Source organism: Paenarthrobacter sp. TAF1, assembly GCF_052113825.1.
GTDB classification, from domain to species: domain Bacteria; phylum Actinomycetota; class Actinomycetes; order Actinomycetales; family Micrococcaceae; genus Arthrobacter; species Arthrobacter nicotinovorans.
Genome location: NZ_JBFRDO010000028.1, coordinates 1 through 45,241, shown reverse-complemented (window position 1 = coordinate 45,241; position 45,241 = coordinate 1). Strand labels below are relative to the sequence as shown.

The following is a 45,241-nucleotide window of genomic DNA, read 5'->3' as shown; positions in this document are numbered from 1 at the left end:
GCGCCGTAGGTTCCCATGCCGGCGACGGCGGCTGCGGTGCCGACCAGTGCGACGGAGGCGAGGATTTTGCCGGAGGTGGTTTTGAGGCTGATGGCCATGGGGATCAGTGTCCTTTCGTGTGGCCACCGTGAGACCGGCCGGCCGTTTCTTCAGCCGGTGTGGCTGACAAGAAAATACTTTGCCGGGCCTGGATCAAGAACCAATCCTGCAAATCCACAACACTTCCTCAGGAAACCCTCAAGAAAACCGCACCCACTGCTTGCTCGTCCCGGCTCTCAATGCCAAGCGACCAACGAAGTTTCCGATCGAGCAGTTTTGGAGAAGCCCCACGGGCCGCCGGGTCATAGCGTTGATGGTGTCAAGCAAAAAGACCAGGGGAGAGAGATCGCCATGACGGACAACCAGCAAACGGCTACCAAAGAAAAGTCCTACGACGGCTTCACCGAGGACGAACGCGCGGCCATGAAAGAAAGGGCGCAGGAGCTGAAGAAGGCGCCGCGCAAGAAGGCCTCCAAAGCCGACGGTGAGGCCGATGTCCTGGCCAAGATCGCCGAGATGCCCGAAGCGGACAAGGCCATGGCCGAATGCCTGCACGCCCTGGTCAAGGAACACGCGCCGGAACTGACCCCAAAAACCTGGTACGGAATGCCCGCTTATGCCCGGGACGGAAAGAACATCGTGTTCTTCCAGAGCTCCCATAAGTTCAAGGCCCGCTATGCCACGCTCGGCTTTGAGGAGAATGCAAAGCTTGACGACGGCGACATGTGGCCCACGTCGTTCGCCCTCAAGGAGATCACGCCGGCTGTTGAAGCGAAGATCGTCGAACTGCTGAAGAAGGCACTCGCCTGACAGTCGGACTTCCAGCTTGGGCGGCCGCTACACCGGCTGGCTGTTGGCCGGCGGCAGGTCCGGGTTGACCGGCTCAAGGTCAGGGTCTTCCGCCGTCCACACCTGCACGATGGCCCAGGTGACCGCGGCGATGGGTACAGAGAGGACGGCGCCGATGATGCCGGCCAGGATGGTGCCCGCCGTCAGTGCCATCAGGATCACCAGGGCGTGCAACTGCAACGACTTGCCCATGACCACCGGCTGGAGAAGGTCGCCCTCAAGCTGGTTGACCGCGATCACTGCAATGACCACGATGAGTGCCACGATCGGACCGTTCGCCACGAGGGCCACCAACGCCGCCAGAATGCCGGCGACGGTAGCACCCACCAAGGGGATGAACGCGCCAATAAAGACGATGATCGCCAGGGGAATGGCCAGCGGCACTTGGAGGATCAGCAGCACGGCTCCGATGGCGACTGTATCCACCAAAGCCACAATCGCCGTCCCCCGCACGTAACCGCCCAGTACTTCCATGGTCCGCTTGCCCACGCGGCGAAGCTTGGCTTCGCGAGTGCCCTTGAAAGGCCGCAGGAAGAAGTCCCAGATCTTGGCGCCGTCCTTGAGGAAGAAGAAGAGTATGACCACCATGAGGCTCGCGCCGGCCAGGAACTCGGTCACCACGGACAAACCGGTCACGGCACCGGAGCGCACTTGGCTGCTCTGGGCGAAGTCCACTACAGCTTGCCGGGCTTGGTTGAGCTGTTCCTGATCCAGGGGGAAGGGCCCTGTGAGCAGGAAGTTTTCCAGCTCGTCCAGGCCTTCTGCCGCTTGGCTGATCAGTTCGTCCCACTGGCTGCGCACCGACAGGACGATGATGCTCACAACGCCGCCCAGGACAATCAACAGTCCCAGGAATGCGACGGCGGTGGCGAGACCGCCACGCCAGCCACGGCGCCGGAGCATGTTGACGAACGGGCCGATGGCGGCGGCCAGGATCAGTGAGACAAGGACCGGGATCACCAGCAGCCGGATCTGCAGCAGCGCGAACACCACCACTACTGCCACGACCAGAATCAGGAGAATCTGGGCGGCCCGGATAGCCGTCCGACCCAGTGAGTCCTTCCACAGGTCGGGCTTGGGGTTGTTGCGCGTGGAAAGGGGAGCCGTTTCCTCGGATCGCGTCATGTGAACTCCTGTTCGTTCGCATCGGTCAGCCGATGGGATCAAACGTAAGCCTACTGACTATTTGCGGGGGTGGCTCCTCCTGCGCGGGACAGGGGCCGGCGTGACTAGTAGGTGGGGTCCGGGTTGGGGGTGGGGGGAACCGGGCCGGGGTCGGGAACCGGTGATGGTCCCGGCGTCGGATTGGGGTCCGGTATGGGGCTCGGAGGAAACGGCGTCGTGGGGTCCGGTGGCGGAGGTACGGGGCCGGGGTCGGGCGGGAACGGCTCGGGCTCGTGGGCTGGGGGCAATGTCATGATCTCTCCTCTGCGTTCTGGTGATTGGTGCTCGGGGTAGATACCAGCAGCCTAGGCGCGGGCCCCTTGCTGCGCCACCACTCCGTGGGCTGTTTCAATTTTTAGGTCATATGACCTAAAATCAGATTCATGAAAGATCATCTCAAGCTCGATACCTCCGGTCCAGTGCTGATTGTCGGCGGTTACGGAACGGTCGGCGCAGCGCTCACGCAGCATGCACAGGGGGAGTGGCCGCTTCTCCTGACCGGCAGGAACCCGGACCGCGGGAGCCACCTGACCAATGACAGAGTGACTGTCCGGGCATGGGACCTCAACCAGTCCGAGCCCTTCGAAGCGCGGGTCCGGGCAGTAATCAGTACAGTCAATGACCCCGATGACAGGGTGCTTCGGGCAGCTGTAAGCGCCGGGATTCCGTACGTTGATGTCACCCGTTGGACCAGCCGGGTCACCCGGGCCGTCACCCTGTCCACCCTGTTGCAGCCCACGGCGCCTGTGCTGCTCAGGGTGGCGTCACCAATACCGTGGCCGCAGCCCTGGCCCGGGAAGTGGGCGGAGCAGCCGACGTGGACATTTCCATCAGGTATGACATCAATGACCAGGCCGGGGCCGACTCCGTTGACTTCATGGACCGGCTGGGACTGGAGTTCGAAGCCCGCAAAGGCGGCAAGGCCGCCGTCGTACGTCCCTTGACCGACACACGCTGGGTGGATATCGCCGGGCACCGCACCAAAGTCGCCAGGCTTGACACCCCCGAGCAGTTCACGCTGCCGCTCACCTTGGGTGCAGGTTCTGTGGCAACGAGGATCGGCTTCAGTTCCAATACATCGACGACGGCGTTGCTCGCCGCGCGCGCGGTGGGGCTGTTCCGGTGGGGCAGCGGCGAGAAATGGGCATCGCTGCGTCGTTCGCTGCTCTACTCCCCGGGATCGGGCGGGACGGCGCATATCCGGGTGGAAGTGACTGGTCCGGGCGGCACCGGGACTGTCACTATCACCGATCCCCTGGGGCAGGCCCACCTGACGGCAGCGGGTGGACTTCTTGGGCTCCACACGGTGCTCAGCGATGATGCGCGGCCCGGCGTTTCCTTTCCCGAATCGGCGCCCGAACCAGCTGCGCAGCTCGCCAAACTCGAGTCATACGGTGTGACAATATTGAGGTCATGACCGAAAGCAAGGGCGCGCTGCGCAGGGCGGCCCTTCTGGACGCGGCCGAAGAAGTGCTGGTTACCAAAGGCAACGCAAACGCTGCCATGCGGGACTTCGCAGCCGCCGCCGGGGTGCGGGTCGGGCACCTCCAGCACTACTTTCCCACCAGGGCTGACCTCATTCGCGCGGTCCTTGAGCGATCGCTGGAGCGCTCGCTTCATCGGCTCAATGACGTCACCGACGTGGACCTCGCGCCGGAGGCTGCCGGCGGGCTTGGCATGGATGAGTCACAGCGGCTCCTGACCGCGTTGCTCCGGGAACACTCGGGCATGGCCGACGTCAGGATGCACCTGGAGATCTGGGCGCTGGCCGCCTCGGATGAAGCAGCTGCCGGGGCCTTGCGGGGCTTCTATTCCCGGTACACCGCGCACGTGCAGGGTCTGGTCCGCAGGGGAAGGCCGGAGCTCCCGGACCAGGAAGCCAACGCAGTGGCCGCCGCAATTGTGAGCTTGTTCGAGGGTGCGGCCGTCACGCGTTCTGATATTGCGGGACTTCGAACAGTGCACGGTGACCAGGCGGTCATCCGTACGGCGCAGTGGTTGATCCACGGGCAGTAGGGGCCAGTCTGTCCCTGCCCCGGCTACCCCGCCCGGACGGGCGCTGAACGGCGCCGGAAAGGCTTCCAAAAAAAGTTTGTACTCCCGCGTAACCCTTTGCCGCGCTCCGACGATTACGTCTGTGAAAGGGCCGGGTTGGAATTTGTCCCCCATCATCTTCCAGCCCGGCTCTTCCATGTCCGGGAGTTCCTGCCGGTCAAGGGTTCGTCCTTTGGCAGGCCCGGCAGAGCAGTTACTCTTGGTGGGGTCGTCCGTTGCGGGAATCGGATGATCTGGCTCCCAGCCTGGACCAACCGCCGATCGAAAGTCCGAAATCTGTGACCGACGCATTGACCGACGAAGCGCTTCACGCACTCCAAGGCAATAACGCGGAACTGTTCAGCGCCGTTTACCAGGCCTATGCGGGCCAGGTTCTTGGGTACTTGACGGCCAAAGGCGTCCCGGACCCGGAAGCAACCACGCAGGATGTTTTCCTCGCTGTCCTTCCACGCCTGGACGAGATCAATGGAGGCGTCAACGGCCTCAGGACCTTTATCTTCTCGGTCGCCCACGCCCGAATGGTGGATGAGCACAGGAAGGAAAGCCGGACACCTGACCAGCACGAGTTTGAGCCCGAGCGGGATTCGCGCGAAGCGAGCTCGGCAGAGGCTGAGGCGATGCTGCGGTTGGCCCCCTACGAGGTGATGGCGTTGCTGGAACACCTCGGCGAAGAGCAGCGGGAGGTCTTGACGCTCCGCATCGTCGCAGGCCTCACCGTGGAGCAGGTGGCCGGAATCATGGGGAAAACCGCCGGTGCAGTGAAGCAGCTGCAACGGCGGGCACTGATCACCCTCCGTGAGCATTCGGCAGTAAAGGAATACGTGTCGCCATGACATACAAGGATTTGGACCGCGGGCAGATCGTGGACGAGCTGCTGCTCGACGCCGGTCTCAGCGACGCGTCCGATGTTCGGCAGGCGCTTCTGGCCATGGGTCAGCTTGCCGACGCGGCGGCTCCTGCACCCGGCGCGGAACTCGCTGCCATGCTGGCGGGACCGCATGATGAGGTTTCCAAACGACGTTGGCGGCATAAGCACCGGACCGCAGTAGTAAGTGTTGCCGTGGTTGCGGCGATGGGACTTGGCGCCAGCGGTGTTGCAGCCGCAAGTTCGGGCTTTACGCGGAGCCCGTCGTTCGAGGGTCTGCTGGGCACTGTCGCCCCGCATCGGGCCGCTGCAGCGCCCGCCTTGCCCGCTCCCGATGCTCCCAAGGTCAGCACCGCGCCGGCTCCCTCGGCGGATCCGGCCGCGATCCCGCAGCCCTCTCCGGTGCAGCCAACGCCGGCAACGATGATCCCGATTCCCGCGCAGCAACAGGCGCCGGCAGCATCCCAAGCAGTACCCCAGACGCCGGCGGGAACCGCGCCCGCTGCTGCCACCGCCGTCGTGCCCGCCGCGAATCCGCCAGCGCCGCAACCGGCCAAGGCTGTGCCGGGAGCGATGCCCGCTGCGCCCACCACGCCGGCGCCTTGGCTGCGGCCCGGCCCGGCTGGCCCAGGCGCCCTGCCCGGCAACGGCCTTTCCGTAGCTTCTGAAAAGGAGGCCTCGGCGCAGCTCAAAGCCGCTGAAGAAAAACTGAAGCAGTGGAAGAAGCAGCTGAAACGGCAGGATCCGGCACAGCCACGTCCGTGATTCCCCGCGTGAGGACGGCAGTAGGCTTGGACCATGATGCACGTCAACGATCCCGCCGTCGTCGAACGGTTGATGCGGACCAAAGGCACGTGGGCCATCGTCGGCCTCAGCAACAACGAGTGGCGTTCGGCCTATGACGTTTCGCTTTACGTCCGGGACAAGATGGGCATGGAGATCATCCCCGTCAACCTCAAGGGCGAGGACGTGCACGGCGAGAAGGGCTACAAAAGCCTGGGGGATATTCCCCTCGACAAGCACCCCATCGATGTTGTGGATTGCTTCGTCAATTCCGAACGTGTTGGTGCGGTCATCGACCAGGCAATCGAGGTCGGCGCCAAGGCGGTATGGCTCCAGCTGGGAGTCTTCGACGACGACGCCACGCAACGCGCAATGGACGCAGGCCTCGACGTCGTGGTGAATTCATGTCCGGCGCGTGAAGGCTGGCATTACGGCTTGTGATTCCTTCGCTGGTTCTTCTGCTAGATTGCTGCTGACTCATCTCTTCAGCCCCGGGGGACGGCCATGTCCGGCGACCATTTTGCAATGCCATTTTCCATTCCCAGCAGACGGGCCGCCTTGGGTATCTTCGGCGCGTCCATGGTGGCCGGTCTAACCGCCTGCACTGCCGCTGAAGGGGCGGAAAGTTCGACGCCGGCGCCTGCGCCGACTGACACGGCAACGCCAGCGGCCTCCCCTTCGGCGACGGCGACGCCCACCCCCACGCCGACCCCCGCAGCAACGAAGCGGATCCGCCGCTCCTTCATTCCGGACTTCCAACTGCCGCCGGTCGTGGGCGGCCTCGCTCCGGTCATCACCAAGATCCCCACCAAGCACCCGGTCGTTTTTCTGACCATCGACGACGGCAACATCAAAACCCCGGAATCGGTCAGGCTCATGGCCGAATACGACTATCCGGCGTCGCTGTTCCTCACCAAGGACACCATCGCTGACAATCCGGCGTTCTTCAACGCCTTCAAAGCTCAAGGCAGCCTGGTGGAAAACCACACGGTCACCCATAACATCAACATGGTGCGCCAATGGGGATATCAGCAGCAGCTCAATGACATGGTGGGAATGCAGGAGTACGCCCTCCAGCACTATGGCCGCCGGCCAACACTTTTCCGTCCGCCGGGAGGCGCATATTCCAACGTGATGCGCCAGGCCGTTGCCGATGCCGGCATGAAAGCCATCATTACTTGGGAAGCCAAAGCCAACGCGGGAAAAATGGACTACCAAGTGGGCAACGCTTTGCGACCGGGTGACATTGTGCTGATGCATTTCCGGGCAGAGTTCGCCGCTGACCTGGCTGCTTTCCGGGCTGCGCAGCTTGCAGCGGGGCTGGAAGTGGTGCTGCTTGAGGACTTCCTGGGCGTGGCGTAGCCGTACCTGCAGCGGTGGCGCTCCAGTAGGCTCGCTCCATGGATGTTTCCCAGCTCCGTGAGATATGCCTTGGCTTCCCGGGCGCCTTTGAGGACTTCCCGTTCGGGCCCGGGACATCGGTCTTCAAGGTCCGTGCCGCCGTCGCCGGTGGTGCCCGGCACGAGGCCAAGATGTTCGCGCTGTCCTCCATGGATCCGGACGACTGGTCCGTGAGCCTGAAGTGCGAGCCTGCGCTGGCCGAACAACTCAGGGCGGCCAATCCGGAAATCACCGGTGCCTGGCACATGAACAAGACCCACTGGAACGGTGTCCGACTGGATGGTGCCCTTCCGGACGGGATGGTCCGGGACATGGTGGAGGACTCCTACGACCTCGTGGTGGCCACGCTGAGCCGCAAGCAGCAGGAGCAACTCGGCTGGGCCCGGCTGGCGCGCCCGCAAGGGGGCTGATGCACCCCTCCCCATGGCGCTGACATCGGACTAGATTGATAGTGCATACCAGGCGACATCAGCCACCGGGCTGGTCAGGAGCGGTTTGATGGTGGATACGAAAGCACAGGCGCAGCTGTGGAACGTCCCACTGATCGCGCTGAGCCGGTGAAGCGATGCGCAAAGCCCACGGATATGCCACTGCTTCCCTGGATGAGCGAACCACGCGGCGGATGATTGCTTCGCGCACTCGCTCCGGAGTGTTTCCGGACGGTAAAAACCGCCTCACTGACCCTGCGACGGAGTCCGGGATGGTCGAAAATTGGGCGGAACCAAAGGGAACTGAACATCCCGACGGGGTGTATCGCCGGTCCTGGACGGAATGCGGAAAGGCTCTCGCGGAGGGACCGTGAAAAGATCACGCTTTGACAAATGTTGATCGAAACTGCGGAGAAATATTGATTTTCGATCATTCGTGGTGAAGTATGTCACACGAAGGTTGGTGCTGCCAGAGCGTCAGCCCAGACTGTCCGACTGGACGGCCCTAGCCGCCGGAGTCGGCCTTACGAGTCACTAGAGGGGTATTGAAATGACCATTCAGCACCAGTCCGTCGGTCGCCGTGGATTCCTGCGCGGGGCACTCGCAGCAGCCGTACTCGTGCCCATGGGGGGAACCATCGCATCCTGTGCTGCCGGGGGAGGCGGCACCACCACCGGCCCCACGGGCACCGTCTCCGACACCAACCCGTTCGGCATGGCTGACAAGGCCACCCTCGACGCCGTGATCTTCAAGGGCGGCTACGGTATCGACTACGTGGATTTCGCCGGCAAGATCTTTGAAAAGACGCACGAGGGTTCCACCGCAAAGATCGCTCCGTCCACGGACATCGCCCAGGAACTCCAACCCCGTTTCGTCGGTGGCAACCCGCCGGACCTGATCGACAACTCCGGCGCCAAGGCAATCGGCTTCAGCACCATCCTGGCCCAGCTCGAGGACCTCACCCCCGTGGTGGAGGCCAAGAACCTCGAAGGCAAGGTCATCAAGGACACCCTGTACACGGGCGTGCTGGCTCCGGGCACTTTCGACGGCAAGCTTGCCGCGCTGAACTACGTACTGACCGTCTACGCCGTCTGGTACTCGGATTCCCTGCTCAAGGAAAACGGCTGGACCGTTCCCAAGACCTGGGATGAAATGTATGCGCTCGGCGAGCAGGCAAAAGCCAAGGGCAAGTACTTGTTCGTGTGGGGCAAGGAAGCCGCCACGTACTACCAGGAACTCGCCATCGCGTCCGCCATCAAGGAAGGCGGGGACGAAGTCCGCCTCGCGCTGGAAAACCTCAAGGAAGGTTGCTGGTCGCACCCGGCCATCCAGTCCGTCTTCACCGCACTGGACAAGATCGTGAAGGCCGGCTTCTTCAAGCCCGGCGGCTCGGGCACGCAGTTCACGGCCGCCCAGGCACAGTGGAGCAACGCCCAGGAGGCCGTGTTCTACCCGTCGGGTTCGTGGATCGAGAACGAAATGAAGGACCAGACGAAGGCCGGCTTCAACATGATGGGCGCCCCGGCGCCCTCGGTCAGTGCCAGCCCCAAGATGCCTTACACCGCCCTCCACAGCGCAGCCGGCGAACCGTACATCGTCCCGTCGCAAGGCAAGAACGCGGCAGGCGGCAAGGAAATGCTCCGCATCATGCTGTCCAAGGAAGCTGCAACCAACTTCGCCAAGACCAAGTTGGCTCCAACGATCGTCAAGGACACCGTTCCGGCAGACGGCTTCGGATCCACCGCGCTGGTCTCGCAAACCAAGATGCTGGGCGATGCCGGCGACGACGTCTACTCCTGGAACTTCATCGACCTTTACGGAACCAACAAGGACCAGCTCGTTGTCTGGAACACCTTCCTGGACGGCAAGTCGGACGTTGCAACCCTGACCTCCGCACTGCAGAACATCACCGACAAGGTCCGTAACGACAGCTCGGTCAAGAAGATCGAAGTGAAGTGACCGTAGTGAAAACACAGCAGAGCCGGAACGACGACGGCCTGGCCGCCGTCGTTCCGGCCGCAGCTCCACAGCAATTGGTCAAGCGGCGGCGCAAGCCGCTGACCTGGGACAAAGTCAGCTTCTTCGCGGTATTCCTCGGACTTCCGCTGGCGATCTACCTGTTGTTCGTGATCTGGCCGTTCATCCAGGCATTCGGCTACTCGCTGACGGACTGGTCCGGCTTCTCGCCCACGCAGAACTTCATCGGCCTGGAGAACTACACCAAGATCTTCACGGACGATATCTTCATGAAAGCCATGGGGAACAACATCCTCCTGGTTATTTTCCTGCCGATCATCACCATCATCCTGAGCCTGGTGCTGGCTTCCCTGGTGACCGTTGGCGGAAGCAGCAAGGGGCAGATCAAGGGCCTCCGGAATTCCAGCTTCTACCGGGTTGTGTCATTCTTCCCGTACACGATTCCCGCGATTGCCATCGGCATCATGTGGGGGCAGATCTACGATCCTTCGGGCGGTCTGCTGAACGGCATCCTTACAGGGCTGGGTCTGGACCAGTTCAAGGACTTCGCCTGGCTGGGCAATAAGGACACTGCCATGATCGCCACGATGTTCGTGATCGTGTGGGGCTTCGTTGGCTTCTACATGGTCCTGTTCGTTGCAGGCATCAAGGGCATTCCCGCTGAACTCTTCGAAGCGGCAAGGATCGACGGCGCGGGCCGTTTCCGCACCGCTGTGTCCATCACCATTCCGCTGATCCGGGACAACATCCAGACCGCCTACATCTACATGGGCATCCTGGCATTGGACGCGTTTGTCTACATGGCCGCACTGAACTCCGGCGGTGGTCCGGACAACTCCACACTGGTCATGGCGCAGCAGTTGTTCTTCACAGCCTTCAGCAAGGGGCAGTTCGGTCTCGCCAGCGCCATGGGTGTCGTGCTGGCCATTGCAACGCTGATCTTCTCCGGATTGGTCTTCTTGGTCAACCGGCTCACCGGCGGCGATAAGGATGTGAGCCTGTAATGACGACAAAAGTTTCAACTCCGGAAATGAAGTCCCTGCACTTCCAGCCGCGGACCCCGGCAACATCCACGTCCGACAAAGTGGTGGGAGCGGTCTCGCACACTGCCCTGACCATTTGGACGCTCATTGTCATCCTGCCGTTGCTGTGGACGGTCATGTCGTCCTTCAAGACGTCCAGCGAGATCTTTGCTTCGCCGTTCGCCTTGCCGTCCCAGTGGAACCTGGATAACTACACCAAGGCGTGGAGTGAGGCAGGCATCGGAGCTGCGTTCCTGAACTCCGTGCTGGTGGTTGCTGTGGCCCTCGTGATCGTCATGGTCCTTGGCGCCATGTGTGCCTACGTGCTTGCCCGCTACACCTTCCCGGGCAGCAGGGCCATCTACTACCTGATGCTCGCCGGCCTGACGTTCCCGATCTTCCTGGCCATGGTTCCGTTGTTCTTCGTCCTGAAGAACATGGGACTGCTGAACACACTGCCCGGGTTGATTCTGGTCTACGTCGGCTTCGCGCTGCCGTTCACGGTGTTCTTCCTCTTCTCCTTCTTCAAGTCGTTGCCGCACGAAATCACAGAGGCAGCAGCCCTTGACGGCGCGGGGGAGTGGCGGACGTTCTTCCAGGTCATGTTGCCGATGGCCAAGCCGGGCCTCGCCTCGGTGGCAATCTTCAACTTCCTGGGCCTGTGGAACCAGTTCCTGATCCCGGTGTCCATCAACGCCGCCGGCCCACGCGTGCTGTCGCAGGAACTGGCGGCCTTCGCCGGCCAGATGGGCTACGCGGTGGACTTCGGGGCATTGTTCGCCGCCGTTACCGTGACCGTGGTTCCGGTGCTGATCGTGTACATCATCTTCCAGCGCCAGTTGCAGGGCTCCGTTTCACAGGGCACCTCAAAGTAGTACAACCGCGCTAAAAACAGCGTTCGACGGCGGTCCGCACCCCACGTGCGGGCCGCCGTCGGGCGTTAAGGGCAGCGGGGGAGGGGGCGCGGTCCGGCTCAGTCCCTGCCGGCCTCAATGAACTTAAGGGCGGTGTACCCGGGGTTTGTCAGGAGGACCTCGTGGCTGCCTTCCATACTGACCAGCCGGAAGACACCCAACCTGTTTGATAGCCGGGGGTGCCGTCCCCATTCCCCCTGGGTGATGTCGTTGTCGTCCAAAGGCGCGATGTAGCTGAACGCCTGGGGAACGCGCTCCCAACCTGTCATGTCTGCAGGGTCGGTGAATGCGCCGAAGGGCTGGGGGCGCAGTACATCGTAGATTTCCTGGGCATGTTCGGCGCTTCCATCGTTGAAGAATCCGTCCCTCCACACGAAGAACGGCAGGACCACCGAGCCGTCAGAGCGTTCGTCGGCGCTTGCCTGCAGGGCGGCCCGGAGGTGCGGCGGTACCTCGTCCACCAGCGCTTTGCCGTGCTCCGGCACGAACGCTGCAAAGTAGACGAGTCGTCGGATCCGTTCGGGCATTTCAATGGCGACCCTGGAGATCAGATAACCGCCCCAGCTGTGGCCCACCAGCACAAAGTCGCTGAGGTTGTGCTCCCTGATGTATTCGATGATCGGCTCGGCCGCACCGTTCAGGTTGACGTATTTGCTGTCGTTCGGCCCCAGCCCACCCGCAGTGGGGGTATGAACTTCGTGCCCTGCCGCCTCAAGGTGGGTGCGAACGGGGTCCCACATTCCGCCGTAGTGCCAAGCGCCGTGTACAAGGACAAACTTCATGGTTCTCTCCGAATCCGGGATCAATTGCCTGTCATCGAAGTATGTTCAACGGTGGACGGGGCCGCTATCGGAAAGACGACGGCGGTCCTATCGGATTCGCGCAGCCTTCAGGACAACGGAGGGCGTCGTGCCGTAGCGGGACTTGAACTGGGTGGAGAACTCACCCAAATGGAAGAAACCGCACTGCAACGCGACCTCGGTGACGCTGGTCCCGTCCGGATCTGATTCCCGCAGAATCCGGTGGGCGGTTTCGAGCCGCTTCATTTTCAGCCATTGGCCGGGCGTCGTGTCCAGCTCGCGGCGAAAGCTTGCCTGCAGGCTGCGGATGCTGATGCCGCAGCAACGTGCGACGCTGCTGAGGCTTACTGGTTCGCCAATACACTCCAGCATGTACTCGGTTGCCCGGCGGACACGCAAAGACGCAATCCCGCCCGGGCTCCGTGGCTGGAAGGGGGTGGCAACGTCTCCGCTGGGGATGAGGAGGGACTCGATGATGAGCTCTTCAAGGTGAAGGCTCACCCGATGCTGCCAGCTGGAGTCTTTCACCGTCGATATGCTCATGCTGCTTTCGATCAAGCTGCAAAGCAGGGCCGGCGGCAGCCCCAGGGACAAGGGGAGATCGACTCTTCGGCCTGGCCCAGTGGTCATTGCCTGGCCGGCCACGGTCTCGACGCGATGACGATCCAGCCTCAAAACCACTTGGTCGTAGTCGGCGTCGAGGTCGAATTGAAAGAGGTCATACGGGCCGACAACCACTGCGTTGTCAGGCGTTGCGACGGCGGTCTCCGAGCCGTAGCGAAAAAGTGCGCGGCCGCGGACGGGCATGCTCACGAGGAAGCTGTTCTCGTCGGGCTCCGCTGGCGACACCGTGACTGCAGCGCCGTAGTACAGCCGGTTGATCGAAAGCGAACCAATCTGCTGATGGTCGAGCCGCGCCGCAAGCCGGGATGTCCTGCCGTTAAGACGCAACGTGTGGGGGCGCAGTGTCCGCGTACATGCCTCCACCACCTGGTCCTTATCGTGCGCCGGGTCCAATATCCTCCGGGCTGTGGAGCTGAGGGTGGCAGCAATGCGTGAAAGCGTCATTGGGATCTCCACGGCGGAGGGAAGTACAGGAATTCTGACAGTATGGACAGTAAACATGGACGGTAAACCGCAACGCAACGAAAGGCAGCAACCGTGATCTTCATCGTGGTCAAGTTCAACGTCAAGCCGGACTGGTCCGATCGCTGGCTGGATCTCGTCGGTGACTTCACCGAGGCCACCCGCGCGGAACCCGGGAACCTGTGGTTCGATTGGTCCCGCAGCGTGGAGAACCCGAACGAGTTCGTCCTCGTGGAAGCCTTCCAGGACGATGCCGCCGATGCGCACGTGAACAGCGAACACTTCAAGAAGGCCATGTCGGACATGCCGCAGGCACTCGCCGAAACGCCGCACATCATCAGCGCCGGGCACCACCTGTTTAACTCCTCAGAACATCCACGGAATCTCCGCGTGGCCGAAGTCGGAGAAGGAACCGAACCGTCCGGCCTTGAACGCGAGCACCTCGCCGTCCCGGTCCCGGCACGTGGTGACCTGGCCGAAGAAGACCTGGTGATCACCGACGTCGTACTTCTGCACAACGGTGCAATCCGCCTGGGCGAGGGCGCCCTTGATCACGGGCAGGCCGCTTTCTGTGACGTCAAAGTCTCCGTCGCCGAAGCGGTCACCGCCGCGCACCGCGAACCGCCGCGCGATCGACTCCTGCTTGGACCCCAGGATGGACACCGCGAACTTGCCGCTCTCCATCAGGGCCTCACCGGTGCGGGTACCGAAGTTCAGCGAGATCATCAGGATGGGAGGCTCCAGGCTGATGGATGTCAGCGAACTGATGGTCATCCCGTATTGCTCATCCTCGTGTTGGGTGGTGACCACGGCAACGCCCGTCAGGAACCGGCCCATGGCCCGGCGCATCCCCATGGCATCGGGAACAGTGAAAAGCGGTGCGAGGCTCATGTCAGTTGCTCCGCTCAGCTGGTGCTGGATCCGTGTAGTAGCGGACTTCGAACATCTTGGCACCGTTCTCGGAAACCCACGGGCCGTGTTCCATGCCGGGCGGACGGGTAGCCCAGTCGCCGGCTTTGAAGGTCCTGCCCAGGCGCTGGTCAACGAACGAGCCTTCGAAAATGAACACTTCTTCCCAGAAATCGTGGGTGAGGACGCCGTTGGGGGAGGTGTCCGTTCCAGGTTCGAACTTCAGGATTCGGGTGACTGAGTCGTTGTCCGAGTCCCGGGCCAGGATGGCCTCGGACAAACCCTCAATGTGCGGGTTGCAGGGTGCAAAGTCCACCGAGTCCGTGGGCGTGAACTCGAATTCGGGCTTGGCCATGATCAGATCTCCTCCGACTCGGTGGTGCCGGCAATGCTGTAGGAACCAAGGAACGTGTCCAGCTCGGCGACCAGTGCGTCGTAGCCGTAGTTCCGGTAGGTGTACGCACCCCGGACTACGAACGGGGCGCCGGCGTAGAACATTTCGTACTGCTGGTGGCGGCCCGCGAACTCCGAACCGATGATGTCCCAGGCGAGCTTGAACAGCTTGACGCGTTCCTCGCTGGTGACGCCGGGGGACTGGACATAGCGTTCCATGTCCGGCCGCGTCACGCTGCTGGTCATGTCGGCGACGCTGGAGGGCAGCTGCAGCACGCCGCCGCCCACGAGGTCGCGAAGGATGGAGATCACTCGAGGGTACGTCTCGGACTGCAGGCCCATGGCCCCGTAGAGTGCGCTCTTCCCGGGAACCCGCATGCCGGCGTCGTCCGTTGTTGCGGTGTACTCGGCGGCGAGCACGGCCGATTCGACGGACTGGACGATTGCGGCGAGTTCTCCGAGCTTCTCCTGCACGCCGGGGATCTTGTCCGTGCCATTCACCTGGGTGACCTTGCGGGCGACGGAGGCGATGAACTTGAGCTTGGTGGAGAACCGGATCTGGGCCTGCCAGTTGCCCAGGGCGTGGGCGCCGGTCTCGAAGAACTGGCGGCGCAGCGTGTCGATGTTCCGGTTGATGAATACCCGGTCCCAAGGGATAAGGACGTCGTCGAAGACCACCAAGGCGTCCGGCTCGTCGTAGTGGCTGGTGAGCGGGTAGTCGAAGTCGCTGGTGGCGGCAGGCGCGAACGGGCGGCGGCAGTACAGCTTCAGGCCGTCGGTGGCCACCGGGACGGCGAAGCTGACGGCGAAGTCGACGTCGTCCGGTCCCAGCGGTTTGATGCAGGTGACGAAAACTTCGTCGGCGATCGCAGCGCCAGTGGCGAGCATTTGCGAACCCCGGACAATGATGCCCTCTTCGGTTTCGCGCACGACGCCGACCTGCAGGTATTCGCCTTCCCACCCTGACGCTGTGGTGGCGCGGGAGACCTGCGGCGGGATGATCGCGTAGGAGAGGTACAGGTTCTCGGACAGGATCTTCTTGTAGTACCGCTCCACGTTGCCTGCGAAGTCGCGTTCGTCGTTCTTGAAGACCTCCGGATGGGAACCGAACGCGGCAAAGAACGTGCCGACGTGGTCAGGGCTGCGGCCCACCCAGCCGTGCGTGTGCTTGGCCCACTTTTCGATGGCCTGCCGGCGCAGCACCAGCTCTTCCTGGGTCCGGGGAGCTGCGAACGTGCGGTTTGCCGGCCCGCCGATTTCCTCCGAATGGAACTGCATTCCATTGGCGGGATCAGCCGCGATGTCGAACAGCTCGGACATGGTCCGGGCAACCTTCGCGAAGGCCGGGTGTTCCAGGACGTTGCCGACAACCTCGCCGTCGAGGATAACCGTCCTGCCGTCATTAAGGGACTTCAGGTACTCTTTTCCGGTCCTCATCAGAGTGAGCCTTTCTTGATTTTGTAGTTATGTTCAATGGTGGTCCCATTTGGGAACGAGAGCTCCAACTTCCAGGAAGTTCCGTCTATGAACTTTCCGTCCAGAAGCGGCAGGGTGCCGCCGAGGCACATGAAGTCGGCGTCGCCGATGCCGGTCCGGGCCAGGAGACGCTCGACGACGTCGGCCGGCTTGCGCAGGCCGCTCAGCGAACCTTCCTGGTACAGGACTCCGTCAACCCACGAGCGCGCTGTGCACTCGTCGAGGTCGAGATTTTCCAGGTTCTCTACGGCGATCACCTCAGTGGCCACCGGCTTGGGACACGCGCGCTTTGAATCGCCGATATCCCGGGCTTCAATGTCACGGTCTGTGTGGTCGGATCCGATGCCGAGGTAGTACTGGCCGTTGTGGCGGATGTACAGGGGCTCAATCTCACCGGAGGTCAGGTTTTCCGAAGCGTCGTGCTCGCCCGAGGTCTCGAAGAGGTCCGAGTCCATGCGGTAAAACATGGGCACCTCCGGGGGCGGGGCTACGCCGATGGCAGCCAGCTCATCAATATGGTGTTGCACCGCTTTTGGATCCCGGCCTGTGTAGCCGGCCACCACCGCGTGGAAATCCGAAATGACGATTGTCTTGTCCGTGCCCACCACCCTGAAAGTGAGTGGGACTTGCCGTGTTGTTTGCTGTGTTTGCATTGGACTTCCTCTAGACGGTCAGAGTTTCGTAGCTGGCCAAGCGGTCATTGAGCACCGGGAACTCGTTGCGGACAATGCCCACCTGCTGCGGATCGATGTCCACCATGAGCACTGACTCCCCGGCGCCGGCCTCGGCCAGCACGTTGCCGGCGGGATCCACCACCCTGCTGTGGCCGCCGAGCTCCACGCCCTCCTGGATACCGGCAGCGTTGCAGGCAACCACGAAGATCTGGTGCTCCAGGGCGCGGGCGGTGGTGAGGAGACGCCAGTGTTCGCGCCGGGCTGCGGGCCAGGCTGCCGGAACGATCACGATTTCTGCGCCGCGGGTGCTCAGCTCCATCCACAACCCCGGGAAACGCAGGTCGTAGCACGTGATTCCTGCCGTGGCCCCGAAGGGGAGCGGGACCACAGGCAGGGCGGCCCCGGCTGTCAGGAGACTGGCTTCCTTCGATTTGTAACCGAAGACGTGGATCTTCCTGTAGGTGTGGACCACGCCGCCGTCCGGGCCCAGCAGGATTGATGTGTTGCTGAGTTGCCCGTCCGCGCCGGCTTCAATGATGCTGCCGAGATGGAGATGGACGCCCAGTTCTTTCGCAACCCGTGAGCACATTGAAACGGTGGGGCCGGAGAGTGTCTCTGCCAGGGTCGCGTAGTCATCGAAGTGGAAGTAGCCTGCACTCCACAGTTCCGGGAGGACGATCAGCTCGGCGCCGCTGATGTTGCGAAGAATCTTCTCGACCCGGTCGATCCGGTCCCCGCGGCTTTCGGTGTCCGGACTGGCTACCTGGACCAATGCGATTTTCATGCTTGTTCCTTCTCTTTGCTGCTCGGCTCGTCCAGATCACTGAGCGTCAGGCCCTTGGTTTCCTTGGCAAACATCACCGAGACCATCGAGATCAGGCCCATCCCTGCCAGGTAGATGCCGATCGCGTAGCCCGTACCGAAGGCGCTGTAGAGAGCCAACGCAATGATGGGAGACAGCGACCCGGCGATCAGCGAAGCCAGGTTGTAGGCCACGGAGGTGCCGCTGTACCGGACATCGGTGGGGAAGAGTTCGGAGAAGAAGGCGCCGATCACCGAGCTGTACGCGGCGAAGATCAACAGGCCACCTACCGCCGCGGCGATGATGCCCCACATCTGTCCGGTGTTGAGGAGGGCAAAGAAGGCGAATGCCCAGATGACGGTGGCGATCGAAGCCCCGATCATGATGGGCTTCCGGCCTACGCGGTCCGCGTAGATGGCCAGGACAGGAATAGCGACGACGGCCACTGCCTGACCGATCATGACGGCGGTGAGTCCGGCTTGCCTTTGCAATCCCATGATTTGGGTGACGTACGTGATGATGAACAGCGAGTAGATGTAGAAGCCTGCGTTCTCACCCATGCGGCTTCCGGTGGCGATGAGGATTTCGCGCCAGTTGCGGCGGAAAAGGATGGCCAAGGGCATCTTGCGCTCGGACACTGCCATGGTCTCGCGCTTCCGCTGCGCTTCTTTGAACAGCGGTGTCTCCTGCACGTAGAGGCGGAGGACCAGGCCAATGATGACCAGCAATGCGGACAATCCGAATGCTATGCGCCAGCCCCATGCAAGGAATTCGCTCTCCGGCAAGGTGCCGGCGAGGATAGCGAGCACGCCGGCTGCCATGAGATTGCCCAGGGGCGGGCCCACGTTCGGCCAGGAGGACCAGAACGCGCGGCGTGAACTGTCATTGCTGTGCTCCGACACAAGAAGGACAGCGCCGCCCCATTCCCCTCCGAGTGCGAACCCTTGGATCAGCCGCAGCAACAGCAGCAGCAACGGTGCTGCAATACCAATGGCCGCGTATGACGGGATGAAGGCGATGAGGGTCGTCGCGACCCCCATGAGCATGAGGCTTGCTACCAACGTGGCGCGTCGGCCGTGCTTGTCGCCAAGGTGCCCCAGGACAATCGCGCCGAGGGGCCGGGCGAGGAAGCCGGCGGCGAATGTGCCCAGCGCCAGCATGGTGCCGACGAGGGGATCGTCCGTGGGGAAGAAGAGCTTATTGAATACCAGGGCAGCGGCTGTGCCGTAGAGAAAGAAGTCGTACCATTCCACTGCCGTACCGGCGAGGCTCGAAGCAGCAACCACGGGCAAGCTGGAGTGCTTTTGCTGCCTTGGCTCGGCTTTCTTCAAATCGGTCATTGTGGGGATCCTTTTGCGATTGGGAGCGGCCGGGCTTCTTGTGAGGCGGGCCGATGTCCCAAGAAATTGAGGGGTTCCAGTGCGTGAGCGGAATCACTTGAGCCGCCACTGAAAACTACTGTAGACGAGTTGTATACAACCTGTCTATAGTTGGGGTTAAAGATTCTTCCAGACGTCCGGGACCCTCCTGGAGGCAACTCGTATACTGGGCTTCGCGAGAAAGGCTCTCCATGATCCAAATGACTCCCACTGCGCAATCCCAGCCCGAAGTGGCTTATCAGTGGATGAAAAGCTACATCGCTGCCCTCCCGCGGGAGGAGGAAACGTTCCTCAACGAGGCCGTCCTCGCCAAGACCACGGGCACATCCCGTACGCCGGTACGGGAGGCCCTGCTGCGCCTCGAAGCGGAAGGCTTCGTCAAGCGGATCCCCCATAAGGGCGCGTTCGTGCCCCCAATTTCCGACCCCGATGTGCGGGCAATCCTGCAGGCCAGGGCCGTGGTGGAAAAGTGGGCCGTGTCAGCCCTGGACACCATGGCCGACGCACAGATCGACGCTTTCCAGAGCGTCATCGACCAGCAACGGGAAGCCAAGGACGATCCCGCGCGCTTCATTGAGCTGGATACCGAGTTCCATACGCTCATGGTTCAGGCCGGCGGAAATCCGGTCCTCGCCGACTTCTACGCCTCGCTCCGGCAGAAGCAGCTGAGAATCGGCGTCAAAGCAGTGTCCCGGGGATCGGATCGCGCCGGTGATGTGCTTCGCGAGCATCAACTGATTGTGGACGCCCTGCGCAGCCGAAGCCTGGAAGCGGCCCACCAAGCCATCGATGCACACTTGGACTCCACCCGATGGGCCGTCATCGGCTACTAATCTTCGCTGTGCAACTCCCGCTGCCGTGCGCTAAGCAGCTCAAATTCAGGCCTGGCAGCCACGAAACGTTCAACGGCGTCGAGCACTTGCTGAAGGTGGGCGTGGTCAGGGGCCACCACAGCAGCGCCAATCAAAGCGCGCCGGTGCTGGTCCTGGAAGCCGGTCTCAGCTGCGGAGACCTCAAAACGGCGCTTGAGTTCGGCGACCAGCGGCCGGACCAGCGAACGCTTCTCCTTCAGGCTGTGAACATCGCCCAGCAGGACATCAAATTCGATCCACCCGATCCACATAAACCTCATTCAACAGCAACGCGGGGTCACTTAAGGCCCATGTCAGGGGCGTTTACGGGCCAAAAGTGACCCCGCCTTGTTTGAGGTCTTGAGGGAATCTTGATCGAACGCAGCAAGGCGTCTTGAGTTCGGCCCGGCAGTGTCTATGAGGTTGGCCCAAAAGGGCCCCCGACTCATCCGCTGCTAGTTACCCAGGACTGACATCGTGACCCAAAACCCTGCCAGAGCCCGCGCCCGATCCCGCGCCGCAGCCATACTCATCGCCTGCGCCGCCACCCTCGCGGTTTCCGCCATCACGGCCCCTATGGCTTCGGCCGGTCCCGCACAGGGAGCAGTGGTCCGGGCGTCCTCCAGCGTGTCGGCCATGGTCGGCCAGGTGGAGCAGACACTTGTGGTTCCGGTGACTGCGGGATTGGAGCCTACGCGGATCAAGGGCAGCATCGTGGTCTCCGGAAAGCCGGAAGGAACAGTCCGCGCAACGGTCAACGGCAGGATAGTCCTCGAAACCAACGCAGCAGCAGCCATCGCCCTGGACCAGGCAGTGAGCAGCGCAGACGTCATCAACCAACAGATGACCGTTGGACTGCAGTTCATCCCGGCGGCGCAGACTATGTGCGTCCTCTCAAACGCCACAGCCACGCTGAACAACCTCGCAGTCGATTTCTCCGGAACCGCAGAGGTTCCCACGACCGTCGGCGGGTTCTTCCCGGTGTCCGTGCCCGCCGTCGTACTTCCCGTCCCGGCGGACCCGGGTGCCGATGTTTCCGCGGCCGTCATGACTGCCGCCGCCTCGATGACGCACCGCTACCCGGACGCCTCTGTCAGCGTGGTCCCGGAAGCCGGACTTGCCGCCCGGGCGGCCGGCCTTCCTGCGGGCAGCCGGGTCCTCAGCGTCGTGGGTGACCAAGGCGAAACCAGCACCAAACTCTCCACCACAGCCGGCCTCCCGCAGCTCATCCTCAGCGGCCATGACGAACAGCTCCGTACCGCCGCGCGCGCACTGGCCAGCGACAATACAGCGCTCGCCGTGACGTCGTCCGTCACCGGGTTGACGTCCGCATTGCCTGCGTCGCCGGGCCTGACGCAAAGCCTCAAGGACCTGGGCAGCAGCACCCTGAAACTCTCCGGATACGGCACGCCGGAGTCGTACGTGGGAGTCACCCAGTCCCAGTTCGGCGGACCCGTCCAATCAGTGAAGGTCCAGCTCAAGGGCACGCACACGGCCGTGCCGGCCAACGCCCAGGCTCAGCTTTCCGTCTTCTGGAACGATTACCTGCTCAGCTCCAGGAACCTCGACGGCGGTGACAGCTTTTCGGTGGACGCCGAAGTACCAGCCGGGCAGCTGCAGGCGAACAACGGCCTCCGGATCCGGCTCGCGGCCCTTCCCGCGGGCGGTGATTGCACCGGCCCCGCAGGTGTGATGCCCATGGAGGTCACCGTGGACACGGCAGGCAGCACGCTGACTGCCGCCCGGGGCGGTTCCATGAAGGCCGGTTTTGCACGGTTCCCCCAGGCCCTGGGACAGAGTGTTCCCGTAGCGTTCGGCGACGGCAACGCGCAGGCAAACACCGTGAACGCGGCCACCCTGGTAGCTTCCCTGCAGCGGCAGAGCGCCACCTTGCTGGACACCCGGGTGGTGGGCCTGGATACCTTGGCCGGCTCCAGCGAGTCCGGACTGGTGGTGGGCGCCACCGGCGATGTTGCCGACAAGCTCTCGGCACCCCTGCGTTTGGCCGAGTTCCGCACCATCTCCCCGAAGGACGTCGAATACGGGGTGGGCACGTCGGCACCGTTCGGTGTCCTGGAGGCGTTCGAACAAGGCGGCCGTGATCTTTTGCTCCTCGGGGCATGGGCACCGGACGGCGACGCTTCCGCGCCTGCGTTGCAGGCTTCCCTGACCTCGCACATCAGTGGTGTTGACGGCGGTTGGGCATCATTGTCCCGGAACCTCCTGGTCACCCAGCCCTCGGGTACGCCGGTCTTGCTGGAAAGCAACGTGGTGGTTCCGCAGAAGGCCGTCACCGACGACTACCGTCCCTACGCCTGGTGGATCGGCGGTGCAGTGCTGGTGCTGGGCCTCGCGTTCGCCGCCCGCACCATCCTGATGCGGCGCCGGGCCAAGGAAGCTCAGGCCTACGTGGACGCTGAACAGAAGGCGACCGAACCGGGCCATGGCAACTAGCGTTGCCACGCGGCGCCGCGCTGCCCACCGGCAGCCGGTGCTGCGGTCCCTGTCATCGCTGATGATCCGGGGTTGGGAACGGCTCGGCGCCCCGGTGGACGGACGCAAGGTCCCGGGCACCAGGATTGTGGCCTTGTTGGCCGCAGTGGTGGGCTACGTTGCTTGCCTGTACACCATCGGCCACGGCACCAACCTGGACTACTCCGACGCCCAAAGCCACCTGACCATCGCCCGGCGCATCTTCGACAGCAAGGCGCCCGGCTTTGAACAGCTCGGCACGGTGTGGCTGCCCATGCCCCACCTTCTGCTGGCGCCGTTCGTGGTGAACATGTGGCTGTTCAGCACGGGCTGGGCTGCGGGACTATTGGGGATCCTCGCCTTGTCCGCTACCGCCACGGGCCTGTACCTGATCGCAGCGCGCCTCGGTTTGGGCCGGGCGGGCCGCCTGGCGACCACACTGGTGGTCCTGGCGAACCCGGCGGTCCTCTACGTTTACACCACTGCTTTGACCGAGCCCGTGCTGATCATGTGCATCGTGGGCGGCATGGCAGGGCTGGCACATTGGTCCACCAGCCGGCGTCGGATGAGCGCCGGTGAACTGGCAGTCTTTGCAGGCATTCCCTCGGCCGCAGCCGTCCTCTCCCGCTATGAGGGGTGGGCGCTGGTGATGACCGGGACGCTGTTCGTGCTGATCGTCTCCAAACGACGCACAGGCCAATGGCGCGAAGCCCTCACCATGGCCGGCGGCTACGTGATGATCCCTGCTGCGGCGGTGCTGTGGTGGCTTTCGTACAACTGGGCCATCTACGGCAACCCGCTTGAGTTCATGTTCGGGCAGTATTCCGCTTACGCGCAGCAGAAAAACATCACCGACGGCGGCCTGTTGCCTACCAAGGGCAACCTCGGACTGACGCTGACTACTTTCCACTGGTCGTTGCTGGAAACCGCGGGGGTGGCGGTCCTCGCCCTGGCGGCGTGCGGCGCCGTCGTGCTGGTCTTCAGGAGGGGCTTCGCGAACAGCACCCTCCTGGTGGCGGTGACCGGCAGCGCCTATGCCTTTGCGCTGTTGAGCCTTTTCCTGGGCCAAACGGCCATCAACAATGACCACTCGCTTCCCACTACCTGGTGGAACAACCGCTTCGCCCTGACGGCGTTGCCGTTGGTAGCGGTTTTGGTGGCCGTCTTCGTGCAGGAACTGACCCGGCCGGCGCGGCTCCGGCCCTGGCTGATCTGTGCTTTGCTGGGTGCATTGGTGGTGCAGAACGTGTGGTGGAACGAGGACCCCACCGGGAGGTTGGCCGTCCTGGCGGAAGGCAGGATGTCAGCTGAATCCACCACCAACTCCGCCGCCGCCGCCCGCTGGCTGAACCAGCACTACGAATCCGGAGGGATCCTGATGGACGAAAGTGCACGCGGAAACGCAGTGCTTCCCGTGATGGGCATCCCGCTCAAGGAAATCTACAACAGGGCCTCCGGCGATTACTTCGCTCCTGCGCTGGATGATCCGGCCAAGTATGCCAAATGGGTATTCGTCAACGTCGAAGCAGGTACAGGAGCGCGGGATTCGGGCCCCACCGACCTCGTTTACCAGGCGATCATCAAGAACCCTTCCTTCGGCGTGCGCTACTCCGTCGCCTTTTCCACGCCCACGCACCGGATCTACGAAAGGTCCTCGGATTCATGACCCCTGCTTCCCTCGTCAAAGGACAGTTCAACCGGCAGTCGATCGGCCAGACACTGCTCGCCGCAGGCCTTGTGACCCCTGAACAACTGCAGCGTGCACTGGATCGGGCCGCGATCGAAGGCGGTTTGCTGGGACGGCACTTGATCCTGGAAGCCGGGCTGGACCGGCGTCGGATCTATGAAGTGCTGGCCCGGCAGTGGGACGCCCCGCTGGTGGATCTGGTGGCCGAGCCACCAGCCGACGAACTCATGGAGCAGCTCATTTTCAGCGAGCTTGCGGAACCTCAATGGTTGCCGTGGCGCAGCGAGGACGGAGTGCTGACCGTGGCGACGGCGGTTGTTCCGTCCGCGGCAATCGCCGAGGAAGCAGCAGCGAAGTTCGGGGCCACCGACGTCGTCTTCCGCACTACGACGGACTGGGACATCAACCAATCCATCCAACGCTCCTTCAGGCGCCACCTGCTCTACGAATCCGCTGAACGCCTGGCCGAGGAACGGCCGGGTGACTCCGCTCGCATCGCGTTGACGCCGTGGCAACGGTACCTTCCTGTGGTCCTTGTAGCGGCAATCATGGTGGGGTTCGTGATCTCGCCGCTGACGGCGGTCATCGTGCTGCTGGCTGCAGCGAACATCGTCTTCCTGATCAGCATCGGATTCAAGACGTTGGCCAGTCTCCGCCGGCCTTTCGACAAGCTCCACGAGGCGGCAGTGGTCCGGGCACGGAACAAGGAACGCGCACGACGCGGCCTTCCGCCGGTGGCCGATGAGCGGATTCCGGATTCCGAACTGCCCGTCTACACGATCCTTGTACCGGTGTTCCGCGAGGCCAACATCATCGACAAACTGCTGACGAACCTGGGGCAGCTGGATTACCCCCGGTCCAAGCTGGATGTGCTGGTCCTCCTGGAGGAAGACGACGCCGAGACCATCGCCGCGGCCAAGGCCTCCAGGCCGCCGGAGTACGTCCGTATCCTCATCGTTCCGCGGGGAGAACCGCAAACCAAGCCAAGGGCGTGCAATTACGGACTGACGTTTGCGCGGGGCGAATACGTGGTCATTTACGACGCCGAGGACCGCCCTGATCCGGGACAGCTGAGGGCTTCCATTGCAGCCTTCAAACGGGATGAGTTCGAGCGGGAGCACCTGAACCCCGGCCGCAAACCGCTCATCTGTGTCCAGGCCGCGCTGAATTACTTCAACGCCGACCAGAACGTGCTCACGCGCCTGTTCACCATCGAGTACACGCACTGGTTCGATTCCATGCTCCCGGGCCTGGACAACTCCGGGATCCCGTTGCCGCTGGGCGGCACGTCCAACCACTTCGTCACCGCGCTGCTCAAGGAAGTTGGCGCGTGGGACCCGTGGAACGTGACAGAGGACGCGGACCTGGGACTTCGGGCAGCCGTGGACGGTTACCGCGTGGGTGTCATCGACTCCACAACGTGGGAGGAGGCCTGTTCCCAGGTGCCTGCCTGGATCAAGCAACGCACCCGCTGGATCAAGGGGTACATGATTACCTCGGCGGTGAATACCCGGAACTCCCTGAGGTACATCAAGAGCACGGGGGTAGCCGGAACAGTAGGCTTCCTTGGGCTGATCCTCGGCACGCCGCTGGCCTTCCTGGCTTATCCGCTGGTGGTCGGATTCACCGTGGTGACCTACATCGGTTACGACATCGTAGGCATGGTCCTTCCCGGGTGGTTGCTGGCCGGAGGGGTGGTGTCCATGCTGTTCGGCAATGCCATGATGATCATCGTCTCCGGTGTCGCCACCTTCCGCAGGCATGGTTGGAGGATCGCGATTTTTGCCTTGCTGAACCCGTTCTACTGGGTCCTGCATTCCGTGGCGGCGTGGCGCGCGGCCTGGCAGATGCTGACCAGCCCCCATAAATGGGAGAAGACCCCGCACGGGCTGGAGGCGGAATACCACGACGACGGCCACTGGGTCGGGTGACGTAACGCACCTGATCTTGAGCCAATCTTGAGCAAATGCCGCAGAGAGGTTGAGTAAGCACCGCCACACTGAATCCAAAGCCGCAGGATGACCAGCTGAGGGGGTTGGACACGGTGCTCGATCCGTTCTCTGTAAGAGTCGCCCTGGGCGTCGTCACAGTAACCCTCTTGGTGTTGTTCTGTACCTCCTTCCATCGCACCCGTTCGCCGTATGCCGGCTGGTGGAGCCTGGCCCTGCTGCAATTCATGGCCGGCAACACAGCCTTCCTGCCCAACGGGTCCCCGCATCAGCAATGGGCCAATCCGGTGGGAAACGTCCTGGTGGTGGCTGGAGCATTCAGCGTGTGGGCCGGAGCCCGCTCCTTGCGGGACCTCAAGACCGCACGCTGGCAACTTGCCGCAGGTCCTGTGGTCACTGCTGTTGCTTCTGTCCTCGAAAGCCCCGCCACCAATGTCTGGTCCGGGGGCTTCGTCTATCTGGCCATGATGGCCACCGGGATTGCCTTGGCCGCCCGGGATCTTTGGCTGATCAAAGCTTCCCATTCCCAGGTCCACAAGGCTTTGTCGCTGGCAGCAGGTCTCCTGGCCACGTACTACCTGGGCCGCTTTACCGTCTATGCACTGGAAGGGCCGGCAAGTGAGGCCTTCCGTATGTACTTCGGTCCCGGACCGTCGGGCCTGGTTTCGCTGGTGCTGCTGGTGACGGTGTCCTTCAGCATGACGGCCCTCACCAGCGACCAACTCATCAAGGGTTTGAAGGAGCGGGCGGCTCGCGACCACCTGACCGGCCTGCTGAACCGTGGAACGTTCCTCGAACTGGCCACCACCGAGCTCCACCGTTTGTACTCCACAGGATCCGGCGCTGCCGTGGTCCTGGCAGACCTGGATCACTTCAAGGCAGTCAACGACGAATACGGTCATGGCGCCGGGGATGAGGCCTTGAAGGCCTTCGCTGCGGCCTGCGCCGCGTCCGTGAGGTCCACGGACCTCATTGGACGCTACGGCGGGGAGGAGTTCATCCTTTTCCTGCCCGGGGCCACACAGGAGCGGGCCGAGAGCATCGCCGTCGAAATCAGCCGCCGGACCGCAGGCATGCGCACACCGGAAGGTATCCCGTTCCCCACCATCAGCTATGGAGTTACGTCCAGCATCTCTGCCGGAGCCGATCTGAACTTCATGATCGAGGTAGCTGACGCAGCGCTTTACAGTGCCAAGGCACAAGGAAGAAACCGGATTGTAGGAGCCGACCGCCTCGAGGCGGCCACTATTGCGGATGAGGCACGATCATGACGCTCAATGAACTGACCACCAGGATCCAGATCCAGCACAACCAGGAGTTGTCCGTCTTCAGGAAAGACATCACCAGTGCTCCCTACAAAGCCGGAACAGCCACATCCTTGAACGCGGACCGGCGCTCGGTGCGGATGGGTCCTGTCCAGTCCGTTGAGGACGGAAACGCCAACCTGACCATCGTGGCCGATGTTGAAGGCCTTGCCTGGTTCACTGCGGACAAGGGCCTCCTGGGAAGTTGCATCACAGTGTCCATCGCCGGCCACCGGCGGAACACCGGCACGCGCGTCCATCTCCCGCTCGCTGAATGCGATGCCTGGATCGAGGCCATCCTGGGCGGGTCATGGATCACAAACGTCTACCGCATGGGCAACAAGGCAAAGCCCGACGGCCGGCTGGATATCGCTTCCTATCGCTTGTTCCTGGACGAGCACCGCAACCCGGTTCCCAAGCCCCAGGCCGTAGCCGATATGACGCTGCGCAGCCTGGACGAATCGTGACCAGTACCAAGCCTCGCCGGCTGGTGTCCACTGATGATGACGACCCCCGAATACAAAGCCTGGAACGGCAGGTCCGGGCACTCATGCAAGAACTCCATGAGGTCCGGAATGAACGACGCCATGAGGCCCTTACCGACCCCCTGACAGGTGTCGGCAACCGGCTGGCCCTGGCCGATGCCTTCAAGGAAGCCGCGGCTGCCATGGCCAACAGCATCGCCCCGCCCGCGCTGCTCCTGTTGAACCTGGACGGATTCAAGACGTTGAAGAACTCTGCGGGCCATGCGGCAGCGGACCAGGTTCTGGTCACCGTTGCCATGCGCATCCGCTCGGCAGTCCGGGAGAACGACGTCGTCACTCGCCTGGGTGGCGACGAATTCGCTGTGTTGATGCCCGGCACCCCCAAGAACCGGGCTGCCGCCGTCGGGAACCGCATCCTGGCCGCGCTGGAACCCGGCATCGACCTCGGCAACAACAGTGTCCAGTGTGCTGCCAGCATGGGCCTGCGGATCGCCGAGCCGCACCACACCTTGGAGGACCTCCTCCAGGAAGCCGATTTCGCCCTGGAGGAATCCAAGAGCGAGGGCCGGAACAAGCTCAAGCTCTTCGATCCCGTGACCGTGCACTCCCGGCAACTCCAGCGGCAGATCGTGGGCGACTTGAGGGAGGGGATCCGCTCTGAGCAGCTGGTCCTCTATTACCAACCGATCGTTGACCTTGCCACGGGAACCATTGAGGGTTGCGAGGCCCTGGTCCGCTGGAACCATCCGATACACGGGCTCATCATGCCGGACCAGTTCATTCCCGTGGCAGAGGCCACCGGGTTGATTGCGGAACTGGGCAGGTGGGTCCTTCGGACAGCAATGCGCCAGCTGAGGCAGTGGCGGGATAATCCGGCGACGTCGGAGCCCGCCTTCTCCATGCGCATCAACGTCTCTGCCGCCGACCTTCAAAGCCTGGAATTCGTGGACGACGTCCGCGACGTTCTCCAAAAGGAAGGATTGTCCCCGGATTCGCTGGTCCTGGAACTTACCGAGAGCGCCATCATCCAGAACAACGAGCTGGACCGTTACACCCTGATGAGCTTGCACAGGCTGGGCGTAGGTCTGGAGATAGACGATTTCGGCGCCGGATATTCCTCGATGGGCTACCTGCGCAAACTCCCCGTGGATCGGGTGAAGGTCGACCGGCAGTTCGTGAAGGACCTGGAGAAGGACCCGTCCCAGCTGGAGTTTCTGGCGGCAATCCAGCAAGTCATCCGCTCGTGCGGGCTGGAAGGGGTCTGGGAAGGCATTGAGACAGCGCGGGAAGCGGAGTTGCTGCGGAGTATCGGCTGTACGAGCGGACAGGGGTATTTCTTCGGCAGGCCGTTGCCCGAAGCAGACTTCCTTGCCCGGTTAAAGGAAACGCGAGGTCACTTATGGCCCATCCCGGAGGGATTTACGGGCCATAAGTGACCTCGCGTCACTTCAGGCGGAGAGGATCAGCCGAAGTACTTCGGCAGGGTTCCTTCGTGGGCTTCGCGCAGGGCGTCCAGCGAGAGCTCATCCACGCCGTTGATCTCCAGCTTTCCACCGGCAGCGTCAACGACGCCGATCCGGAGGTGGGCGAAGCCACGGGCGGTGCACATGTCCTTGAAGCGGACTTCCTCGGAGCGCGGCACGGACACGATGGCCCGGGCCTGGGACTCGGAGAAGAGGGCCGTGAACAGGTCCACGCCGTCGCGCTCCATGAGTTCCTCAAGGGCGATGCGGGCGCCGACGCCGTAGCGCAGCGAGGACTCCACCAAAGCAGCCGCGAGGCCACCTTCGGAGAGGTCGTGTGCCGCGTCAACCATGCCGTCGCGTGAAGCGTTGATCAGGATTTCACCCAGTGCACGCTCAGCTGCGAGGTCAACCTTCGGCGGCAGGCCACCGAGATGTCCGCGCAGGTTGGACCATTCTGAACCATCCAGCTCAGCTGCGGTGGTACCCAGCAGGTAGATGGCCTGGCCATCTTCACGCCAGCCCGACGGCGTACGGCGGGCGACGTCGTCAAGCTTGCCCAGGACCGCCACAACGGGGGAGGGGTGGATAGGAGTGGTGCCGGTCTGGTTGTACAGCGAGACGTTGCCGCCGGTTACCGGGATGCCAAGTTCCATGCAGGCGTCCGAGAGGCCACGGATGGCCTCGGCGAGCTGCCACATGACATCCGGGTCCTCGGGGGAACCGAAGTTCAGGCAGTCGCTGACGGCCATCGGAACGGCGCCGGAGGTAGCGACATTGCGGTAGGCCTCAGCCAGTGCAAGCTGTGCGCCCTGGTACGGCTCAAGGTAGGTGTAGCGGCCGTTGGCGTCGGTGGCCAGGGCAACGCCCAGGCCGGTTTCCTCGTCAACACGGACTACTCCGGCGTCATCCGGGAACGCCATGGCGGTGTTGCCGCCAACGTAGCGGTCGTACTGCTTGGTGATCCAGGACTTGCTGCACATGTTGGGCGATGCCACCAGTTCGGTGACAGCCGCAGCCAGCTCGGTGGGAGCCGACGGGCGGCCGGCGTCCTCAACGGAACCGGTGAAGGAGTTTGCCTGGACGGAATCCTGCCACTCCGGACGGGCGAACGGACGGTCGTAGACCGGGCCGTCGTGCGCGACGGTGCGGGGATCGACGTCGACAATTACTTCGCCTTCCCAGGTGATGATGAGGCGGCCGGTGTCGGTGACTTCACCCAACCAGGAGTACTCCACGGCCCACTTGTCCATCACGGCTTCGAAGGCTTCGATGTTCTCCGGGGTAACGACGGCCATCATGCGTTCCTGCGACTCGGACATGAGGATCTCGCCGGGGGTCAGCGTGGGATCCCGCAGCAGGACCGAGGTCAGCTCGACCTCCATGCCGCCGTCGCCGTTGGAGGCGAGCTCGGACGTGGCGCAGGAAATGCCTGCAGCGCCGAGGTCCTGGATACCTTCAACCAGGGAGCCCTTGAAGAGCTCAAGGCAGCACTCGATGAGGACCTTCTCAGCGAACGGGTCGCCCACCTGGACGGCCGGGCGCTTGGAGGGCTTGGTGTCATCGAAGGATTCCGAGGCCAGCACCGAGGCGCCGCCAATGCCGTCGCCGCCGGTGCGGGCACCGAAGAGGACAACCTTGTTGCCCTTGCCGGAGGCGTTGGCCAAGCGGATATCCTCGTGGCGCATTACGCCCACGGCCAGCGCGTTCACCAGCGGGTTGCCCTGGTAGACGGAGTCGAAGACCATTTCGCCACCGATGTTCGGCAGGCCAAGGCAGTTGCCGTAGCCGCCGATGCCGGCAACGGCACCATGCATGACGCGTGCGGTGTCCGGGTGGTCGATGGCGCCGAAGCGCAACGGGTCCATCACGGCTACCGGGCGGGCGCCCATGGAAATGATGTCGCGGACGATGCCGCCGATGCCGGTAGCGGCACCCTGGTACGGCTCAACGAACGACGGCGAGTTGTGGGACTCGATCTTGAACGTTACGGCCCAGCCGTCGCCCAGGTTGGTGACGCCGGCGTTCTCGCCGATGCCCACCAGCATGTCCTTCTTCATTTCCTCGGTGACCTTCTCGCCGAACTGGCGGAGGTGGTTCTTGGAGGACTTGTAGGAGCAGTGCTCGCTCCACATGACGGAGTACATGGCCAGCTCGGCGCCGGTGGGGCGCCGGCCAAGGACCTTGACGATCTCGTCGAATTCGTTCTGCTTCAGGCCCAGCTCGGCCCACGGGAGTTCCGTGTCCGGGGTCTTGGCAGCGTGCTCAACGGTGTCGATGTTGAACTTCTTGGTGGTTTCCGTGGTCACTTGGCGCCTCCCACAATCTTGGTCAGTACGGAGGTGAAGAAGCCCAGGCCGTCGGTGTCGCGGGGTTCGCCGTTCAGCGACTCGGGGCCGAAGCCGGCTTCCACTGCGTGCTCGGGGTGGGGCATGAGGCCCACCACGTTGCCGGCTGCGTTGGAGATACCGGCGATGTCGCGGCGGGAGCCGTTCGGGTTGAAGCCCACGTAGCGGAACACCACGCGGCCCTCAGCCTCAAGGGCGTCCAGGGTCTTCTCGTCGGCGATGTACTGTCCGTCCTGGTTCTTCAACGGCACGATGATTTCCTGGCCATCGGTGTAGTCCACGGTCCAGGCTGTGTTGGCGTTTTCCACGCGCAGCGTCTGGTCGCGGCAGATGAACTTCAGGTGGTCGTTCTTGATCATGGAACCGGGCAGCAGGTGCGACTCGGTGAGGATCTGGAAGCCGTTGCAGATACCCAGGACCGGGAGCTTGGCGTCGGAGTTCGCAGCATCGATGATCTTGGACATCAGCGGTGCGAAACGCGAGATGGCGCCTGCACGGAGGTAGTCGCCGTAGGAGAATCCGCCGGGGATGATGACTGCGTCAACGTCGCCGAGTTCGGAGTCGGCATGCCAGAGCGGCACCGCTGTGCCACCTGCGAGACGCACTGCACGGGCGGCGTCGCGGTCGTCAAGGGTGCCGGGGAAGGTGACGACGCCGATCTTGGCACCAGCGAGGCCACGAGCACCATAAGCGTCGGCGGCGATAGCCTCGCCGATCAGGGGGAGTGAAGTCATATCAGGCCTCGACGACCTCGACGTTGACGACGTCCTCGATCACCGGGTTGGACAGGAGGGTCTCGGCAGCTTCGCGGGCCTGGGCCAGGATAGCGTCGGTCACCTCGCCGTCGACAGTCAGTTCAAAGCGCTTGCCCTGGCGGACTGCGCTGAAGCTGTTGAAGCCGAGGCGGGGCAGTGCACCCACGATGGCCTTCCCCTGGGGGTCCAGAATCTCGGGCTTGGGCATGACGTCAACGACGATCCGGGGCATCCGGTAACTCCTGTGCGTGAGTTGGGTGAACCTTAAATAAGGCTGCCGCGGAGATGCCGTCTCACGCCGTTCAGCCGCATTCAAACAGCGTTATGGACACAGGGTTAAACACGGTTGTGAACTGCATTGTTTGAACGGCATGGGGGCGCTCCGCGAGCTTGCACAACCATTCTACCGGGAGCGGCGCACATACCCTATTCAGCCCGATTCTGCGAGGACACCCCGCCGTCACGGCGGAAATCGTGCCAAGGGAACGTCCGACGGCGGCAGGTACGAGCGCCTGTCGGCGCTGGCCGCCGCGGCCCGGCGTCACTAGGATTGCCGCATGGCTGAAAAACCGAAATCGATGGTGCTGGGTGTTGTGGCCGCAGCCGTTTTTGCAGGTTTGGGCCGCATGGTCATCCAAAAGATCAGGGCTGACAAAGCTGCCCGCGACCACAGGGTGACAGCTCCCTTGGACGCGGAGACCCGGGCGAAAATCAGCGACGCCCTGCGCGGACCCCGGTAGGGAACCTGACATTAGCGCACGTACAAATGCGCTATTCAAAGGGGTTAAACGGCGTGATTCCGGCGTACTTTGGAGATACACGCGGGGGTTCACCCCCCTGGTAAAACAAAGATAACCAGGAGGACCAATGACCGATCACATTGCAGAAGTATCCGCCTGTAGCGTTGGCAGCTGCGGATTCAACCACGATGGCTGCACCGCTTTTGGAATCACCATCGGCGGAACCCAGGACCACGCTTCCTGCGCAACTTTCATTGACACCAATGCCATGGGCGGCCTGCCCAAGGTCCTGGCCCACGTCGGCGCCTGCCAGCGGTCCGAGTGCGTCCACAACAACAACCTCATGTGCGAGGCCCACGACGTCAAGGTCGGACCCGGCCGCGAAGCCGCCGATTGCCTTACCTACGAGCACGCCTGATTGCTGACTAAGCGAAAAGTGGGCCCACCTCCTGCGAGGTTGGGCCCACTTTCTTGCTGTCAGGCTACTTCTTGGCCGTCTTGGATTTGGCCGGGGTTGCCGCGGCTTCCTTGGGGCTGTCGGCGTCCTTCGTCTCCTGCTCGGCCGTTGCCTGGATCAAGGCCAGGAGTTCAGGATCGAGTCCGGGCGCAAACTCTTCCTTGCGTTCCGCCGACATGGTCATGGGGAAACCGTCCGGCATCTGCTCGGTGCTCAGTTCGGTGCCGTCGTTGGACGGTGACGCCCCACGGTAGAGCTTGCCTGCTTCGCTGAGGTTGTCAGCGCTGAAGGTGTACTGAACGCTCTGGAGTCCCAGGTCCAGGAGCTTCTTCACTTCCGGGAACTGCTCGGCGTTGGTCTTGGGGATCGGGAGGACCTTGCCCCAGTTCACGCCCAGGCTTTCCAGGGCCTTTGCGTAAGCATTCTCGTGGGCCTGGTCGCGGACAATCAGGTAGGCGATGGTGGAGCGTGCCGTCTTGTTTTCCGTCATCTCGTAGATGCGGCATTTCTGGAGCCGCCCCGTGGATTCGAGCATCAGGTTGTAGAGCAGGTCCAGGACGAGGTTCCCGCTGTTGTAGACGTAGGAACCGCTCCAAGGGTTGCCTGCCGCATCCACGGGCAACGCACCCTGGGCGCCCACCAGGTAGTGGTGGATATTGCTGGTGTCCAGGGCGATCTTCAGGGGAGTGGCACCGCCGGCGCCTGGCTCGTCCACCGGATCCGACTTCTTGCCCTGGTAGCGGGGTGACCCATCAAGGAGTTGGGAAATGGTGGTTCCGATGAGTTCCACGTGGCTGATCTCTTCGGTACCGATGCCCTGGAGGAGGTCCTTGTAGGGCTTGGAGGCTGGATCGCCGCGGAAGTTCATGCTTTGGAAGAGGTACTGCATCATGGTCCGCATTTCGCCGAACTGTCCGCCCAGGCCTTCCTGGAGGGCGTTGGCTGCAGCGGGATCAGGCTCGTCGGCAGCGATTTCATTGATGAGGAGTTGGGTGTGCAGGTACATGCGTTTCCTCACGTTGCCTCATGCTATGCGTGGGATGGGAACCCTCTGCTGGCCACCCCGGACCCACCTAACATAAGCATGCTTACTATTTCCGCGCAAGGAATTTCGCAAGTAAGTGGAGATTCGTTCAGCCCGCCACTTGATTGGTGAGCGGCTTGCCTTCCTTGAGGGCGGAAATGTTGGCCAGGACCAGCTTCGCCGAACCCTTGGGGCGGTTGCCCGCGACGTGGGGCGTGATGATCAGGTTGGGAGCCGACCACAATTCCGAATAGGCCGGCAGTGGTTCCACCTTGGTCACATCCAGTGCTGCTGCACGCAGGCGGCCCCCCTTCAGCGCTGCCAGCAGCGCGTCCTCATCCACCGTCGCGCCGCGGCCCACGTTGACGAACACAGCGGTCGCCGGCAAATGACGCAGGACCTCGTCATTGAGGGCGTCGGCGGTTTCCGGGGTCGCGGGCAATATTGAAATCAGCACGTCCGTGGTGCCCAGGACCTCCGGGAACCCATCCGCGGCCACCACTGGGAAGCCATAGCGCTCGCCGGCGGAACTTGCGACGCCGGTGACCTCCGCGCCCAGCGCGGCCAGCAGGGGAGCAAGCCGCCCCGCGATGGAACCGAACCCCCAAATGGTGACCTTGGCGCCGTCGAGCGTGTAGAGCTGTTCGGTGCCGGGGTTGGACTGCTCGGCGTTGTACGGCTGGTTCCAGGTAGCGGCTTTTTGCGATTCCAGGAGGACATCCAGGCGCCGCACGGCAGCCAGGACCAGCGCCAGCGCGTGTTCAGCGACCGGGCCGTCGTGGAGTGAGCGTCCGGACGTGATGGCTGTGGTGTCCCCGAATCCAGCGGCGAGTACGGAGTCGGGTCCGGCTGCGAGCGTCTGGACCAGCTTGAGTGAGGTCATTTCCTTGGCGGCATCGGCGAGGTTCTCCGAGGTGTTCCGCCATGCCACCAGAACCTCTGCGTCGCGGTGCTCGCCGGGGATGGGCTTGTCCACTGCGTAGACCACGATCTCGTCCCCGGAGGTCGCGGGATCGGAAAGGTCCAGTTCGATGGTGTCCGGGACGAGGATTTTCACGGCAACTCCAAGGTTTACGGGCGTCGGGCAGTTTGCACTCGAGGCTACCGCTTTATCCCGCCGTGCATCTGCTCCTGCTCCATCTCTGGCAATGTGACGGCCAGCACTCTATGGTTGTAGGACGTTCGACGTAGCACGTAACACGAACGCCCATCACGAGGTAGCACTACACGCAAATCCCTGAACCAACCACGCGTGAAGTGCCAACCCGGAGCCGATTCGAAAGGACACTGGATTTGAAATCCATACCCCCTGCACCATCGCTCGCCCGCGTCGCGGCTGCCGGCACCCTAAGCCTGGGCCTGCTGGCCGGGCTCGGCCTTCCGGCCACCGCCGCCCCCATCCCGCCCAGCAACCCCTCTGCATCCCCCGGCACCTTCACCGAGGCCAACATCGCCGCTGACCGCACGGCTGCCAACTTCTTCTACCGGATCCCCGCCCTGACCTACCTGGGCAACAATGTGGTGTTGGCAGCCTGGGACGGACGTCCCGGCTCAGCGGCCGACGCGCCCAACCCCAACTCGATAGTCCAGCGCCGCAGCACTGATGGCGGCCAGACCTGGGGGCCGGTGCAGGTCATCGCTGCGGGTCACGTGGCTGACGCCGGCGGACCCAAATACGGTTACAGCGACCCCTCCTACATCTACGACGCGGAAGCAGGCAAGGTCTTCGCTTTCTTCGTCTACTCCAAGGACCAAGGCTTCGGCGGCAGCCAGTTCGGCAACGACGACGCCGACAGGGCAGTGATCTCCTCGGCAGTCATCGAGTCCTCCGACGGTGGAATCACCTGGAGCCAGCCCCGGCTCATCACCAACGTGACCAAGCCCGGGACCAGCAAGACCAGCCCGGCGGCCGGGGACGTCCGCTCGAACTTTGCCTCCTCCGGCGAAGGCATCCAGCTCAAGTACGGCCAATACAAGGGCCGGCTCATCCAGCAGTACGCCGGCGATGTGCGCCAGGCCGACGGCACCAACAAGATCCAGGCCTACAGCGTCTATTCGGACGATCACGGCGCCACCTGGCACAAGGGTGCCAGCGTCGGTGACCGGATGGACGAAAACAAGACCGTTGAACTCTCCGACGGCCGTGTCCTCCTGAATTCCCGGGACAACGCCAACCAGGGCTACCGCAAGGTGGCCGTTTCCACTGACGGTGGCGCCACGTACGGTCCGGTCACGCAGGACACGGAGCTTCCGGATCCCGCCAACAACGGAGCCATCGCGCGCATGTTCCCGAACGCCGCGCAGGGCTCGGCCGATGCCAGGAAGCTCATCTTCACCAACGCCAACTCCAAGACCGGCCGCGAAAATGTCTCCGCCCGTGTCTCCTGCGACGACGGGGCTACGTGGCCGGGCGTCCGCACCATCCGCTCCGGGTTCTCCGCGTACTCAACTGTGACCCGGCTGGAGGATGGCAAGTTCGGCGTGCTCTATGAGGGCAACTACACGGACAACATGCCGTTCGCCAAGTTCGACGACGCCTGGTTGAACTACGTTTGCGCACCGTTGTCCGTGCCGGCCGTCACCGCTGCTCCCGGAGCTACGCAGCAAGTGCCGGTAACCGTGACAAACCAGGAAGCCACCACGCTCACTGGCGCCAACGCCACTGTTTACACACCCAGCGGCTGGTCGGCCACCACAGTGCCGGTTCCCGATGTCGCGCCGGGAGCCTCGGTCACCGTCAACGTGGCCCTCACCGCACCGGCAAACGCCAGCGGGCCGCAGAACCTCAACGCGGCCTTCACGACGGCGGATGGCCGGGTTTCGCAGTTCACCTTCAACGCCACCGTGCCGGTGGCGCCCCAGGTTGGCCTCACCATCACCGGTTCTGCACCCGCACGCGATGTCGTGGCCAGCCCCTACCAGGTGGGCGAAGTCCTCAGCTACTCGTTCAATGTCAGGAGCACGGCCAACGTCACGGCCAACTCCGTACCGGTCTCGGGAACCTTCGACTCCGGCTTCCTGCCGCCCTCGGCTCCCAACTGCCGGTTCAACAACCTGGCCGCAGGCGCCGCGTACAACTGCACCACTGCCAAGCATGTGATCACGGCTGCGGACGTCCAGCGTGGCTACTTCCTTCCGGAGGCGGGCTTCACCATCACTGCCAGCGCGACGCCGTCGCTCAGCAAAACGGTGCAGTTCACTGGTGCTGCGGTCGCGTTGCGCGACGGTCTGCTGACGGCCGACATCAGCGGCGCGCGTGCCGACGTCGGACGTGACCTCGCAACCCGGCCCTACGCCGCAGGTGAGCTGGTCCCGTACACGTTCACGGTGAAGAACACGAGCCCGTTGGTGGAGAAAACAGTCCCCACCGCCGGCAACTTCAGCCCGTTCCTTCCCGAGGGTCCGGGGAACTGCCGTTACAGCGTGTTGCCGGCGGGGCAGAGTTACGAGTGCACCACCCCGCGGCACACGGTGACTGCCGCCGAAGCCGAGCAGGGCTTCTTCGTCCCGGACACCACCTGGGAGGTCAGCGCTGCCGGCCAAAGCACCAAGACCATTACGGTGAACGGCGGCGAGGTGGACCTCAAAGTACGCGAACCGAAGCTTGCGGCAACGGTTTCCGCTGAATGGCGGGACGCTGACGGAGATCGTTTCGCCAGCCCCGGTGATCCCGTGACCTACACGTACACGGTGGGCAACGCGGGCAATGTTGCGGTAACCGGGTTGGAGGCCCCCGACGCCGGTATTTCCGCAGCCGCGCTTGCTGAGGGCGCCACGGTGACGTCCACCCGGGAGCATGTCCTGACAGCTGCGGACGTGGCCGCCGGAAGCCTTGCGGCAGTGGGTTTCGGGGCGACGGCCCGCAATGGTGCGACGGAGGTGGCTGCCGCTGCGGAAGCGGATCCGCTGGTACTGACTGTCCAGCCGGCCAAGCCGGACAGCGTGCCCGCGCTGACAGTCCAGGATTTCGATGGCCGGACACCGCCCTTTGACCTGGGCACGACGGACAAGTACCGGACCGGACAGAAGGTAGAGCTCAAGGGTCTTGAATACGGTCAGTGGTACTACGTCTATCTCAACAAGACGATGTACCGTCTCGGCTGGATCTTCCTCACCACCGACAACACCGTGGAGTTCATCCTGCCTTCTGATGTCAAGAACGGCCGCGACGACGTCGTGGTCCTGGACAAGGATGGCGTGCAGGTTTCGTTTGACCGGCTCCAGGTGACACCCAAGGGCTAGTCGTTTACGGCTGGCTGCACACGACGGACCGCAGGGTTGTTCCCTGCGGTCCGTCGCGCTTTCCATGACGAATCGCGTCCATTGTGACAAGACAAATTCGCTGAAATGTGCTGTATGTCATATTCGGCTCTCAGTAGATACTCTATGACTCGGCTGGTTGTGCGGCTTTGACAAGAACTGTCAAAGGTTCAACCATCTGAAAGTTGACAGGCCTTGGCGATGGAGCCCGGGCCTCCTCAGTGAAAGGTGCAACCACTCGTGAAATCACAAGGAAAGAGCTTCGTCAGAAGCGGGGGACTCCGGAAGGCCGCGGTGCTTGCCGTCGGCCTGCCGTTGCTGCTCTCGTCCATGGCGATGCCGGCCCAGGCCGCCCCTGCCCCGGAGGCGCCCGGAAATGTTGCAGGCGTGGCCAAGAAGAACCTTGACCCCGGTTCCTACAAGGACGGCCGCTACATGGTGGTCCTTGCCGAAAAGCCTGCGGCAACCTACGACGGCGGCACGGCAGGGCTCGCGCCTACCAAACCGGAGGAAGGCAAAAAGCTCGACGCCGACAGTGCCGAGGTGAAGGAATACCAGCAGCACCTGCAGCAGAAGCAGCAGGAAGTTGCCCGGCAGGAAAACGTCACCATCAAGCGCGAGTTCACCACCGCCGTCAACGGCTTCAGCGCCAACCTGACCGCGGACCAGGCCATCAACCTTGCCAAGGATCCCAAAGTCCTGATGGTCGCACCGGACACGCAATACGCTCCGGACTACTCCACCACCGACTTCCTGAAGCTCAGCGGCCCCAACGGCACCTGGGCCACCCAGTATGGCGGGCAGGAGAATGCCGGCAAGGGCACGGTCGTGGGCGTCATCGACACCGGCTACACCCCTTCAAACCCGTTCTTCGCCGGTGAGCCCGTGGGTCCGCTGGTCGGCAACCCCCAGGTTGGCGTTCCCTACCGCACTGCGGACGGCAAGATCGCCATGCTCAAGGCCGACGGCGACACTTTCGTCGGCGAATGCCAGCCGGGCACCGGGACGGGCGCCGACTACGACGGCAGCGCCTGCAACTCCAAGGTCCTCAGCACCCACTACTTCGCAGACGCCTTCCTTGAAACAGTTCCCCCGGAAAACCGGGCTCCCGAAGAAGTCATTTCAGCGGTGGACGTGGACAGCCACGGCACCCACACGGCCAGCACGGCAGCAGGCAATGGCAACGTTGACGCCGTCGTGGATGGCAGGAGCTTCGGAACCACCAGCGGCATTGCACCGGCCGCCAAGCTCTCCATCTACAAAGTCTGCTGGGAAGACACCGATCCCGCCACCGGTGGCTGCTACGGCTCCGCTTCCGTGGATGCGATCGAGCAGGCCATCCTGGACGGCGTGGACGTACTGAACTACTCCATTTCCGGTTCCACCACTTCCACCACGGATCCGGTGTCGCTGGCATTCCTGTCCGCAGCGTCAGCCGGCATCTTCGTCGCCACCTCGGCCGGCAACTCCGGACCAACCGCCAGCACTGTCAATCACGGAGCTCCCTGGCTGACCACCGTTGCTGCGACGTCCTTCTCCCAGGAACTCCAGGGCACAGTTGAATTCTCCGACGGCAGCAAGTTCCGCGGAGCGAGCATCATGAACCGCGAGGTGAGCGGGGCCGGCGTCGTGCTGTCCACCAACGCCGCAAGCGGCCAAGGTAACGCAGCGCTGTGTGCTCCCGGGTCCCTGGACCCGGCAAAGGTTGCCGGCAAGGTTGTTGTTTGTGACCGTGGCGTGGTTGACCGCACCGCCAAGAGCGCTGAAGTCCTGCGCGGCGGTGGCGTTGGCATGATCCTCGTCAACCTGACGGACTCGTCGCTGGATACTGACAAGCACGTCATTCCCACCGTGCACGTGAACCCGCCCGCCACGCAGACCATCAAGGACAAGGTCACGGCGAACCCGGCCATCACTGTGTCCCTGTTGAACCGCGACACCACGGGACTGCCGGCCGAAGCACAGCCGCAGATCGCCGGGTTCTCCTCGCGCGGGCCGCTGCTTGCCACTGACTCGGACCTGCTGAAGCCGGATGTTTCGGCACCCGGTGTCGCCATCCTCGCGGGTGTATCCCCGATCGGAACCGGCGGCGACAACTTCGGCTTCCTGTCCGGAACGTCCATGGCTTCACCGCACGTGGCCGGTTTCGGCGCATTGATCCTCGGCAAGAACCCGCAGTGGTCTCCGGCTACGGTGAAGTCCGCCATGATGACCACCGCTGGTCCGGTCAAGCTGGCCAACGGCGCCGTCAACAAGGACGTCTTCGCCACCGGCGCCGGACAGGTTGACCCGGCAAAGGTCCTCAACCCTGGCCTGGTCTACGACGCCACCACCGAGGACTACCTGAAGTTCATCCAGGGCACCGGGATGGACCTGGGCATGGAAGGGCTCGGCACCACGGCCGCGCGCGACATGAACGTTCCCTCCTTCGCGCTGGGCAACCTGGCCGGCAAGATCGAAGTCACGCGTACGCTGACTGCGCTGACGCCGGGCACCTACCGGGCCACGGCCAACGTTCCGGGCGTCAACGTCAAGGTGACACCGTCCGTGCTGACCTTCGGTGCGCCCGGTGAAAAGAAGACCTTCAAGGTCCAGTTTGAGAACAAGAACGCCGAACTGGGCAAGTTCGCCATGGGTTCGCTCAACTGGCAGGGTGCCAACAAGACCGTCACCTCGCCGATCGCTGTCCGTCCGCAGTCCGTCATCGCGGACAAGGCCCTGGCCTTCACCGGCACGGGCCCCAACGGCTCGGGCACCATCAACATCACCTCCGGCACCAACCTGCCGGTGGGTGTGGCCATTGATGGCCTGTCCAAGGCTGATTCTTCGGCTATCGAGCTGGTTCCCGGCCCGTTTGCCGGCCAAACCAACGCATCCAACTTCGTGAAGAAGGTGACCGTTGGTGAGGGCAGTGCCCTGGCCAAGTTCTCGGTGATCTCCTCCAATGAGGCCGCCGACTTCGACATGCTGGTCCTGACTCCGTCCGGTCAGCAGCTGCCGGCCGCAACGGCATCCGCCAGCGAAACCCTGTCCGTTCCCAACCCGGCCCCGGGCGACTACTTTGTCTACGCCAACCTCTACGCCAGCCCCAACAACCAGCCCACCAAGGCAACCGTTGATGCTGCAGTGCTGGGGGCCAACCAGGGCAACGCCACCGTGACGCCGAATCCGATCCGACTCGCCAACGGCAAGACGGGCCAGATTTCGCTGAACTGGAAGAACCTGGAACCGGGTTCCTACATCGGCCGCCTGACCTTCGCAGGAACCAGCGAGCCGAGCTTCGTCACGGTCCTGGTCAACCCCGGCGGAGCTGTTGTGGTTCCGGATGAGGAAGACCCCAAGAAGGACAAGAAGGACAAGAAGCCGCGGGGCAAGATCCGCGGCGATGAGCCGACACAGAGCAACAACGCCGGCTAAAACTCTGCGGGACACGCAAATGGGCTGAGGACATCCGAATCCGGGCGTCCCCAGCCCATTTGCGTGTCATGAGCCGGAAGTTGCGCCTCCGGTATTGCCCAGCAACGCCGCCATGGTCTTCCACCGGGCGATCTCGCAACCATCCGTCCTGCTGAAATGGCTATGGACTTTACGCCCACGGAACCATCCCCGGACTTCGGCTACCTGAGGGCCCCCGTACTGTTGCGTGCAGATCCGGTCCGGCCGCGGCTGCGGGAAGAAGATCTCCTCCCCGAACTGCTCGACGGCGGCAAGCGCGGCCGTCGCATCCGGCAGGTTTGAGTCGACCGAGTCCGGGTCGGGGGAGAGGACACCCCCTGCCGACCGGAGGTGGAACACCCGGCTGTCAGCGCCCGGTGACTCTGTCAGCGTGACAGTGAGGTCGACGTCGTTTTCGCTTGCGTTTGCGTCGGTGGTGTCGCTGTTGCTTGGGGAAACCATGGTGACCTTTCGCTGGTGGCGTCGGGTGCTCAGGCGGCCGCGCCGCTCAGCTCGTCCAAGAGCGGGCTTACGGCCTGAAGCACGCGGGCCCGCAGCTCCTGGGATTCGGCTGCGAAAGCCCGCTGGTATTCAACGTACTCGGCCTTGCCCTGCGGTGTCTCAATCCTGATGGGCGGGTAGCCCCATTCTTCGAGATCGTACGGAGAGGCCTGCATGTCCATGGCCCGGATCCGCCACGACAACTCAAAGCAGTCCATCACCAGCCCGCTTGGCAACGCAGGCGTCAGTTTGTAGGCCCACTTGTACAGGTCCATGTTGGCGTGCAGGCAGCCCGGTTGCTCCATGGTCCGCTGGTTTTCGCGGGTTGGCGTGAGCTCATTAAGGGGCAAGGCGTCGGGGGTGTAGAAGCGGAAGGCATCGAAGTGGGAGCAGCGGATCCGGTTCTCTTCCACCACGGTGTCAGTACCCTCGCCGCCCAACCTGAGCTTGAGGTATTCGTGGCGCAGCTCGAACTTTTCCTGCCGGTACACCATGGCCCACTCGTGCAGGCCGAAGCAGCCGAACTGGGCCGGACGTTTCGCGGTCCCGGAGAGGATGATGCCCGCGAAGCGGACGGCCTCGGCGCGGTCGGCCAGGAAGCCGGCCCGGTCAAAGGCGACCGCCGGTGTACCGGAGGGCAGCCCCAGCGAGGCGAGTTCGCCGTCGTCGGGTGTCCTGTAGAACTTCCACGCGCTGCGCTCCAAGGCCCGCTCACCGCTGAGGACTACGGCATCCCCGGGGTGCCAGCGAAGCAACTGGCCCGGCTTCTGGGTGTAGTAGGTGAAGAGGAAGTCCTCCACGGGGTGCTTCTTCCCGGCCGAACGCCGGGCCAAGTACGGGTCCGCATAGCGTGCGACCCGAGTGTGATGGGCAGCCTCCAGCCCAAGCCATTCCTCTTGGGGGAGGTGTCGCAGCCTAGAAACCGCCATCTGATCCGAGGACGCTCTTGGCGACGTCCCACATACCGATCTGGCAGCCGTCGGTGCGGTTGAAGGCCGCGACTACTTCCTTGCCGTCCACGGCGCCGGTCACCTTGGCGGTTGCGGGGCCGCCGTACTGCATGGTGCAGGCCCGGTCGGCCCGGGGCGGAGCCGGGCTGAGCATGGAGGGGTTGTTCTTGATCGCGGCGCATGCTTCGGCGGCCGACGGGTGGTTGCTCTCCGCAGCGGGAGTTCCGCCCGTGCAGACAAGGGTGAAGGTCTTGGGCGCGGCCTCGGGGGTTTCCAGGAGTGTGATGCTCAGTTCAGCGTCGCCGCGTCCGGCCGTTGCCGATTGGCTGCCGCCCGCCGTCGGGGTGCTGCTGGTGGAGGGGCTGCCGGGTGCCGTGCTGCTGCTTGAAGGGCCCGACGTCGGCGCCTGGGTTGGGCTGCCTGAGGAACCTGGTGAGGGGGCACCGGAGCATGCGGCGAGGCTTGCGACAGCAAGTACTGCCAGTAACGGGCGGACACTTCGCATGCTCATGGGATCTCCTAGGTTGCCTCCATTTTACGTGGCTCGTCGGCGGTGCGCTGAGTGGCAGCAATCAGGCCGGTCATCGCTTGGTGGAGTTCGGCTACTTCTTCGCGGCTGAGGTGCAGGCGATTGCGGATTTCGCCGGGCACAGCCGTGGCCTGTGCGCGGAGGGCCGCTCCCTTGTCAGTGAGGGTGATGGCCAGTGCGCGCTCATTACCGGGCACGCGCTCGCGGGTGATGAGCTGTGCTTCTTCCAGGCGTTTCAGCAAAGGGGAGAGGGTGGCGGGATCGTGGAGCAGGCTGTCGCTGATGTCCTTCAACGTCCTCGGGCTGCGTTCCCACAGTGCCAACATCACCAAGTACTGGGGGTGGGTCAGGCCGAGCTTTTCAAGAACGGGCTTGTAGACACCCACAACGCTGCGCGAGGCTACGGTGAGGGCAAAGCACAGTTGGCGCTCCAGAAGGAGGTCATCGGTTTCCTGGCTGGTATCGCTGATGGTCGTCATGGCTTCCTCCTGCTTGCTGCACTGACGAGGCTACACCGAACCAATTAGTTAGTGTACTAATAATTAGCGTACTATGAACGTATAGAGTCGTCGAACACTGAGGAGTCGATCCGCGTGGCAAAGGAATCCTTCACCCGGAAATTCATGCGCGCAACCGGAAAGTTTCGCGTGATTTTTGGTCCGGCACACAGCAGCTCCCTGGATCACGAAATGACGGAAGCCAACCGGAAGCTGCTCGCCCAGCGCCAAGCGGAGACCCAGCAGTGGGAAACCCTCCGCCGTCCGGATGGGAGTACCTACGTGGTTCCCCGCAATCCGGACGACAAGTCCCTGCGCTAAACCCCTTCTCCTCTCGCCGAGGTGGCACTTAATGACAATGCCGGGCAGGCGTCTTCAGGTGGCTAGTGCAACACCCCTGTAGTTGGAGGGGTGTCATGGTCAAGAAGTTGCCGTGGTCGGTTCGTGCGTGTGCGTATGAGCACTTGCTGGCGGGTGAGGACACGGGACGAAGTGCTGCCGCGGCTGGGGTGTCCCG

At 63.2% G+C, this 45,241-nt stretch carries 43 protein-coding genes and 1 pseudogene; 24 read left to right on the top strand and 20 right to left on the bottom strand.

Annotation, left to right across the window (positions count from 1 at the left end; genetic code table 11):
* Positions 1-390: 390 nt before the first annotated feature.
* On the top strand, positions 391-849 hold the full coding sequence (locus AB4Y81_RS20555) for an iron chaperone (RefSeq protein WP_441996785.1): 459 nt from the start codon (positions 391-393) through the stop codon (positions 847-849).
* 27 nt (positions 850-876) lie between these two features.
* Here the strand turns inward: AB4Y81_RS20555 and AB4Y81_RS20550 are convergent, their stop codons facing one another.
* A complete protein-coding gene (locus AB4Y81_RS20550) occupies positions 877-2,013 on the bottom strand; it encodes an AI-2E family transporter (protein WP_441996783.1) in 1,137 nt (378 codons plus the stop codon).
* A 104-nt stretch (positions 2,014-2,117) separates the two neighbouring features.
* A complete protein-coding gene (locus tag AB4Y81_RS20545) occupies positions 2,118-2,306 on the bottom strand; it encodes a hypothetical protein (protein WP_144027705.1) in 189 nt (62 codons plus the stop codon).
* A 431-nt stretch (positions 2,307-2,737) separates the two neighbouring features.
* On the opposite strand from AB4Y81_RS20545, the gene AB4Y81_RS20540 reads away from it, so the two are divergent.
* From AB4Y81_RS20540 to AB4Y81_RS20495, 10 genes are all read left to right on the top strand, one after another.
* Entirely contained in the window at positions 2,738-3,469 is a 732-nt protein-coding gene (locus AB4Y81_RS20540) for a hypothetical protein (protein ID WP_441996781.1), read from the top strand.
* A complete protein-coding gene (locus AB4Y81_RS20535) occupies positions 3,466-4,068 on the top strand; it encodes a TetR/AcrR family transcriptional regulator (RefSeq protein WP_441996779.1) in 603 nt (200 codons plus the stop codon). The genes AB4Y81_RS20540 and AB4Y81_RS20535 overlap by 4 nt, the downstream gene beginning before the upstream one ends.
* A 317-nt stretch (positions 4,069-4,385) precedes the next feature.
* A complete protein-coding gene (locus tag AB4Y81_RS20530) occupies positions 4,386-4,940 on the top strand; it encodes an RNA polymerase sigma factor (protein ID WP_441996777.1) in 555 nt (184 codons plus the stop codon).
* Positions 4,937-5,737, top strand: coding sequence for a hypothetical protein (locus tag AB4Y81_RS20525; protein ID WP_441996775.1), 801 nt, complete (start codon positions 4,937-4,939; stop codon positions 5,735-5,737). Before AB4Y81_RS20530 ends, AB4Y81_RS20525 begins: the two co-directional genes overlap by 4 nt.
* A gap of 33 nt (positions 5,738-5,770) precedes the next feature.
* On the top strand, positions 5,771-6,196 hold the full coding sequence (locus tag AB4Y81_RS20520; RefSeq protein ID WP_018780017.1) for a CoA-binding protein: 426 nt from the start codon (positions 5,771-5,773) through the stop codon (positions 6,194-6,196).
* A gap of 84 nt (positions 6,197-6,280) precedes the next feature.
* Positions 6,281-7,117 (top strand): polysaccharide deacetylase family protein, encoded by an 837-nt coding sequence (locus AB4Y81_RS20515; RefSeq protein ID WP_231375296.1) that lies wholly within the window; start codon positions 6,281-6,283, stop codon positions 7,115-7,117.
* Positions 7,118-7,155: 38 nt separating this feature from the next.
* The gene (locus tag AB4Y81_RS20510; protein WP_055977125.1) at positions 7,156-7,566 is read left to right on the top strand and encodes an MmcQ/YjbR family DNA-binding protein; all 411 of its coding nucleotides are present in this window, start codon (positions 7,156-7,158) and stop codon (positions 7,564-7,566) included.
* Between the two features lie 568 nt (positions 7,567-8,134).
* Positions 8,135-9,544 (top strand): N-acetylglucosamine/diacetylchitobiose ABC transporter substrate-binding protein, encoded by a 1,410-nt coding sequence (gene ngcE / locus AB4Y81_RS20505; RefSeq protein WP_018780013.1) that lies wholly within the window; start codon positions 8,135-8,137, stop codon positions 9,542-9,544.
* Positions 9,541-10,566 carry a carbohydrate ABC transporter permease gene (locus AB4Y81_RS20500; RefSeq protein WP_018780012.1) on the top strand — a complete coding sequence of 342 codons (1,026 nt, stop codon included), beginning with the start codon at positions 9,541-9,543 and terminating at the stop codon, positions 10,564-10,566. The genes ngcE and AB4Y81_RS20500 overlap by 4 nt, the downstream gene beginning before the upstream one ends.
* Entirely contained in the window at positions 10,566-11,459 is an 894-nt protein-coding gene (locus tag AB4Y81_RS20495) for a carbohydrate ABC transporter permease (RefSeq protein ID WP_018780011.1), read from the top strand. Before AB4Y81_RS20500 ends, AB4Y81_RS20495 begins: the two co-directional genes overlap by 1 nt.
* A 98-nt stretch (positions 11,460-11,557) precedes the next feature.
* On the opposite strand, the gene AB4Y81_RS20490 is transcribed toward AB4Y81_RS20495, so the two are convergent.
* Positions 11,558-12,280, bottom strand: coding sequence for an alpha/beta fold hydrolase (locus AB4Y81_RS20490; protein ID WP_416430322.1), 723 nt, complete (start codon positions 12,278-12,280; stop codon positions 11,558-11,560).
* Positions 12,281-12,367: 87 nt separating this feature from the next.
* A complete protein-coding gene (locus tag AB4Y81_RS20485) occupies positions 12,368-13,366 on the bottom strand; it encodes an AraC family transcriptional regulator (protein ID WP_416430321.1) in 999 nt (332 codons plus the stop codon).
* A 93-nt stretch (positions 13,367-13,459) separates the two neighbouring features.
* On the opposite strand from AB4Y81_RS20485, the pseudogene AB4Y81_RS20480 reads away from it, so the two are divergent.
* A pseudogene (locus AB4Y81_RS20480) lies at positions 13,460-13,726 on the top strand (putative quinol monooxygenase); the annotation flags it as partial.
* Between the two features lie 24 nt (positions 13,727-13,750).
* Here AB4Y81_RS20480 and AB4Y81_RS20475 read toward each other — a convergent pair.
* From AB4Y81_RS20475 to AB4Y81_RS20450, 6 genes are read right to left on the bottom strand one after another with little or no spacing between them, the layout of a single operon-like run.
* Entirely contained in the window at positions 13,751-14,275 is a 525-nt protein-coding gene (locus AB4Y81_RS20475) for a flavin reductase family protein (RefSeq protein ID WP_018780007.1), read from the bottom strand.
* Between the two features lies 1 nt (position 14,276).
* Complete coding sequence (locus tag AB4Y81_RS20470) at positions 14,277-14,648, bottom strand: cupin domain-containing protein (RefSeq protein WP_018780006.1); 372 nt, start codon at positions 14,646-14,648, stop codon at positions 14,277-14,279.
* A 2-nt stretch (positions 14,649-14,650) separates the two neighbouring features.
* Positions 14,651-16,123: a 4-hydroxyphenylacetate 3-hydroxylase family protein gene (locus AB4Y81_RS20465; protein ID WP_018780005.1), complete on the bottom strand. Its 1,473-nt coding sequence runs from the start codon at positions 16,121-16,123 to the stop codon at positions 14,651-14,653.
* A complete protein-coding gene (locus tag AB4Y81_RS20460; protein WP_441996769.1) occupies positions 16,123-16,815 on the bottom strand; it encodes a DUF2848 family protein in 693 nt (230 codons plus the stop codon). The genes AB4Y81_RS20465 and AB4Y81_RS20460 overlap by 1 nt, the downstream gene beginning before the upstream one ends.
* Before the next feature lie 10 nt (positions 16,816-16,825).
* Positions 16,826-17,620, bottom strand: a complete 795-nt coding sequence (locus AB4Y81_RS20455; RefSeq protein ID WP_441996767.1) for a carbon-nitrogen family hydrolase — start codon at positions 17,618-17,620, stop codon at positions 16,826-16,828.
* On the bottom strand, positions 17,617-18,978 hold the full coding sequence (locus AB4Y81_RS20450; RefSeq protein WP_441996765.1) for an MFS transporter: 1,362 nt from the start codon (positions 18,976-18,978) through the stop codon (positions 17,617-17,619). Before AB4Y81_RS20450 ends, AB4Y81_RS20455 begins: the two co-directional genes overlap by 4 nt.
* Before the next feature lie 230 nt (positions 18,979-19,208).
* On the opposite strand from AB4Y81_RS20450, the gene AB4Y81_RS20445 reads away from it, so the two are divergent.
* Positions 19,209-19,850, top strand: a complete 642-nt coding sequence (locus tag AB4Y81_RS20445) for a GntR family transcriptional regulator (RefSeq protein WP_413307807.1) — start codon at positions 19,209-19,211, stop codon at positions 19,848-19,850.
* On the opposite strand, the gene AB4Y81_RS20440 is transcribed toward AB4Y81_RS20445, so the two are convergent.
* A complete protein-coding gene (locus AB4Y81_RS20440; protein WP_018780000.1) occupies positions 19,847-20,140 on the bottom strand; it encodes a DUF503 domain-containing protein in 294 nt (97 codons plus the stop codon). The two genes, AB4Y81_RS20445 and AB4Y81_RS20440, sit on opposite strands and share 4 nt — an antisense overlap.
* Positions 20,141-20,345: 205 nt before the next feature.
* On the opposite strand from AB4Y81_RS20440, the gene AB4Y81_RS20435 reads away from it, so the two are divergent.
* From AB4Y81_RS20435 to AB4Y81_RS20410, 6 genes are all read left to right on the top strand, one after another.
* Complete coding sequence (locus AB4Y81_RS20435) at positions 20,346-22,322, top strand: cellulose biosynthesis cyclic di-GMP-binding regulatory protein BcsB (RefSeq protein ID WP_441996762.1); 1,977 nt, start codon at positions 20,346-20,348, stop codon at positions 22,320-22,322.
* On the top strand, positions 22,312-24,006 hold the full coding sequence (locus AB4Y81_RS20430; protein WP_441996761.1) for an ArnT family glycosyltransferase: 1,695 nt from the start codon (positions 22,312-22,314) through the stop codon (positions 24,004-24,006). Before AB4Y81_RS20435 ends, AB4Y81_RS20430 begins: the two co-directional genes overlap by 11 nt.
* A complete protein-coding gene (locus AB4Y81_RS20425) occupies positions 24,003-25,958 on the top strand; it encodes a glycosyltransferase (RefSeq protein WP_441996759.1) in 1,956 nt (651 codons plus the stop codon). Before AB4Y81_RS20430 ends, AB4Y81_RS20425 begins: the two co-directional genes overlap by 4 nt.
* A 104-nt stretch (positions 25,959-26,062) precedes the next feature.
* Positions 26,063-27,247 (top strand): GGDEF domain-containing protein, encoded by a 1,185-nt coding sequence (locus AB4Y81_RS20420; RefSeq protein WP_441996757.1) that lies wholly within the window; start codon positions 26,063-26,065, stop codon positions 27,245-27,247.
* On the top strand, positions 27,244-27,747 hold the full coding sequence (locus AB4Y81_RS20415; RefSeq protein WP_018779995.1) for a hypothetical protein: 504 nt from the start codon (positions 27,244-27,246) through the stop codon (positions 27,745-27,747). The genes AB4Y81_RS20420 and AB4Y81_RS20415 overlap by 4 nt, the downstream gene beginning before the upstream one ends.
* The gene (locus tag AB4Y81_RS20410) at positions 27,744-29,201 is read left to right on the top strand and encodes a putative bifunctional diguanylate cyclase/phosphodiesterase (RefSeq protein ID WP_441996755.1); all 1,458 of its coding nucleotides are present in this window, start codon (positions 27,744-27,746) and stop codon (positions 29,199-29,201) included. Before AB4Y81_RS20415 ends, AB4Y81_RS20410 begins: the two co-directional genes overlap by 4 nt.
* Before the next feature lie 26 nt (positions 29,202-29,227).
* Here the strand turns inward: AB4Y81_RS20410 and purL are convergent, their stop codons facing one another.
* From purL to purS, 3 genes are read right to left on the bottom strand one after another with little or no spacing between them, the layout of a single operon-like run.
* Positions 29,228-31,537 (bottom strand): phosphoribosylformylglycinamidine synthase subunit PurL, encoded by a 2,310-nt coding sequence (gene purL / locus AB4Y81_RS20405; RefSeq protein WP_018779993.1) that lies wholly within the window; start codon positions 31,535-31,537, stop codon positions 29,228-29,230.
* Positions 31,534-32,310 (bottom strand): phosphoribosylformylglycinamidine synthase subunit PurQ, encoded by a 777-nt coding sequence (gene purQ, locus AB4Y81_RS20400; RefSeq protein ID WP_441996753.1) that lies wholly within the window; start codon positions 32,308-32,310, stop codon positions 31,534-31,536. Before purQ ends, purL begins: the two co-directional genes overlap by 4 nt.
* 1 nt (position 32,311) lies before the next feature.
* On the bottom strand, positions 32,312-32,563 hold the full coding sequence (gene purS / locus AB4Y81_RS20395) for a phosphoribosylformylglycinamidine synthase subunit PurS (RefSeq protein ID WP_011773385.1): 252 nt from the start codon (positions 32,561-32,563) through the stop codon (positions 32,312-32,314).
* Between the two features lie 325 nt (positions 32,564-32,888).
* On the opposite strand from purS, the gene AB4Y81_RS20390 reads away from it, so the two are divergent.
* Together AB4Y81_RS20390 and AB4Y81_RS20385 are read left to right on the top strand one after the other, a co-directional pair.
* Positions 32,889-33,071, top strand: a complete 183-nt coding sequence (locus tag AB4Y81_RS20390) for a hypothetical protein (protein ID WP_018779991.1) — start codon at positions 32,889-32,891, stop codon at positions 33,069-33,071.
* A 127-nt stretch (positions 33,072-33,198) separates the two neighbouring features.
* Positions 33,199-33,489, top strand: a complete 291-nt coding sequence (locus AB4Y81_RS20385) for a DUF1540 domain-containing protein (protein WP_018779990.1) — start codon at positions 33,199-33,201, stop codon at positions 33,487-33,489.
* Between the two features lie 64 nt (positions 33,490-33,553).
* On the opposite strand, the gene AB4Y81_RS20380 is transcribed toward AB4Y81_RS20385, so the two are convergent.
* Both AB4Y81_RS20380 and AB4Y81_RS20375 read right to left on the bottom strand, forming a co-directional pair.
* On the bottom strand, positions 33,554-34,534 hold the full coding sequence (locus AB4Y81_RS20380; protein ID WP_441996750.1) for a manganese catalase family protein: 981 nt from the start codon (positions 34,532-34,534) through the stop codon (positions 33,554-33,556).
* A 127-nt stretch (positions 34,535-34,661) separates the two neighbouring features.
* Positions 34,662-35,609 carry a phosphoglycerate dehydrogenase gene (locus AB4Y81_RS20375; RefSeq protein WP_441996749.1) on the bottom strand — a complete coding sequence of 316 codons (948 nt, stop codon included), beginning with the start codon at positions 35,607-35,609 and terminating at the stop codon, positions 34,662-34,664.
* 236 nt (positions 35,610-35,845) lie between these two features.
* Here AB4Y81_RS20375 and AB4Y81_RS20370 point away from each other — a divergent pair, with 236 nt between their 5' ends.
* Positions 35,846-38,794, top strand: coding sequence for an exo-alpha-sialidase (locus tag AB4Y81_RS20370; RefSeq protein WP_441996747.1), 2,949 nt, complete (start codon positions 35,846-35,848; stop codon positions 38,792-38,794).
* A gap of 258 nt (positions 38,795-39,052) precedes the next feature.
* Complete coding sequence (locus AB4Y81_RS20365; protein WP_441996745.1) at positions 39,053-42,229, top strand: S8 family serine peptidase; 3,177 nt, start codon at positions 39,053-39,055, stop codon at positions 42,227-42,229.
* Positions 42,230-42,295: 66 nt separating this feature from the next.
* Here AB4Y81_RS20365 and AB4Y81_RS20360 read toward each other — a convergent pair whose 3' ends face one another.
* From AB4Y81_RS20360 to AB4Y81_RS20345, 4 genes are read right to left on the bottom strand one after another with little or no spacing between them, the layout of a single operon-like run.
* Positions 42,296-42,709 carry a hypothetical protein gene (locus AB4Y81_RS20360; RefSeq protein WP_018779985.1) on the bottom strand — a complete coding sequence of 138 codons (414 nt, stop codon included), beginning with the start codon at positions 42,707-42,709 and terminating at the stop codon, positions 42,296-42,298.
* Positions 42,710-42,738: 29 nt separating this feature from the next.
* Entirely contained in the window at positions 42,739-43,677 is a 939-nt protein-coding gene (locus AB4Y81_RS20355; protein WP_441996743.1) for a 3-methyladenine DNA glycosylase, read from the bottom strand.
* Positions 43,664-44,209 (bottom strand): SSI family serine proteinase inhibitor, encoded by a 546-nt coding sequence (locus AB4Y81_RS20350; protein WP_354628484.1) that lies wholly within the window; start codon positions 44,207-44,209, stop codon positions 43,664-43,666. Before AB4Y81_RS20350 ends, AB4Y81_RS20355 begins: the two co-directional genes overlap by 14 nt.
* An 8-nt stretch (positions 44,210-44,217) precedes the next feature.
* Positions 44,218-44,706, bottom strand: coding sequence for a MarR family winged helix-turn-helix transcriptional regulator (locus AB4Y81_RS20345; RefSeq protein ID WP_018779982.1), 489 nt, complete (start codon positions 44,704-44,706; stop codon positions 44,218-44,220).
* A gap of 114 nt (positions 44,707-44,820) precedes the next feature.
* Here AB4Y81_RS20345 and AB4Y81_RS20340 point away from each other — a divergent pair, with 114 nt between their 5' ends.
* Complete coding sequence (locus AB4Y81_RS20340; RefSeq protein WP_018779981.1) at positions 44,821-45,045, top strand: hypothetical protein; 225 nt, start codon at positions 44,821-44,823, stop codon at positions 45,043-45,045.
* Positions 45,046-45,241: the final 196 nt, after the last annotated feature.

Bases quoted from the DNA above. Each gene is read 5' to 3' on its own strand.
- purQ (WP_441996753.1), bottom strand. From the start codon at position 32,310: ATGACTTCACTCCCCCTGATCGGCGAGGCTATCGCCGCCGACGCTTAT.
- AB4Y81_RS20535 (WP_441996779.1), top strand. From the start codon at position 3,466: ATGACCGAAAGCAAGGGCGCGCTGCGCAGGGCGGCCCTTCTGGACGCG.
- AB4Y81_RS20390 (WP_018779991.1), top strand. From the start codon at position 32,889: ATGGCTGAAAAACCGAAATCGATGGTGCTGGGTGTTGTGGCCGCAGCC.
- AB4Y81_RS20545 (WP_144027705.1), bottom strand. From the start codon at position 2,306: ATGACATTGCCCCCAGCCCACGAGCCCGAGCCGTTCCCGCCCGACCCC.
- AB4Y81_RS20360 (WP_018779985.1), bottom strand. From the start codon at position 42,709: ATGGTTTCCCCAAGCAACAGCGACACCACCGACGCAAACGCAAGCGAA.
- AB4Y81_RS20380 (WP_441996750.1), bottom strand. From the start codon at position 34,534: ATGTACCTGCACACCCAACTCCTCATCAATGAAATCGCTGCCGACGAG.
- AB4Y81_RS20515 (WP_231375296.1), top strand. From the start codon at position 6,281: ATGCCATTTTCCATTCCCAGCAGACGGGCCGCCTTGGGTATCTTCGGC.
- AB4Y81_RS20520 (WP_018780017.1), top strand. From the start codon at position 5,771: ATGATGCACGTCAACGATCCCGCCGTCGTCGAACGGTTGATGCGGACC.
- AB4Y81_RS20385 (WP_018779990.1), top strand. From the start codon at position 33,199: ATGACCGATCACATTGCAGAAGTATCCGCCTGTAGCGTTGGCAGCTGC.
- AB4Y81_RS20440 (WP_018780000.1), bottom strand. From the start codon at position 20,140: ATGTGGATCGGGTGGATCGAATTTGATGTCCTGCTGGGCGATGTTCAC.
- AB4Y81_RS20425 (WP_441996759.1), top strand. From the start codon at position 24,003: ATGACCCCTGCTTCCCTCGTCAAAGGACAGTTCAACCGGCAGTCGATC.
- AB4Y81_RS20555 (WP_441996785.1), top strand. From the start codon at position 391: ATGACGGACAACCAGCAAACGGCTACCAAAGAAAAGTCCTACGACGGC.
- AB4Y81_RS20525 (WP_441996775.1), top strand. From the start codon at position 4,937: ATGACATACAAGGATTTGGACCGCGGGCAGATCGTGGACGAGCTGCTG.
- AB4Y81_RS20460 (WP_441996769.1), bottom strand. From the start codon at position 16,815: ATGCAAACACAGCAAACAACACGGCAAGTCCCACTCACTTTCAGGGTG.
- AB4Y81_RS20415 (WP_018779995.1), top strand. From the start codon at position 27,244: ATGACGCTCAATGAACTGACCACCAGGATCCAGATCCAGCACAACCAG.
- AB4Y81_RS20450 (WP_441996765.1), bottom strand. From the start codon at position 18,978: ATGACCGATTTGAAGAAAGCCGAGCCAAGGCAGCAAAAGCACTCCAGC.
- AB4Y81_RS20445 (WP_413307807.1), top strand. From the start codon at position 19,209: ATGATCCAAATGACTCCCACTGCGCAATCCCAGCCCGAAGTGGCTTAT.
- ngcE (WP_018780013.1), top strand. From the start codon at position 8,135: ATGACCATTCAGCACCAGTCCGTCGGTCGCCGTGGATTCCTGCGCGGG.
- purS (WP_011773385.1), bottom strand. From the start codon at position 32,563: ATGCCCCGGATCGTCGTTGACGTCATGCCCAAGCCCGAGATTCTGGAC.
- AB4Y81_RS20475 (WP_018780007.1), bottom strand. From the start codon at position 14,275: ATGAGCCTCGCACCGCTTTTCACTGTTCCCGATGCCATGGGGATGCGC.
- AB4Y81_RS20345 (WP_018779982.1), bottom strand. From the start codon at position 44,706: ATGACGACCATCAGCGATACCAGCCAGGAAACCGATGACCTCCTTCTG.
- AB4Y81_RS20485 (WP_416430321.1), bottom strand. From the start codon at position 13,366: ATGACGCTTTCACGCATTGCTGCCACCCTCAGCTCCACAGCCCGGAGG.
- AB4Y81_RS20350 (WP_354628484.1), bottom strand. From the start codon at position 44,209: ATGAGCATGCGAAGTGTCCGCCCGTTACTGGCAGTACTTGCTGTCGCA.
- AB4Y81_RS20510 (WP_055977125.1), top strand. From the start codon at position 7,156: ATGGATGTTTCCCAGCTCCGTGAGATATGCCTTGGCTTCCCGGGCGCC.
- AB4Y81_RS20430 (WP_441996761.1), top strand. From the start codon at position 22,312: ATGGCAACTAGCGTTGCCACGCGGCGCCGCGCTGCCCACCGGCAGCCG.
- AB4Y81_RS20490 (WP_416430322.1), bottom strand. From the start codon at position 12,280: ATGAAGTTTGTCCTTGTACACGGCGCTTGGCACTACGGCGGAATGTGG.
- AB4Y81_RS20465 (WP_018780005.1), bottom strand. From the start codon at position 16,123: ATGAGGACCGGAAAAGAGTACCTGAAGTCCCTTAATGACGGCAGGACG.
- AB4Y81_RS20495 (WP_018780011.1), top strand. From the start codon at position 10,566: ATGACGACAAAAGTTTCAACTCCGGAAATGAAGTCCCTGCACTTCCAG.
- AB4Y81_RS20455 (WP_441996767.1), bottom strand. From the start codon at position 17,620: ATGAAAATCGCATTGGTCCAGGTAGCCAGTCCGGACACCGAAAGCCGC.
- AB4Y81_RS20470 (WP_018780006.1), bottom strand. From the start codon at position 14,648: ATGGCCAAGCCCGAATTCGAGTTCACGCCCACGGACTCGGTGGACTTT.
- AB4Y81_RS20355 (WP_441996743.1), bottom strand. From the start codon at position 43,677: ATGGCGGTTTCTAGGCTGCGACACCTCCCCCAAGAGGAATGGCTTGGG.
- AB4Y81_RS20550 (WP_441996783.1), bottom strand. From the start codon at position 2,013: ATGACGCGATCCGAGGAAACGGCTCCCCTTTCCACGCGCAACAACCCC.